Origin of the sequence: Serratia sp. H402Y (genome assembly GCF_051172415.1) — a bacterium.
GTDB lineage: Bacteria > Pseudomonadota > Gammaproteobacteria > Enterobacterales > Enterobacteriaceae > Serratia > Serratia ureilytica.
This window is the reverse complement of sequence record NZ_JBPIYZ010000002.1, coordinates 342,627-399,579: the sequence shown is the minus strand read 5'-3', so window position 1 is coordinate 399,579 and position 56,953 is coordinate 342,627. Positions and strand designations below refer to the sequence as shown.

The window sequence follows — 56,953 nt, the reverse complement described above, 5'->3', positions numbered from 1 at the left end:
GGGTTCGTCCCACTGCTGCACGCTGAACGGGTGGTCGTCGAAGTCCAGGCTCTCCACCTTGGTGAACGGCGGCAGGGCGTAGATGCGTTTCTCGCGCCCGGCGCCGAACAGCTGCAGCGCCGGCATCATGTGCATTTTCGGGTTGTCGAATTTCGGGATCGGCGACGGATCCATCACGTAGCGATCGTTGACCTTCACCGGGTAGGCGTAGGTGGTGGCGATATGGCCGTAGCGCGCGATGTCTTCATACAGCTTCACCTGCATCACGCCGTACTCCTCCAGCGCGTGCATCTTGCGGGTCTCGGTTTCGCGCGGTTCGATAAAGCGCAGCGGCTCCGGGATTGGCACCTGATAGATCAGGATCTGGTCTTCGCGCAACGCCGTTTCCGGAATGCGGTGACGGGTCTGGATTAGGGTGGCCTCCGGCGTGCGTTCGGTGGTTTCCACCCCGGCGACGCGCTGGAAGAAGCGGCGGATCGACACCGCGTTGGTGGTGTCGTCGGCGCCCTGGTCGATCACCTTCAGCACGTCGGCGCGGCCGATGACGCTGGCGGTGAGTTGAATGCCGCCGGTGCCCCAGCCGTAGGGCATCGGCATCTCGCGGCCGCCGAACGGCACCTGATAGCCGGGGATCGCCACCGCCTTCAGGATAGCGCGGCGGATCATGCGCTTGGTCTGCTCGTCCAGATAACCGAGGTTATAGCCGGTCAATACTTCACTCATCGCGGGCCTCCTGACGCTCGCTGTATTCCTGCCGCAGCCGCTTGAGCAGTTCCAGTTCAGCCTGGAAGTCGACGTAGTGCGGCAGCTTGAGATGGGAGACGAAGCCGGCGGCCTCGACGTTGTCGGCGTGTGCCAGCACGAACTCTTCGTCCTGCGCCGGGCCGGCGACGCCTTCGCCGTAGTCCGGGCTCTGCAATGCGCGGTCCACCAACGCCATCGCCATCGCCTTGCGTTCGGCGCGGCCGAACACCAGCCCGTAACCGCGGGTGAAGTGCGGCGGATGGTCCTTGGGATCGACGAAGCCGTTGACCATTTCGCACTCGGTCAGCAGGATTTCGCCGATATCGATGGCGAAACCCAGCTCTTCAGGCACGATCTCCACCGAAACGTGGCCGGTGCGGATCTCGCCGGCGAACGGGTGGTTGCGGCCGTAGCCGCGCTGGGTGGCGTAGCCGAGCGCCAGCAGAAAACCTTCGTCGCCGCGCACCAGTTGCTGCAGGCGCGCCGAGCGCGAGCAGGGGTAGACCGGCGGGTTGCGGGTGATGTCGTCCGGCGCGCTGCCGTCGTCCTGTTCCTCCCGCGCCAGCTGCTGGCGACACAACAGATCGAACACGTGGCTGCAGTTGTCCGGCAGCGGTTCGTCGGCCTGCGGCGCATGCGGCGCCTCGCCTTCTGCCAACAGCGCGAAATCCAGCAGCCGGTGGGTGTAGTCGTAGGTCGGCCCCAGCACCTGCCCGCCGGGCAAGTCCTTGTAAACCGCCGAGATGCGCCGCTCCAGCCGCATGTTTTCGCTGGCCAGCGGCTCACTGACCGCCAGGCGCGGCAGGGTGGTGCGATAGGCGCGCAGCAGGAAGATCGCCTCCACCAGATCGCCGCTGGCCTGTTTGATGGCCAGCGCCGCCAGCTCGCGATCGTAGATGCCGCCTTCGGTCATCACCCGATCCACCGCCAGCCCCAGCTGCTGTTCGATTTGTTCCGCGCCGATCGCCGGCAGCGCCTCGTCGCCGCGCCGCAGCTGTTCCTGCAGCTGATGGGCGGCCTCAATGGCTTTTTCGCCCCCTTTTACCGCTACGTACATCAGCACACCTCCACGCGGGTGGTCCGCGGGATCGCCAGCAGGCGATCGCCGCAGGTCAGCAAGATATCCAGCCCCAGCGGGAAGCGCTGCGGGCGGTTGACCAGGTAATCCAGCAGTGCCGGCGGCAGGCGCGGCGCAATCAGGCGTTGGCTCTCGATGCCGGGGCCGGTCAGGCGCAGCGCGGCGCCGTTCTCCAGCTCGGCGAGCTGCACCACCACCGTGGCGCCGCATTCCGGCGAGATTTCAGTGCCGTGCGGTAAGGCCTGCAGATCGGCGGCCTGCACGTGCTCATCGAACAGGGCAAAACAGACCTCCTGCGCCGTGGTGGCCAGCGGCGCGCCGCTGTGAAAACGAATGTTTGTTAGCACTTGCTCACTTTTAAGCGCATCGCACAGCTGCAGCGGCGTTTCCTGATCGGCCAGCGTCAGCAGCGCGGCGGTGCTGGCCGCGTTCAGCGGCGCCCAGGCTGGGCCGTTCGGCAGCGTCACCCGGTGGCCCGGTTCGCTCAAGGCTTTAAGAATCAAACGGAAAGCGTGCTGCGATTGGTCTATCGGTTGTTCAAAACCGGTCAATAAACTCATGGCTTAATCCCCTCGCACCAGCGTAAAGAAGTCCACCCGGCTGGCGGCGATCGCCCGGGCGCGCAGCTGGCGCTGTTCGTGCTGCAGCGCGGCCAGCGGCGCGATCAGCTGTTGTTGCAGGCGTTCGCCGTGTTCCGGCTGTTGCAGCAGCGCATCGGCCAGCGCGCACAGCTCGGCGTGCGCCTTGTCGCGCCCGGCGATATAGCTGTAGCCGTAGCCGCCGTTGTCCAGCTGCACCACCGCACGGGTGACCGTCATGTCCCCCAGCACGAAGCGGCGGCCGGTAGCGCCCATGCGCCCCTGCAGCTGGGCCAGGCCGATCTCCGGCGCGCGGATGCTGCGGTAACCCGGGCTGAGGTTCAGCGCCTGCCAGTGGCTGCGCAGCTGCTCGGGCCGGCTGTGCGCCAGCACCGACATCCAGCGTTGTCTCGACTCTAAGGCGTGCATTCAGTGCTCCATCGTCAGTTCAATCATGTCGGCGCGGGCCAGGCTGACGGAGTATTCCGCCACGTCTTCGCCGCCGCTGCGGACGTTAAGGGTGCGCACGCACAGCAGCGGCGCGTGGGTGGCGATCTCCAGCAGCCGGCTCTCTTTGGCCTGCGCGCGGCGCGCGCTGATGCGCGTCTGGCGGCGGCTCAGCGGCTGCTGGAGGTGCTGTTCGATAAACTGGTGCAGCGAACCGCTGTGGAACTGCTGCAGCGCCGGCCACCAGTCCAGATCGGGCAGATAATGGTCGATCACGCTCATCGGCACGCCGTTGACCCGGCGCAGGGTGCGCAGGTGGATCACCATTTCGCCTTCTTCACGCGAGAGCGCGCTGGCGACATGCCCATTGCACGGGCGCAAAACGGCGAGTAAGCGCTCACTGGTGGGGTGGCTGCCCTGCTCGAACAGGTTCTGGCTGAAGCGGGTGTTGGCGTGCAGCGGGTAGTCGTAAGGCCGCATCAGCACCAGAATGCCGACGCCGTGGCGGCGCTGCAGCCAGCCGCGCTCTACCAGCTGATCCACCGCGCGGCGCAGGGTGTGGCGATTGACCTGATAGCGCTCGGCCAACTGCTGCTCCGAAGGCAGGTAGTCGCCGCAGCGGTACTGCGTGCGCAGCTCCTGTTCCAGCTGTGCGGCGATCTGCTGATAGCGGGTGGGGTAAGTGGTCGGATGTCTAGATAACTCCATCATAATAAAAACCTCGTCATGCCGATGGCGGTGCGATGAAGGTGGAAGCGGTGCGTTTCATCGGGCGTCTACCCTGTGGTCTTCACGTCGGCATCATGGTGCCGGGCGCAGATGACAATCGCGTTACGCGTCGGTGGCGAACAGATGAACTATTTAGGACAGCCCGGGCGTGCACGGGCGGCGGCGGCGCGCTATGCTGGCGCCACTGTTGACTGACTCTGGCCGCTACCATGCCGCAATCTCTGAATGCCCCTGAACACGCTCCACGCGCCTGGCCGCTGTGGAAACCGATCCTGTTTCTGCTGGTGGTGGCCGTCGGCCTCTACTACGTCAAATGGCAGCCTTACTACGGCAAGGCCTTCGTGGCGGCGGACAGCCACTCGATCGGCAAATCGATCCTGGCCGACGGCGCCGCGAGCCCCTGGCTGGCGGCCTGGCAGTACGCGCTGGTCTACTTCACCGCGGTGTGGAAGGCGGCGCTGCTCGGGGTGCTGTTAGGTTCGCTGGTGCAGGTGCTGATCCCGCGCGACTGGCTGGCGCGCACGCTTGGCCACCGGCGTTTTTCCGGCACCGTGCTGGGGGCGCTGATCGCGCTGCCGGGCATGATGTGCACCTGCTGCGCCGCGCCGGTTGCCGCCGGCATGCGCCGCCAGTCGGTGTCCAGCGGCGCCGCGCTGGCCTTTTGGCTCGCCAACCCGGTATTGAATCCGGCGACGCTGGTGTTCATGGGGTTTGTGCTCGGTTGGCCGTTCGCCGCCATCCGCCTGGTGGCAGGTGTGGTGATGGTGCTGGGCATCGCCTGGCTGGTGCAGCGCGTGACCGCCAACGATCCGCAACCCGCCGCGCCGCAGCCGCCGGTGATGATGGCGCAGAACGACGAGCAGCCGTTCCTCGCCCGCTGGGGCAAAGCGCTGTGGGCGCTGTTTTGGTCGACCATCCCGATCTACGTGCTGGCGGTGCTGGCGCTGGGGGCGGCGCGGGTCTGGCTGTTCCCGCATGCCGACGGCGCCGTCGACAATAGCCTGCTGTGGATCATCGCGCTGGCGATCGTCGGCTGCCTGTTCGTGATCCCCACCGCGGCGGAAATCCCGATCGTACAGACCATGATGCTGGCGGGCATGGGCGCCGGCCCGGCGCTGGCGCTGCTGATGACCCTACCGGCGGTCAGCCTGCCTTCGTTGCTGATGCTCAACAAAGCCTTCTCCGCCCGGGCGCTGTGCCTGACGGCGGCGCTGGTGGCGCTGTGCGGCGCGGTGACCGGCGTGGTGGGGATGGGGCTGGTGTAACTGATTCATGACCCGATGCTGTCTCAAGGAGGAGATGGAAATGGAACAGCGGAATAAACCTGAAATGGACTTAGAGGTGATGTTGCAGGAGCAAGCGTTGCGTGAAAGGGTGGATGCCGCCCTTGAACGTTTGAGAAACGGCACCGCGGTTTATCTCAGCCATTCGGAGGTAGAAAAACGAATGGCTATATTTAAAGCGAAAATTCGGGGGTGTTATCGAGGATGATGTTGAGCTGCGCTAGCTCACAGCTGGACTTACAGTGTCTAGGGGCGCTGTTGGTCGGCTTTGAGCGAAAAGCGGACCTTTTTATATTTTAGTCAAAACGCCCCACATGGTCAGGTTATAGCAATACCTCTCGCCCTTAGGCTACGTCTGCTTGAGTTGATAGCTTCGAGAAGGCGGAGGCGGCTTTCGCTAAGATGAATGGCGAGTAATTCTGCTGCTTTCTCAGTATCCTGCGAGCGAAGCGCAGCAAATATTTCGCGATGATCCTCCCAGGCGGGATTCGACGGCGCTTTGTCCAGCCATCGTGCCCGTGAAAGCCGGCGCAGAGCATCGCTTATTCCTTCGATAATAAACGTATTCTGACACATACGGGCCAGATGTAGATGAAATTGTGTTCCGGCATCGTCCATAATATCTTCAGTTGCATCAGCCGCCTTTTCCTTGAGAAGGTTTTCCAGACCGCTGAGTTGTTCTTCCGTCATTTGGCTGGCTGAAATTTTTAATGCCGCAACTTCCAGTACTTCCCGGTAAATGCACAGCTGTTCAACTTCCGCGATATCGATCGGTGCCACCAACCAGCGTATCCCGTCACGACATACCAGCCCTTCTGATTCCAGCTTTTGTAATGCGGCTCGCACAGGTGTCCGGGACGCCTTAAACGTCGCTTCAGCCCAGCGCTCCGTCAACCGTTCTCCCGGCCCCAGTTCCATGCTGAGAATTTGTTTTCGTAACTGGTTTTCAACCTCTGATGCCTGACTCATGACGGCAATGTTCTCCCGAAAATTGACAGTAAAATGCATACTCTATATGGTATACCAATTTGGTATACCAATAAAGGGCGATTTTATGACCCAATTCTATAACAGCTTTTGGCAGCGAAATCTGATCGTTTGCTTCATTGGCTCGTTTTCAACCGTCTTCGCAATGACTCTGATGCTGCCATTCCTCCCTTTGTATGTTGAAGAGCTTGGTGTAAACGGGCATGCCGCAGTTATTCAATGGTCTGGTGTGGCATTCAGCGCAACGTTTATTACTGCCGGGTTGATTGCCCCGGTCTGGGGAAGACTGGGTGACAGATATGGACGCAAGTCGATGCTCGTGAGAGCCAGTCTGGGCATGGCGGTTACGGTTTCTCTTATGGGGCTGGTGACAAATATCTGGCAACTTGTCGGTCTGAGGTTGTTGGTTGGACTGGCTGGCGGATATTCATCCGGTGCAACAATTCTTATTGCGGTCCAGGCTCCCAGAGAACGTGCAGCGTGGGCGCTTGGGATCGTTTCATCCGGTGTAATGGCAGGTAATCTTGCCGGTCCGCTTGCCGGGGGCTGGTTACCTGGCCTGATTGGAATTCGATCCACATTTCTTTGTGCCGGCGCGCTGATATTTTTTGCCTTCCTCATGACACTTATTCTTATCCGGGAAGAGGTGAAAAAACCTTCGGATGTAGCCACCCAATCCCGGGTTGGCTGGTCGCAGATACCCGCACGCTCTGTAATTGTCTGCATGCTTTGCACCGGCCTGCTGCTGATGCTGGCTAACATGTCAATAGAGCCCATTATCACGGTCTATGTTCGAACCCTCGTCAGTGACGCGTCCCAGATAACTAAAGTGGCAGGATATGTGATGGCGGCAGCGGCATTGGGAAGCATTATTTCCGCCTCTTGGCTTGGGAAGCTGGCAGACAGGATAGGGCATTTGCGCATTATCGCTCTTGCGTTAGCTGCGGCCGGTTTGTTGCTGATCCCTCAGGCATTTGTCACGTCCGGGTGGCAACTGATTGCCCTGCGTTTCCTAATGGGGCTGGCGCTTGGCGGCCTGTTGCCTTGTATTGCGGCAGTGATACGTCATCGCGTACCAGAAGGAATGGTGGGCAGCATCCTTGGTTCTTCCGTCGCTGCGCAGTTTGCCGGACAGTTCATCGGGCCGTTGATTGGAGGTTTTGTCGGCGGGCATATCGGGATGCGAGCCGTTTTCCTGGCAACCAGTTGCATCCTGCTGCTCGGAGCGGCGTGGAACCTCAATATACAACGCCAGCCAGTGACACGCTGACTGGCTGCATTACCCTTCACCGGCAAATTCGGAGATTTTATGTCAAATCAACTCAGTAATATCAATAAAAACAGCGCGCTGCTGGTAATGGACTTTCAGGCGATTATTCTCAACAACTTCCTACCGCATGAGAGTGCTGGAGACGTTATTCGTAACACGGCCTCGCTGATATCATCCGCACGCGCAGCAGGTGTACCCGTTATCTACGTTAGTGTCGGATTCCGCAAGGGTTACCCTGAGGTCAGCCAAAACAACACGATTTTCTCGTCCATTAAAGAGAATGGAATTTTTATGGCTGATAGCGAGAGCACGGCTATTCATGCTGATGTCGCTCCGGCAGAGAATGAGCCCGTGATTGTTAAACGCAGGGTCGGCGCTTTTTCTTTTACCGAACTTGATATGATTCTTCGTGCACAAGGCATCGAAACCCTGATCCTTACTGGCGTGACGACTAGTGGTGTGGTGCTTTCTACAGTCGGGCAAGCTTTTGACCTTGATTACCGCCTTATCGTTGTGAGTGATTGTTGCGAAGATCCAGATCATGAAACCAATGTGTTTTTACTTGAAAAAATCATACCTCAACATGCTTTTGTTACCAGCTCATCTGAAATATCAGAAGTCTGGGCATAAAAATATGAATTTCTGACGTACTGGGCAAAGAGGATCGGGTATGCCCGGTCATTTGAACGTCAGCTTCTGGCACAGAGCCGCCTGTCAGATGACTTTATGCTGCCGATGCGTCAGGTCGAGTTTGGATGAATACCTATTGAAACGTGTATTGTTGGTTCATCGCAACCTATGCACCACCTGGTTGCTGCTGCCGCGCCAGATCAGCGCCGGGTCTTTCAAATCCTGCACGAACTTGCCGTCGATCAGCACGTTGATCCTGTCCACCACCTGCATTTGCTGTGCGTCCAGCTCCGCCAGCCGGTAGCCGGTCCACAGCCAGATATCCTTGCCGGGGCATTCGGCGCGTACCCGTTTCACCAGTTGCAAGATGCTCGGTACGTTGGCCGGGTGCAGCGGATCGCCGCCGGAGAGCGACAGCCCCTGGCGCGGCACGCGCGTATCGTTCAGATCGGTGATGATGCGGTCTTCCAACTCCGGGGTAAACGGCTGGCCGGAGTTGAGCCGCCAGGTGCTTTTGTTGTAGCAGCCGGGGCACTGGTGCACGCAGCCGGCGACAAACAGCGTGCAGCGGGTGCCGGGGCCGTTGACGACGTCGATCGGGTAATACTGGTGATAATTCATGTGAGGCCTGCCCATCAGGCTATTTTACTGGCCATTTTGCCTCCGGCAGTGCTCCCAATCCTCATGTACTGCGTGTACGCTGCGGTTGGTGCGCGCTGGCCGAAGGCAAACTGGCGGCGACAATCACGCCTGATGAACAGGCTTCTGCCTAGGCTGCACGGCGCTTTTCAGCCGAGCTGCCCGTTGCCGAGGTGTTTCACCCGGCGTTTCACCTCTTCCTGCTTGCCGGCGTTGAACGGCCGGGCATCGGGGCTGCCGAGATAGCCGCACACCCGGCGGGTGACCGAGACCTTGGCCGAGTCGTGGTTGCCGCATTTCGGGCAGGTGAAGCCTTTGCTGGTGCAGGAGAATTCACCGGTGAAGCCGCATTCGTAGCACTCGTCGATCGGCGTGTTGGTGCCGTAGTAAGGCACCCGGGTGTAGCTGTAGTCCCACACGTCTTCCAGCGCCTTCAGGTTGTGCTGCAGGTTCGGGTACTCGCCGTAGCAGATGAAGCCGCCGCTGGCCAACGGCGGGTAGGGCGCTTCGAAGTCCAGCTTGTCGTACGGATTGACCTTCTTCTCCACGTCGAGGTGGAAGCTGTTGGTGTAATAGCCCTTGTCGGTGACGCCCGGCACTACGCCGAAATCGGCGGTGTCCAGCCGGCAGAAGCGATCGCACAGGTTCTCGCTCGGCGTGCTGTAGAGGCTGAAGCCGTAGCCGGTCTCGTCTTTCCAGGCGTCGACGGCGGCGCGCAGCCGCGCGACGATCGCCACCGCTTTGGCGCGCAGCGCCTCGTCGTCATACACGTGGTTTTTTCCGCCGAACAGCGCGTTGATGGTCTCGTGCAGGCCGATGTAGCCCAGCGAAATCGAGGCGCGGCCGTGCTTGAAGATATCGGCGATGTTGTCGTCGGCCTTGAGCCGCACGCCGCAGGCGCCTTCCATGTACAAGATTGGCGCCACCCGCGCCTTGATGCCTTCCAGCCGGGCGATGCGCGTCATCAGGGCCTTTTTCGCCAGCTGCAGGCGCTGATCCAGCAGCGCCCAGAAGCGCGACTCATCGCCCATCGCTTCCAGCGCGATGCGCGGCAGGTTGAGGCTGATGACGCCGATGTTGTTGCGGCCGTCGTGCACCAGCTCGCCGTCCTGCTCGTAGGTGCCGAGGAAGCTGCGGCAGCCCATCGGCGTTTTGAACGAGCCGGTGACCTTCACCACCTGATCGTAGTTGAGAATGTCCGGGTACATGCGCTTGCTGGCGCACTCCAGCGCCAGCTGCTTGATGTCGTAGTTCGGATCGCCGTACTGGTGGTTGAGGCCGTCGCGGATGGCGAACACCAGTTTGGGGAACACGGCGGTCTTGCGGTTTTTGCCCAGCCCGGCGATGCGGTTTTTCAGGATCGAGCGCTGGATCAGGCGCGACTCCCAGCTGGTGCCGAGGCCGAAGCCGAAGGTGACGAACGGCGTCTGGCCGTTGGCGGTGTGCAGGGTGTTGACCTCGTACTCCAGCGACTGGAAGGCGTCGTAACACTCTTTCTCGGTGCGCGCCATGGCATAGCCTTTGGCGTCCGGGATCTGCCACTCTTCCGCCACCTGCAGGTGTTTGCGGAAGCTCTCGTCGACGAACGGCGCCAGAATTTCATCGATGCGGTTGATGGTGGTGCCGCCATAAATATGGCTGGCGACCTGGGCGATGATCTGCGCGGTCACGGCGGTGGCGGTGGAGATCGACTTCGGCGGCTCGATTTCGGCGTTGCCCATCTTGAAACCGTTGGTCAGCATGCCTTTCAGATCGATCAGCATGCAGTTGAACATCGGGAAGAACGGCGAGTAGTCGAGATCGTGGTAGTGAATTTCGCCGCGTTCATGGGCCAGCACCACGTCGCGCGGCAGGATGTGCTGCTTGGCGTAGTGTTTGGCGACGATGCCCGCCAGCAGGTCGCGCTGGGTGGGGATCACCTTGCTGTCCTTGTTGGCGTTTTCGTTCAGAAGCGCGCGGTTGCTTTGCTCGACCAGGCCGCGAATTTCCTGGTTCAGGCGGCCGCGCAGTTCGCGCGCCACATCGCGATCGTGGCGGTATTCGATATAGGCGCGCGCCAGCTGTTTGTATTCGCCGGCCATCAGCTGGTTTTCCACCGCCTGCTGGATCTCGTGGATATCGACGCGCGGCTGCTGCTCCATGCGCTGAGCGACCACGCGGGCGACGGTGGCGCAGTAGTCGGCATCGACCACGCCCACCGCCAGCGCGGCGCGCTCGATGGCCTGCGCAATGCGCGCTTCGTCAAAAGGTACCTGGCAACCGTCCCGCTTAATCACTACTGGTTTCACGTTGTACTCCTTGTTCCCCGAGGGAGCGTTCATACCCGCCTGGCGTGGCGAGCAACCGTCAAATTTCGCTTATCCACAGGGCAAAGCCGCAGCGCGCAAGGGCTGTGGCGGCGTGTGGATGATTTTGTGGATAACTACTATATATAGTTGTTCGCAATTCTTAATGCACTATATATAGATATTGGCGCGATTCTTTTGATGTAGAACAAGGAAAACGGAAGAGCGTGCGCAAGCTGAACAGTCGTCAATCGCCCGCCGGCCGATCGCGAAAATGTTCCAGCAGAAAATCGACCCAGACGCGCACCCGCGGCGGCAGATCCGCCGAGGCGTAATAGAGCCACAGCTGCACCGGGCGCGGCCAGCATTCCGCCAGCACCGGCCGCAGCGTGCCCTGCTCGAAGTGTTTCTCGACGTACCAGCGTGCCAGGTTGACGATGCCCAGCCCGGCCAGCGCCGCATCCAGCAGCATCTCCGGGCGGCTGGCCACCAGCCGGCCGTTCAGCTCCAGCGCCAGCGTTTCGCCCTGATGGCGCAGCTGCCATTTGACGTGGCGGCCGTTGGCCGGGTTGCGGTGCAGCAGGCAGTCGTGCCGCAGCAGATCGTGCGGCGTTTGCGGTTCACCGCGCCGCGCCAGATAGTCGGGCGACGCCGCCAGCACCATGTGCATCGGGTAGAGCGGGCGGGCCACCAGCCGGCTGTCGGGATCGACCCGGCTGCCGATGCCGACGTCGAAACCTTCGCCCACCAGATTCACCACCCGGGCGTCCAGCGACAGATCGAGATCGATCTGCGGATAGCGCGCCAAAAATTGCGGGATCAACGGCATCAGCATCCGGCGGCCGAAGCCGGGGATCATCGTGACGCGCACCACGCCGGCAGGCGCCTGCCGTTCGCCGCCGGCGCTTTCCAGCGTCGCCGCCAATGCCTGCCACAGCGGCGCTACCTGCGCCAGCAGCGCTTTGCCCTCGTCGGTCAGCAGCACGTTGTGGGTGTTGCGCTGAAACAGCCGCAGCGCCAGCTTCTCTTCCAGCGCGCGGATGTTTTTGCTGACCGCCGCCGGCGTCACGCCCAGCTGGCGAGCGGCGGCGGAGAAATTTTGCGCCTGCGCGGCGGCGAGGAAGGCCGGCAACAGGCGATGCACGTCAAAGGGCAGCGACATAGTGGTTGATACTTTCAGTTGAAATTGAAGTGACCTCTAACAGCCTACACCCGCAGCGGCGGAAATGGAAAAATGCCTCATCTTCTTATGACCGAGGAATCATGTATGTCGCGCATTTTAGTGTTAACCGCCCACCGTACCCCCGACGAGTCGCGCATTAATAAGGCGCTGATCGAGGCCGTACGCCCGCTGCCCAACGTGACCGTTCACGAACTGATCCGCGCGTACCCGGATTACCGCATCGACGTGGCGCGCGAACAGGCGCTGCTGCAGAGCCATGATGCGGTAGTGATGCTGTTCCCGTTTTACTGGTACAGCTCGCCGGCGATCCTCAGCGAATGGCAGGATGCGGTATTAACCTACGGTTTTGCCTACGGCAGCGAAGGCACCCAACTGCACGGCAAGCCGCTGCAGCTGGTGGTGAGCACCGGCGGCGACGCGCAGGCTTATACGACGCAAGGGTACAACCGTTACCCGGTGCAGGATCTGCTGCTGCCGTTCCACGCCATGGCCAACCTGACCGGCATGGATTATCTGCCGCCGCATCTGGTGCAGGGCGTGAGCGACATGAGCGATGAGCAGTTGGCGCAAGAGGCCGCCGGCGTGGCGGCGCTGCTGGGGAAATGGTAGGGCGCAGCGTTCGCCGCGCCCTGCGGGGTCAGTCTTCGAGCAGCCACCACACCGCTTCGAACGGCCGCAGCGTCAGCGCCTGCGGCTGGTCCGCCGAATCGGCGTAGTTGCTCATCAGCGGGCGCCATTGCGCGGAAGCTTCCACGCCTTCCGCCGCCCAGGCCAGCGGTTCGCGGCTCAGGTTGGCCGCCACCAGCAGGCGCTGGCCGTTCCAGCTGCGCTGATAGCACCACAGCGCCGGGTGTTCCGGCGCCAGATCCTGATAGTCGCCGTGGGTCAGCAGCGGATACTGCTTGCGCAGGGTGATCAGCTGGCGATAGGCGTAAAACACCGAGTCGAGATCGGCCAGCGCCGCGTCGGCGTTGATCTGCGGGTAGTTCTCGGCGCAGCCGATCCACGGCGTGCCGGTGGTGAAACCGGCGTGCGGCGCGGCGCTCCACTGCATCGGCGTGCGGCCGTTGTCGCGCGATTTGTCGGCCAGGATCGCCAGCAGCTCGGCGTCGCTGCGGCCCTGGGCGCGCAGTTCGGCGTACATGTTCAGGCTTTCCACGTCGCGATACTGCTCGATGGCGCGGAAGCCGGGGTTGGTCATGCCGAGTTCTTCGCCCTGATAGATATAAGGCGTGCCCTGCATGCCGTGCAGCACCATCGCCAGCATTTTGGCGGCCGGCACCCGCAGTGCGCCTTCATCGCCGAAGCGCGACACGATGCGCGGCTGATCGTGGTTGCACCAGAACAGCGCGTTCCAGGCGCGGTTATGCATCCCTTGTTGCCAGTGGCGGAAGATCTGCTTCAGTTCCACGTAATCCGGCGCAGCCCGCGTCCATTTTTCGCCGCCGGCGTAGTCCACCTTCAGGTGATGGAAATTGAAGGTCATCGACAGCTCTTCGCCGCTCTGCGCCGCGTAGCGCTGGCAATGCTCAAGCGTGGTGGAGGACATCTCGCCCACCGTCATCAGGCCGCGCGGCTGAAACACCTCGCGGCTCATCTCCTGCAGGAACTCGTGGATGCGCGGGCCGTCGGTGTAGAAGCGGCGGCCGTCGCCCTGGCTGTCGGACGGGAAGTCCTGCTGTTTGGACACCAGGTTGATCACGTCGAGGCGCAGCCCGTCGACGCCTTTGTCCGCCCAGAACTGACACACTTTCTTCAGCTCTTCGCGCACCGGCGGGTGTTCCCAGTTGAGATCCGCCTGCTCGGCGGCGAACAGGTGCAGGTAGTACTGGCCGCTGTCGGCGTGCCACTGCCAGGCGTTGCCGCCGAACTTGGAGCGCCAGTTGTTCGGCGGCGTTTCACCTTCGCCGTCGCGCCAGACGTAGAACTGACGATACGGGCTGTGGCGATCCTGCGCGGCTTTGAACCACGGGTGCTCGGTCGAGGTGTGGTTGAACACCATGTCCATTACGATGCGGATGCCGCGCTGGTGGGCGGCGGCGACCAACTGCTCGAAGTCTGCCATCGTGCCGTAAGCCGGATCGATGGCGCAGTAGTCCGCCACGTCATAGCCGTTGTCCACCTGCGGCGATACGTAGACCGGCGTCAGCCAGATCGCATCCACGCCCAGTTCCTGCAGATAGTCCAGCCGCCGGGTCACCCCGGCCAAATCGCCGTAGCCGTTGCCGGTGCTGTCCTGAAAACTCTTCGGATAAATTTGGTAGATGACGCCGTTCTGCCACCAGGGGGTTGGGTTGCTCATAGTTCAATACCTTTGAATCGTGACAACGGGCCTGCGCAAGCAGGCCCCTACATTCATATTGCGTCAATCAAACCGGCAGCTCGCCGCGGGCGGCCTTGCGTTTGTAGACCATGATGGTCAGCACCAGCGGGATGACGATCGCCACCAGAATCGCCAGCGAGTAAATCAGCCAGAACTGCGGCTTGATAGACAGGATGCCCGGCAGGCCACCGACGCCGATGCCGTTGGCCATCACGCCGTCCAGCCCGCAGATAAGGCCCGCGATCGCGGAGCCGATCATCGCGCACAGCATCGGGAAGCGGTATTTGAGGTTGATGCCGTACATCGCCGGCTCGGTCACGCCGAGGTAGGCGGAGATCGCCGCCGGCACCGAGATTTCACGCTCGTTGGCCTTGCGGCTGATGATGATGATGCCGAGCACCGCCGAGGCCTGCGCGATGTTGGACAGCGCAATCAGCGGCCATACCGGGGTGCCGCCCATGCTCTGGATCATCTGCATGTCGATGGCCAGCGTGGTCTGGTGCACGCCGGTGATCACCAGCGGCGCATACAGGAAGCCGAACAGCGCGGCGCCCACCGGCGCGAAGCTGCCGGTCATCACCGATTTCACCGCCCAGGCAACGCCGTCGCCGATCATGCGGCCGAACGGCCCGATCAGCGCGTGCGCCAGGAACACCGCCAGCAGCAGCGAGACCACCGGCACCACCACCAGATAGAGATAGTCGGGAACGATCTTTTTCAGCCGGGTTTCGATCCAGCCCAGCGCCATGCCCGCCAGGATCGACGGGATCACCTGCGCCTGATAGCCCACTTTCTGGATCACGAACCAGCCGAAGTTCCACACTTCCGGCGTTTGCTGGCCGAGCAGGTAGGAGTTCATCAGCTGTGGCGACACCAGGGTGACGCCCAGCACGATGCCGAGCACCGGGGTGCCGCCCATCTTTTTCACCGTCGACCAGCAGATGGCCACCGGCAGGAACATGAAGATCGCTTCACCGAGCAGCCACAGGAAGTCGTAAACGGTTTTCCACGCCGGGTGCATCTGCGCCAGCGTTTGGCCGCCGGACATCGGGATGTCGCCGATCACGTTGCGGAAGCCGAGGATCAGACCGCCGCTGATCAGCGCCGGCAGCAGCGGGAAGAAGATCTCGGCGAAGTGGGAGATGGTGCGCTCGGTCCAGGTCATGTTCTGGCGCGCGGCCACCTTGGCCTGCTCCTTGTCGGCCTCGTTGACGCCGGTGCTGGCGATCAGCGCCTGATAGTAGTCGCCGACGTCGGTGCCGATCACCACCTGGAACTGCCCGGCGTTGGTGAAGCACCCTTTGACCATAGGCAGCTCTTCGATCTCTTTCGGTTTCGCCTTATTGGGATCGTTGAGGACGAAACGCAGCCGGGTAATGCAATGGCTGACGGTGGCGATGTTCTCGCGGCCGCCGACCAAAACAATCAGGCGATCAATATCCTGCTGTTTTACTTTGCTCATTATGGGATACCTGCAGAGGTGTTGACTGAGTAATGATCAAAGCTTAGCCACTCGGCATTTTGAATGAAATGGGAACGTTCCCGGTTTGGGGCGAGGATCACAAAATGACGAAAAATGGTCAACTTCCGATCAGGAAAGTTTGCTGGGCACCACCAGGCGGCGGATCCCCTGCTCGCCGCTGAGCTGCGCCAGCAACTGCTGCGCGGCCAGCAGGCCGGCGCTGCCGTAGCCGAACTCCACCGACAGGGTGTCGGGGAACAGGAAGCTGAGCAGCGGGGTGTTGCCGATGGCGCATACCTGGATGGCGCGCGTCGGCTGTTGTTGCAGGTATTTGATCGCCCCCAGGGCGATGCTGTCGGAGGCGCAAATCAGCGCGCTGGTGTGCGCGTCAATCACTTCGGCGGCGTGCTGGAAACCGCTCTGGTAGCTCAGTTCGCCCAGCGTGGCGCGCGGCGTGAGCGTGAGGCGTTCACAGGCGTCGAGATAGGCCTGATAGCGGCGCTGGCCGGTGGTGGCGTCGCTGAGCTGCACCCCCAGATAGCCGATATGCCGATGTCCTTGCTGATACAGGCGATCCATCAGCAGGTTCACCGCGCCGGCGTCGTCGTAGCAGACTGACGAGAAGCCGTCGTATTCGCGCACCATCACCACCATTTTTTCCTGCCACGGCTTGAGCATCGCCGCGGTCAAGCCGGTGAAGCCGAACAGGATCACGCCGTCGACGTTGCGCTGATGCAGTACGTGCAGATGCTCCTGCACCAGGCGGGTTTCGAACTGGCTCTCCATCACGATCGGATCGAAGCCTTGCTGATACAGCAGCGGCAGCATGGTGCGTACCGCCTGGTTTTCCGACGGCGAGTCGAGACGGGAAACGATGATGCCCACCACTTTGTCGCTTTGGCCGCGCATGGCGCGCGCCGACTTGGAGGGCGTAAACCCTTGCTGACGGATCACCGCTTCCACCCGTTCACGGGTTTGCGGGCTCACGCTGCCTTCATTGTTCAGCACGCGTGAGACGGTGGATTTGCCTACGCCGCTCAGGCGCGCGATGTCCTTGATGGTCAGCCGGTTTTGCATGGTTTACTTTTCGTTGAGGTGGACAGGCGTAACATAAAGGCCTGTAAAACAATGCCCGTCAGCATAGCTCATTTTCCGACGCGGATCTTGATGCAAAACGGGATTGTGACATTGCGATGAACGGCCGCTCCTGCCGCTCTGTTTTTCCCTTTACCGGAGGTTATTCCCCATATGGACCCCGACCCGACTGCTTTAGACACTCACTCGGTTCTCCGGTAAAACCTCTCCGCCTGGCGCTGCTGTTTTACCGGTGAAGTACATCACGGTAACCGGTAGCGCGCGCTTCGTCGTTCGCTCCTGCTGCTGAAAAAAAGAATAAGGATCTGCGTTGGCAGAGGCTTTTTGGCGCACCCGCCATCCGCCCGGCCGATGACGATCCCCGTTTACCCGCTGCCGTGAGGCACCGGGCGACGAGGTGCGACCCATGAAACTGAAAAAACTCCCCCGTCAACTGCTGGGCCTGTTCGCCCGCGGCCTCCCGCGCCGTTTGGTGCGCCGCGACAGCCTGCTGGACAGCGTCGGCGGCGCTGCGCGCGACATGCCGGCCGGCCTGGCGCAGCAGCGGCTGGAATGCGCCGCCGCAGAAACGATGCAGCTCTTTGAGCGTTTTCACAGCCATCCGGAAGGCATCACCGCCCATGAGGCGGAACAGGTGCGCCAGCGCTGCGGCGAGAACGTCATCGACGATCAGCAGAAAGAGGCCTGGTGGCAACACCTCTGGCACTGCTACCGCAACCCGTTCAACCTGCTGCTGACCGCGCTCGGCATGATCTCTTACGCCACCGAGGATCTCACCGGCGCCTTGGTGATCGCGCTGATGGTGCTGATCTCCACGCTGCTGAATTTCATCCAGGAGGCGCGATCCAACCGGGCGGCCGACGCGCTGAAGGCCATGGTGAGCAACACCGCCACGGTGATCCGCAGCGATGCGCTCACCGGCAGGAGCGAGCACGTGGAGCTGCCGATCGCGCAGCTGGTGCCGGGCGATATCATCAAACTGGCGGCCGGCGACATGATCCCGGCGGATCTGCGCGTGCTGTCGGCCAAGGATCTGTTCATCAGCCAGGCGGCGCTGACCGGCGAATCGCTGCCGGTGGAAAAATCCGCCGCGCCGCAGTTGCCGGCGGCCGATCCACTCGACTGCCGAAACCTGTGCTTCATGGGCACCAACGTGGTCAGCGGCACCGCGCTGGCGATGGTGATCGGCACCGGCGGCGGCACCTATTTCGGCCAGCTGGCGCAGCGCGTCACCAGCCAGGATGAGCAGCCGAACGCCTTCCAGAGCGGCATCAGCAAGGTCAGCTGGCTGCTGATCCGTTTTATGCTGGTGATGACGCCGATCGTGCTGCTGATCAACGGCTACACCAAGGGCGACTGGTGGGAGGCGGCGCTGTTCGCGCTGTCGGTGGCGGTCGGGCTGACGCCGGAGATGCTGCCGATGATCGTCACCTCGACGCTGGCCAAAGGGGCGGTGAAACTGTCGCGCCAGAAGGTGATCGTCAAACGGCTGGACGCCATCCAGAACTTCGGTGCGATGGACATTCTGTGCACCGACAAGACCGGCACCCTGACCCAGGACAAGATCGTGCTGGAGCGCCATACCGACGTGTTCGGCGCCAGCAGCGAGCGGGTGCTGCGCTACGCCTGGCTGAACAGCTTCTACCAGACCGGGCTGAAAAACCTGCTCGACGTGGCGGTGCTGAGCTGCGCGGAGCAAAATCAGCAGCCGCAGGCGCTGCAAAACTACCGCAAGGTGGATGAGATCCCGTTCGACTTCGTGCGCCGCCGCATGTCGGTGGTGGTGGCCAAAGACAACGAGTATCACGAGCTGGTGTGCAAGGGCGCGCTGGAAGAGATGCTGGCGATTTGCAGCCACGTGCGCCACGAAGACGAGGTGATCCCGCTGAGCGAGGCGCTGCTGGCGAGGATCCGCCGCATCACCGACGATCTCAACCAGCAGGGGCTGCGGGTGGTGGCGGTGGCCAACAAGATCCTGCCGGCGCAAACCCATGAATACGGCGTGGCGGACGAGTCGGATCTGATCCTCGAAGGCTACGTCGCCTTCCTCGATCCACCGAAGGAAAGCACCGCGCCGGCGCTGGCGGCACTGAAACAGAACGGCGTCACGGTGAAGATCCTCACCGGCGACAACGAGCTGGTGGCCGCCAAAGTGTGCCGGGACGTCGGGCTGGAGGCCGATCATCTGCTGCGCGGCAGCGAGATCGAGCAGATGGACGACGAGCAGCTGGCGCAGGCGGCGGCGCGCACCACGGTGTTCGCCAAGCTGACGCCGCTGCACAAGGAGCGCATCGTCAAACTGCTGCGCCGCCAGGGGCACGTGGTGGGCTTTATGGGCGACGGCATCAATGACGCGCCGGCGCTGCGCGCGGCCGATATCGGCATCTCCGTCGATTCGGCGGTGGACATCGCCAAGGAAGCGGCGGACATCATCCTGCTGGAAAAAAGCCTGATGGTGCTGGAGCAGGGGGTGATCGAAGGGCGCCGCACCTTCGCCAACATGCTGAAATACATCAAGATGACCGCCAGCTCCAACTTCGGCAACGTGTTCAGCGTGCTGATCGCCAGCGCCTTCCTGCCGTTTCTGCCGATGCTGCCGCTGCACCTGTTGATTCAGAACCTGATGTACGACATCTCGCAGATCGCCATCCCGTTCGATAACGTCGACGACGATCAGATCACCCAGCCGCAGCGCTGGAACTCCGCCGATCTGGGGCGGTTTATGGTGTTCTTTGGGCCGATCAGTTCGATCTTCGACGTGCTGACCTTCAGCCTGATGTGGTGGGTATTCAAGGCCAACACGCCGGAAATGCAGACGCTGTTCCAGTCCGGCTGGTTCGTGGAAGGGCTGCTGTCTCAGACGCTGATCGTGCACATGATCCGCACGCGCAAAATTCCGTTTATCCAGAGCCGCCCGTCCTGGCCGCTGTGCATCATGACGCTGGCGGTGATCGCTACCGGCATCGGCCTGGTGTTCTCGCCGCTGGCCGGCTTCCTGCAGCTGCAGGCGCTGCCGCTCGGTTACTTCCCGTGGCTGGTGCTGATCCTCGCCGGTTACATGGTGCTGACCCAGTGCGTGAAAGGCTGGTTCGTGCGCCGCTACGGCTGGCAATAACCCGTTCGCCCCCTCCGGCCGGGAGGGGGCAACTGTGATCCCGTCCGCTTTTTCACCGCAACGGTTGGACATCTGTTCTGTGCTGAGTCTTTATCTACAGCGTTGGCTGTTTTCCCCTGCGCCTTTCAAGCCACCGCGTTGTTGGCTGTACGCCCGCCCCCCAGTTACTTAGCAGACCTAAGCGCCTGGGGATGCGGGCGCTTGCCGCCTGGCGGTGGTTTGAAATTCATTGGGGATATTTTGTTTTTTTCCTCTGAGGAATTTCCGATGCACAGACCTTTCCGTTATACGCTACTGGCTTCATCGTTATGGTTTTCTTGCGGCGCGCTGGCGCAGCCGGTGGGTGATTTGCCGCTGATGCCCTGGCCGCAGCAGGTGGAAGTGACGCAACCGGCGGGCAAACTGATTTTGGATCACCGGCTGTCGTTAAGCCTCCAGGGCGATGATTTGGGCGACGCGCTGCCGCGCTGGCGCCAGCGCATCGAGTTGCAGACCGGCTGGACGCTGGCGCCGAGGGAAGAAGCAAACGGCGCGGCGATCAAGGTAGTGATCAAGGATCGGGTGGCGGCGCAGCCGCTGCCGGGCAGCGATGAGAGTTACCGGCTGGCGGTCACGCCGCAGGGCGCCACGCTGACCGCCAACACCCGCTTCGGCGCGCTGCGCGGCATGGAGACCCTGCTGCAACTGCTGCAGACCGATGGGCAAAACACTTTCCTGCCATTGGTGGATATTCGCGATGTGCCGCGTTTTCCGTGGCGCGGCGTGCTGCTGGATTCGGCGCGCCATTTCCTGCCGCTGCCGGACATTCTGCGCCAGCTTGACGGCATGGCGGCGGCCAAGCTCAACGTATTCCACTGGCACCTGACCGACGATCAGGGCTGGCGCTTCGCCTCCGAGCATTACCCCAAATTGCAGCAGCAGGCCAGCGACGGCCAGTTCTACACCCGTGAGCAAATGCGGCAGGTGGTGGCTTACGCCACGGCGCGCGGCATTCGCGTGGTGCCGGAGATCGACATGCCGGGGCACGCCTCCAGCATCGCGGTGGCCTATCCCGACCTGATGAGCGCGCCGGGGCCGTATCGCATGGAGCGCGAGTGGGGCGTGCATAAGCCGACGCTCGATCCGACCCGCGACGAGGTTTATCAGTTTGTCGATACGATCGTCGGCGAGCTGGCGGCGATCTTCCCCGATCCTTATCTGCACATCGGCGGCGACGAAGTGGACGCCAGCCAGTGGCGGGCGTCGCCGTCGATTCAGGCGTTTATGCAGCAGAACGGGCTGGCGGATACCCATGCGCTGCAGGCCTACTTCAACCAGAAGCTGGAAAAAGTCCTCGAGAAGCACCAGCGGCAGATGGTCGGCTGGGACGAGATCTATCATCCGTCGCTGCCGCGTTCGATCGTCATTCAGTCTTGGCAGGGGCAAGACTCGCTGGGCGCCAGCGCGCAGGATGGCTATCAGGGCATTCTCTCCACCGGTTTCTACCTCGATCAGCCGCAAAGCACCGCCTATCACTACCGCAATGAAATTCTGCCGCAGCCGCTGGGGGTTGAGACGGCGGTGCAGCCCGGCGAGCAGGCGCAAAGCTGGCGTTTCAGCATGCCGCGCCTGAAGGGCAGCGCGGTGGAGGGCAGCTTCACGCTGATCGAGGGCAAGCAGGGCTGGCGCGGCTTTATCGATTTCAACGGCAAATCGCGCCGCGCGGTGCACGATATCGTCTGGCGCACGCCGCAGCAGGTGACGTTCCGCGTCGATACCTGGATGGGCGACACGCGGCCGGTGTTTACGCTGCAACAGGACAAGCTCAGCGGCTATACGTTGGTCGGCAACGTGCGTTACCCCACCCAGGGCGAGAAACTGGCGGCGGCGCCGGCGGGCAAGATGCCGGTGGTGCCGGATGAGAAGGGGCAGGCCAAGATCCTCGGCGGGGAAGCGGCGCTGTGGGCGGAAAACGTGCGTGCGCCGCTGATCGATCTCAAGCTGTGGCCGCGCGCCTTTGCGGTGGCGGAGCGGCTGTGGTCGGCGCAGGACGTCACCGATGAGAACAACATGTACCGGCGGCTGGCGGCGATCGACGCCTGGTCGGTGGTGTCGGTCGGCCTGCAGCAGCACGCGGAAACGGCGCGCGAATTCACCCGGCTGAGCAACAGCGTGCAGATCGTGCCGCTGCAGATCCTGGCCGAGGCGGTGGAACCGGCGCAGTATTACACCCGCCAGCACCTGAAGTTCCAGGCCGGCAACTATCATCAGTTCGAACCGCTGAACCGCTTTGCCGATGCGCTGCCGCCGGAGAGCGAGGCGGTGCGCGACATGCATGCGCAGGTCGCGGCTCTGCTGAAGGATAAGCGCGATAAGGCGGCGGCGCAGGCGCTGCGCGAACGGCTGCAGCGCTGGCAGGCGAACGGCGCGGCGCTGCAGACGGCGATCGCGGGCAACCGCACGCTGCGGGAGCTGGCGCCGGTGGCGCAGGACGTCGATGCCCTGGCCGCATTGGGGTTAACGCTGCTGGAGCGGTATCAGCAGGATAAACCGCTGAGCCGAGCCGAGGCCGAACAAGCGCAGCGCCGGCTGGATGCGGCGGCGCAGACGCGCGACGAAGTGGTGATTGCGGCGGTGTACCCGCTGGAGGCGCTGCTGCGGGGGATGCAAACGGCGCCGTAAGGAGAGGTGGCGAAGAAACTGCGGGGCGTATTCCATATCTCGACATTGCGATGTGGTTGAAAGAGCAGAAACGACGGGCTGGTTGTAAAATCCAGCCCGATTTGTTCATTCAATACGGTTTACGCATTAAAGGGATTGATAATGCCGCAGGTTTTTAATGTCCGATTGATTGGAGAAGGCGCACTGGCTGCAACCAATGACCTCTTGGCTGAGGCTGGGTATGGCGTTCGGGTACAAATGATGAATGCTGAAGATTTTGAGTGGTGCGTTGCGTTGGCTCGCCAACAACCCGAAGAGCGCCGTATTCCCTGGGCGTTGAATGGCGCCGTGTTGGACGATCCTGACGGCTTTACGTTTAGCTTTAAGATACAGGGCATCGATGACCGGCCGGCAGGCGCCTGTATCTGCCGGTTTTGTCCGGCGGCGGGCGAGCAACTGGCGATGTTAAATATTGAGATGCTGCAAAACTTTCGTATTAGAGACTCGAGCCTTGATGGCAATACGCTGCGTTTTGCGCTCTATGTCGCCGTGCTCTTTATGGTGGATACGGCATGCGCAGGGTTGCGCTTAATATCGCCGATTAATACGGAGTTGGCTGATTATTATATAAATTATCATCAATTTGTTGACCTCGCCGGGGGGCTCAAACAGATACTTTATCGAGATGCCGAGGCGCTTTTCCTGTGGTTCCAGGAAGGTTTTTTGCCGCCGGCCTCATAATTGAAGGTGGGTGAAATTTGCGCAATAATGACGAAATGCCGGTAGGGTCACAGGAGGTTCGCATGGTGATAAAGTCAACAAAACGTCAGGTAACACAACCTGCCTCTTATGAGCTGAAGGTGTATAAATTCGGCATGGAAGGTGCAGATGCAGTGAACACCTATACATCTGAACAGATTGACCGCATAACGCCTCGCGGTAAACCGATTACGGCTTCGCGAGAAGAGGTTATCGCCGTTTTAAAACAGGTGGTTAAACAGGTTAACGCTTCATCCTCTCCAGCAGCGGAAACTTTGGGTTGTGTCCGTCGGCGCCCAGCATTCAAGTAATGTAAAAACGGCCAGTCTGCACTGGCCGTGATGCGCGTGACCGTCGATTAACGACGCACGGCGATGGCTTCGATTTCGATCTTCACGTCTTTTGGCAGACGCGCCACTTCCACGCAGGAACGGGCCGGGAACGGCGCGCTGTGCTCGGTGAAGAAGGCTTCGTACGCGGCGTTGACGGTGGCGAAGTCGTTCAGGTCTTTCACGAACACGGTGGTTTTCACGATGTCGGCAACGATCAGGCCGGCGGCTTCGACGATCGCTTTGACGTTTTCCAGCGACTGGCGCGCTTGAGCGGCGACGTCGTCGGCGACGGCGCCGGTTTTCGGATCGACCGGGATCTGGCCGGAAGTGATGATCATGCTGCCCAGATCAACGCCCTGCACGTAAGGACCAATGGCTGCCGGGGCGAGTTCAGTGCTGATGTTACGTGACATGTTTTCTCCTGATAAACCCGTTGTCTTTCACGCCGCCGCGCGGTCGGCCGCAGCGTAAAATTCGGTGGGTAGCAACGTGGGTAGAGTGATTTTCAGAGAACCCATTATAGGGCGTCACCGGGAGAATAACAGCGCCATCTCCCGGCGCCCATGCCGGGATTAGTCCGCCTGCAGCACCACCTGATGCTCGAACTCTTTTTCGCAGTAGCGGCACTTCAGGTGTACTTCACCGTCGCGCGATTTGACGCTGAAGCTCGACGCCACCGGCTCGCTGCGGCTGATGCAGTTGCCGTTCGGGCAGGTCAGCACGCCGTCGATGTGGTCCGGCAGGCTGAGGGTCAGCTTGCGCACCACTTCATAGTTGTCGATGCGATTCACCGTGGCCTTCGGCGCGTACATCGCCAACTGGTTGGCCTGCTGCTCGGTCAGGAAGGTGTTCTCGATCTTGATCAGATCCTTGCGGCCCAGCTCGTTGGAGGGCAGGTTCAGGCCGATGGTGATGCGCTGGTCGGTGGCGGTCAGCTTGAACAGCGTCAGCAGTTTGAAACCGATCTGCGCCGGAATGTGGTCGATCACCGTGCCGCATTTGATCGCTTCGACCTGCAGTTTGTTGTCGTGAGTCATGGCGGTTCCCCCTTAAAGAGCCAAATCTGCGTTGAGCACCAGCGCCAGCAGCGCCTGACGGGCGAAGATGCCGTTGCCCGCCTGCTGGAAGTAGTAAGCGTGCGGCGTTTTATCCACGTCGGTGGCGATCTCGTCGATGCGCGGCAGCGGGTGCAGCACCTTGAGGTTGGCGCGCGCGCCGGCCAGATCTGCGGCGCGCAGCACGAACTGCGCCTTCACGTTGGCGTACTCGGACGGATCGAGGCGCTCTTTCTGCACCCGGGTCATGTAGAGAATATCCAGCTCCGGCACCACTTCTTCAATGCTGCCGTGCAGGCTGTACTCGATGCCTTTCTCTTCCAGCATTTTCAGGATGTAGGCCGGCATCGCCAGCGCGTCCGGGGCGATGAAGTAGAAGCGGTTGCCTTCGAATTTGGCCAGCGCCTGGGTGAGCGAGTGCACGGTGCGGCCGTACTTCAGGTCGCCGACCATGGCGATGCTGAGGTTGTTCAGGCGGCCCTGGGTTTCCTGGATGGTGAACAGATCCAGCAGGGTCTGGGTCGGGTGCTGGTTGGCGCCGTCGCCGGCGTTGAGCACCGGCACGTTGCCGGAGAACTCCGAGGCCATGCGCGCCGCGCCTTCCTGCGGATGGCGCATCACGATGGCGTCCACGTAGGTGCTGATCACCGAGATGGTGTCGGCCAGGGTTTCGCCTTTTTTGCCGAGCGAGGTGTTGCTGCCGTCGGCGAAACCGACCACCGAGGCGCCGAGGCGGTGCATCGAGGTTTCGAACGACAGGCGGGTACGGGTCGAGGCTTCAAAGAAGCAGCTGGCGATCACCTTGTGTTTCAACAGTTCCGGCTGCGGGTTGGCTTTCAGACCGGCGGCGGTGCGCAGCACCAGCTCCAGATCCTCGCGGCTGAGATCGTTAATAGAGATGATGTGTTTGTGATACAGCGGGTTGGCCATTTTTCACTCCTCCTCGACGCGTGCCCGTGGCGCGGGACTTTTTAAGGCAAAAAAAAGCCCCTCAATGAGGGGCTTGAAACGATCGGTTTAGCAACAGGAGAAACAACGGCAGCTGGCCGCCGATAGGCAGTCGGTTTTGTCGATTGCGGCTAACAAAACAAACGTCGTTTTTCATGCTTTCTCCTGGCAAATTGTGGCGCATTATACTCGCGCTTTTCGCCACTGCAAGCGTTAAAACGCCGTTTTTTGCCGCCCCGCAATCGATTGGCCGGCGATGGCCGCCTGCGGGCTATTTGCTGACGCGATCGTAGTAGACCATGTCGGCGTTCAGCCCCTGCTGGTAGGCTTTGACGTTGTCGCGCAGCACCACTTCGGTTTTGGCCTGATCGATAAACACGTACGGCGAACTGCGCTGCAGCTCCTGCTGCATGGCGGTGTACAGCGCGCGGCGCTTGGCCGGATCGGCTTCGGCCAGCGCCGCCAGCGTCTGCTTATTCAACTGCGGGATCTGCCAGCCGTTCAGCCCGGCCACCGTGCTGCTCTTGCCGTCGTTGTAGGCAAAGGCGCTGGCGTTGGAGTGAGCGTCGAAATAATCCGGGATCCACAGGCGGATTGCCGCCTGATGCTGCCTGGCGCGCACGCGGGAGTATACCTGGCTGCCCGCGGCCGGCAGCAGCTCGACCTTCACGCCGGCGGCGGCGAAGCTGCCCTGCAGCGCCTGCGCGATGGTGATGAACGGCGGTTTGTTCTCTACGTCCAGCGTAAAGGCGGCGTGGGTGATGCCCGCTTTGGCCAGGATGGCTTTCGCCTTGGCCGGATCGTAGCGGAACGGGTTGGTCTCCAGCGCGCCCGGCAGCCCGACCGGCAGGAAGCTCTGGTGCACGAAGTATTGGCCCTTCAGCAGATCCTGGGTGATGCCCTGATAATCCACCAGGTAGCGCGCCGCTTCCCAGAAGGCCGGGTTGTTCAGCAGCGGATTGGCGCCGTTGCCGGTGTTGAATACCAGGTAGTTTTGCTCGGCGGACGGGATCTCCAGCACCTTAACCCCCGGCTGGTTCTTCAGCGTGTCGGTCTGGTCGGCGCCCAGTTCGCGGGCGATATCGGCGTCGCCCTGCTGGACCAGCAGGCGGCGGGTGGCCGGATCCGGCACGTTCTTGATGATGATGTTTTTCAGCTGCGGCTTGTCGCCCGGCGTCGTGAGGTTGGCGTCCAGCACGATCGCCTGATGCGGCTGATAGACGCGCATCTTGAACGGGCCGCTGCCGGCGGAGTGCATTTTCAGCCAGGCGTTGCCGAAGTCGCCGTCTTTAACGTTGGCCTGCGCCGCTTTGCTGTCGACGATCGAGGCGATCGGCGTCGAGAGGATATTCAGCGCCACCGCCGGGCTGACGTCCGCCGTCCAGCGCAGCTGCACGGTATGGTCGTCGATCTTCTTCAGCTGCGCGTCGATGTTGTCCGGCTGCCAGCCGAGCACGTTGAGGATGAACGCCGGCGACTTGTTCATTTTCACCGCGCGGCTGTAGGAGAAGATCACGTCGTCGGCGGTCAGCGGGTTGCCGGAGGCGAACGCCGCCTGCGGCCGCAGTTTCACCGTCAGCGTTTTGGCCGCCGCATCGCTCTGCCAGCTTTCCGCCAGCACCGGCGCCACCTTGGCCGGATCGTCGCGATCCGCCTGCACCAAGCGCTGGTACAGGCTGGGCACCGTCTGGATGCTGGAGAGTTCGTTGGCTTCCGCCGGATCGAGGCTGACGATGTCATCCAGCGATTGCACCACCACCAGCGTATTCGGCGGCGTGGCGGCTAACGCGGCGGCGGGCAGGGCGGCGAGCAGGAACAGCGGCAAGAGTTTGGCTTTCATCGGTGTGTATCCCCTGAAGGCGCCGCAAGGCGGCGCTGAGAACGGTTTGTTATCGTTGGTTTTTACGGCGCGGGCGCCGTCGGCCTGTCACGGTAGAACCTTTGTCCGCGGCGGGCAAAGGCCAATGCGCTATTTGATATTCCAGGAATATATTAGCCGCCCTGGCCGGGGGCGCCAGGGCGGAGGGAGAGGCGTGTCAGAGCGTTGCGCTCAGCGTGGCGACCAGCACCGCCTTGATGGTATGCAGCCGGTTTTCCGCCTGATCGAACACCACGCTGTGCGCCGACTCGAACACCTCGTCGGTCACTTCCATGCCGCCGTGCAGATCGTACTGCTGCGCCATCTGCTTGCCGAGCGTGGTTTGGTCGTCATGGAACGCCGGCAGGCAGTGCAGGAACTTCACGTTCGGGTTGCCGGTCAGTTTCAGCATCGCCATGTTGACCTGATACGGCCGCAGCAGCGCGATACGCTCCCGCCAGGTCTCTTTCGGTTCGCCCATCGACACCCACACGTCGGTGTAGAGGAAATCGGCGTCTTGCACCCCTTCGGCGATGTCTTCGGTCAGGGTGAGTTTCGCGCCGGTTTGCTGCGCCAGCGCCTGGCATTCGGCCACCAGCTCCGGCTGCGGCCAACAGGCCTTCGGCGCCACCAGCCGCAGATCCATGCCCGCCAGCGCGGCGGCTTCCAGCAGCGTGTTGCCCATGTTGTTGCGCGCGTCGCCGACGTACGCCAGCTTCACTTCGTTCAGCGCCTTGCCCGGCAGGTGTTCCTGCACGGTGAGCAGATCCGCCAGCAATTGGGTAGGGTGGAACTCGTCGGTCAGGCCGTTCCACACCGGCACGCCGGCGTGCTGCGCCAGGGTTTCCACCAGCGCCTGGCCGTAGCCGCGGTACTGAATACCGTCGTACAGGCGGCCCAGCACCCGGGCGGTGTCTTTCATCGACTCTTTATGGCCGATCTGGCTGCCGCTCGGGCCGAGGTACGTGACCTGCGCGCCCTGATCGAATGCGGCAACTTCGAAAGAGCATCGCGTGCGGGTCGAGTCTTTTTCGAAGATGAGCGCAATGTTTTTGCCCTGCAGCCGGCGCTGTTCCCGCCCCTGCTTCTTGGCCTGCTTCAGATCGGCCGAAAGCCGCAGCAGCGCCTGCAGCTCGGCGGGGGTGAAATCCATTAACCTCAGAAAGTGACGTTGGTAGAACGCATTGCCGGTGCTCATAGTCCGATTCCCTGATTGCTTAATTGAATTAAAATTCACTTTATATGTATGAATATTCAATTTCAACCCCGGCGAGGAAATCTTTCACGTTTATCGTGGAAGCAACGTCGGCGGTGTGTGAAAATAGAAGGAATGAAGGCCATTTGACTTGAGGATATAGGCATGGCAAACCGCGAATTGCTGGAAGAACAACGTGAAGAGACCCGCCTGATCATCGAAGAGCTGCTGGAAGACGGCAGCGATCCGGACGCGCTCTACACCATCGAGCACCATCTGTCCGCCGAGAAATTTGAGGTTCTGGAGCAGGCCGCCGTTGAAGCCTTCAAGCTGGGCTACGAAGTGACCGACGCCGAAGAGCTGGAAGTGGAAGACGGTTCGCTGGTGATGTGCTGCGACGTGATCAGCGAAGTCGGCCTGAACGCCGAACTGATCGACGCCCAGGTTGAGCAGCTGGTGGCGCTGGCGGAACGCTGCGGCGTCAACTACGACGGCTGGGGCACCTACTTCGAAGATCCGAACGGTGAAGACGGTGGGGATGACGAAGACGGCGACTACATCGACGAAGACGACGACGGTAAACGCCACTAATTAACCCCGCTTATTCACATGGGCCGGTTCTCGCCGGCCCCTGATATCCCCGTCGTCTTTCAAGCTGCAGCGTTGTTGGCTGCACTCCCTCACCCCAGTCACTTACCTGAGTAAGCTCCTGGGGATGAGTGAGCTGGCCGCCTGGCTGCAACTTGAAATACATAGGGCAATGACGCCATGACATACCAATCCCTGTTAGCCCCGATTTTAAGCTTCCTGCACTGTGAAACCCCCGATGCCTGGATCGACGCCGCGCGCCGTCCGGAAAACCTGCAGCTGTTGCTGACCGACCACCTGGTGTGTGAGCTGAAGGCCGCGCAGACCGGCATGTGGCTGATCCGCCGTTACGTGGCGGACAAAGAGAGCGGCGACGCGCTGTTGGCGCTGCTGCGGCCCTACGAGGCGTTTCTGCACGAAGCGCAGGGCGCGCCCGACACATTGTTCCGCCAGGGCCAGTTCACCCGCAAGATCCTGCCGAAAAACGGCTCGGCCTACGGCCAGGATCTGGCGGATCGCATGGTGCTGCTGATCAAGGAAGAACTGCATCATTTCTCGCAGGTGCTGGAGATCATGCAGGCGCGCGGGATCCCGTATCGCAAGATTACCGCCAGCCGCTATGCCAAGGGGATGATCCGCGAGATCCGCACTCACGATCCGGCGACGCTGATCGACAAACTGATCTGCGGCGCCTACATCGAAGCGCGATCCTGCGAACGCTTCGCCAAACTGGCGCCGCACCTGGACGATGAGCTGAACCGCTTTTACGTCTCGCTGCTGCGATCCGAAGCGCGCCACTATCAGGACTACCTGACGCTGGCGGAACAGATCGCCGGCGGCGACATCAGCGAACGGGTGGCGCATTTCGGCCGCCTCGAGGCTGAATTGATCCTGTCGCCGGACAGCGAGCTGCGTTTTCACAGCGGCGTGCCCGTCGCCGCCTGACGTTGAGGCGCGTCCTTACTGCGGCGCGCCCAGCAATAAATCCACCGCCTTTTCCGCCAGCATAATGGTCGGCGCATTGGTATTGCCGCTGGTGAGCTGCGGCATCACTGAGCCGTCGATCACCCGCAGCCGTTCAAAACCGTGCACCCGCAGCTGCGGATCGGTCACCGCGTCCTGCGGCGACGGCCCCATGCGGCAGCTGCCCACCGGGTGATATACCGTCTTGCAGAAGTTGCGCACGAAGGCTTCCAGCTGTGCGTCGTCGCGCGTCCACTCCGGCTGCGGCATCAGCAGATCCTTGATCAGCGGTTTCAGCGCCGCGGTTTGCAGGAAATCCAGACCGAATTTCACCGCGCGCACGCTGCCGGCCAGATCGTCCGGGTGGCCGAGGTAGTTGGCGTGCAGCTTGACCGGATCGCGCGGGTTGCTGCTGCGCAGCAGCACTTCGCCGCGCGCCTTCGGCTGCAGGTAGCCGACCTTGAGCGTGAAGCCGTGAATGTTCGGCAGCGGCTCGCCGGGCACGTCGTCCCAGCTGTCGAGCATCGGCAGGAAGTGGATCTGCACGTCCGTGCGGCCATCGCCCCGGCTGTCGGTGAAGGCGGCGCCTTCCAGCACGTTGGACGAAAGCACCCCGCTGCGAAACGCCAGCCACTGTGCGCCGTGGCTCAGCGCCTGCAGGCCGCGATCGGCGCCGAACAGGCTGATCGGCTCGCGGGTGCTGACGTTGATCGACATGTGCAGGTGGTCGTGGAAGTTTTTACCCACCGGCAGATCCGCCCGCACCTCGATGCCCAACTGCTGCAGATGGTCGCGCGGGCCGATGCCGGACAGCATCAGCAGCTTCGGCGATCCGACCGCGCCGGCGCTGACGATCACTTCTTTGGTGGCGCGTGCGGTCACTTCCGCGCCGCCGTTCTGGCTGTAAACCACGCCGGTGGCGACGTTGCCCTCGAAGGTCAGCCGGTGCGCCAGGGCGTTCAGTTTCACCACCAGCCGCCGTTCGTCGCGCACCGCCTTCAGATAGGTGCGGGCGGTGCTGGCGCGCTCGCCGTTGCGGGTGGTGGTTTGGTAGAAACCGACGCCGTGCTGGCTGTCGCCGTTGAAGTCGTTGCGATAGGGCAGGTTCAACTCCTGGCCGGCGCGGATAAACGCCATGCTCAGCGGGTGGCGGTAGCGGTTCTCGCTGACCGGCAGCAGCCCTTCGGCGCCGTGGTAGTCGTCGGACAGGCTTTCGTTGGCCTCGGCGCGTTTGAAGTAGGGCAGCACCTCCCGGTAGCTCCAGCCGGCGCAGCCATAGCGCTCGGCCCAGTCGTCGTAATCTTGCGGCTGGCCGCGCAGGTAGATCATGCCGTTGACCGAACTGCTGCCGCCCAGCACTTTGCCCTGCGCGATCTGCATGCGGCGGTTGTTGGCGTGCGGTTCCGGTTCCGTTTCGTAGGGCCAGCTCTTTTTGGCGATGATCTTGGCCACGCCGGCCGGCATCTTGATAAACAGGTTATTGTCGTCGCCGCCGGCTTCCAGCAGCAGCACCCGCGCCTGGGTGCGGCGGATCAGCTGCGCCGCCAGCACGCAGCCGGCGGAACCGGCGCCGACGATAATGTAATCAAAGGTGTTTTCCGACATGACAGCTCTCCGTGCGCGATTGGGATACTGGCAGAGTAGCGCGGGGGAGCAAGCGGTCAATTTACGATCGTTAATTTATTAACGAACTTCACATTAAATTTACATCGCGGTTTTTAACGTCAGTTTATCTGCTTGAAAAACGGCGTTATAGCGAGTTTTACTGATTGATTGCGATATTAATAAAAAAGGCGCAGCAAGCTGCACCCTGATGAAGAGGCGGGGGGCGATTACAGCGTTTTCAGCATGGTGACTTCGCAATCGACGTGGCCGGTGGCGCCCATCGCGTGGTCGATGTGTTCAAAGCCCAGGTGTTCGTACAGCGCGACGGCCTGCGTCAGGCTGGCGGTGGTCTCGAGGTAACAACAGCGGAAGCCGTGCCGGCGGGCGAAATCCAGCGCCTGCAGCGCCAGGCGTTTCGCCAATCCCTTGCCGCGCAACATCGGCAGGAAATACATCTTCTGCAATTCGCAAATATCGTCTGCGCCGCCCTGCAGCGGCGCGATGCCGCCGCCGCCGGCGACCTGGCCGTCCACCTCGATCACCCAGTAAGCGCTGCGCGGCAGGCTGTAGAGCTGATACAGGGCGTCCAGATTGGGATCGGAGACGGTATAGCCTTTATCCGCCGTCAGGCCGTGCTCGGCGGAGACTTCGCGAATGACGTGAGCAATGGCGGCATTGTCTTCCGCCGTGATGGGGCGCACCAGCAGGCGCGCCGGGGTTGCTGTTGTCATGTTTACACTCGCCATTGAAAGAGACCACGTTCGTTTTTCGTTTTTATCGCAGCACGAAACGCGCCGGGGATTATTTCCCGGCGGCGTCCCTGCAGCAGTAATATCTTGTAATAACATCTAACCCGGCCCGGATGCAACGGCGATAAAAAAACAGCGGGGAAGACCCCGCTGTTTTTCAGGCGTTGGCGTGAGCCGGTGGATTACAGCGCAGCGATGGTCGCCTGCTGTTCCTGCAGCTTCACTTTGCCTTCTTTGCAGGCCGCCAGGCGATCGCGTTCTTTGGCGACCACCGCTTCCGGCGCGCGCGCCACGAAGCCTTCGTTCGCCAGCTTGCCTTCGATCGCGGCGATTTCCGCATCCAGTTTGCCCATCTCTTTGGCCAGACGCGCGATCTCGGCGTCCTTGTCGATGAAACCGGCCATCGGGATCAGCAGCTCGGCGCCGTCCACCAGCTTGGTGACGGAGACCGGGCCTTTCTCACCGGCCGGCAGCAGCGCGATGGATTCCAGGCGCGCCAGGCGGGCGATAAAGCTTTGGTTCTCCTGCACGCGGCGCTGGGCGTCGGCGCTGCAGTTGCGCAGCAGCACGTCGAGCGCTTTGCTTGGCGCGATGTTCATCTCGGCGCGGATGTTGCGCACGGCGATGATGGTTTGCTTGATCCACTCCAGATCGTTCAGCGCCTGCTCGTCTTCCAGCGCGGCGTCGTAGGCCGGGAACGGCTGCAGCATGATGGTGTCTGCGGTCGTGCCGGTCAGCGGCTTCACGCGCTGCCAGATGGTTTCGGTGATGAATGGAATGATCGGGTGCGCCAGGCGCAGCAGCGCTTCCAGCACGGTGATCAGCGTGTGGCGGGTGCCGCGCTGTTCCGCTTCGCTGCCGTTGCTCACCACCGGCTTGGTCAGCTCCAGATACCAGTCGCAGAACTGGTTCCAGGTGAATTCGTACAGGATGTTGGCCGCCAGATCGAAGCGGTAGGTGTCCAGCGCTTCGCGGTAGGCTTTCACCGTGCGGTTGAATTCGGCCAGGATCCAGCGATCCGCCAGCGACAGCACTTTCTCGCCGCCGTTGAAGCCGCAGTCGTGCGCTTCGGTGTTCATCAGCACGAAGCGGCTGGCGTTCCACAGCTTGTTACAGAAGTTGCGGTAGCCTTCCAGGCGCTTCATGTCCCAGTTGATGTCGCGGCCGGTCGAGGCCAGCGCCGCCAGGGTGAAGCGCAGGGCGTCGGTGCCGTGCGGCTCGATGCCGTTCGGGAACTGTTTCTCGGTGCGCTTGCGGATTTTCTCCGCCAGCTGCGGCTGCATCATGTTGCCGGTGCGTTTTTCCAGCAGATCTTCCAGCGAGATGCCGTCGACCATGTCCAGCGGATCGATCACGTTGCCTTTGGACTTGGACATCTTCTGGCCTTCGTCGTCGCGGATAAGGCCGGTCATGTAGACGGTCTTGAACGGCACCTGCGGCTTGCCGTTTTCATCCTTGATGAAGTGCATGGTCAGCATGATCATGCGCGCGATCCAGAAGAAGATGATGTCGAAGCCGCTGACCATCACGCTGGTCGGGTGGAAGGTTTTCAGCGCCTCGGTCTGCTCCGGCCAGCCCAGGGTAGAGAAGGTCCACAGGCCGGACGAGAACCAGGTGTCCAGCACGTCTTCGTCCTGGGTCAGCACCACGTCGGCGCCCAGGTTGTTCTCGCTGCGCACTTCTTCTTCGCTGCGGCCCACGTAGACTTTGCCGTTCATGTCGTACCAGGCCGGGATGCGGTGGCCCCACCACAGCTGACGCGAGATGCACCAGTCCTGGATGTCGCGCATCCAGCTGAAGTACATGTTTTCGTACTGCTTCGGCACGAACTGGATATCGCCCTGTTCGACCGCTTCCACCGCCACTTTGGCCAGCGGCGCGGTGCGCACGTACCATTGGTCGGTCAGCATCGGCTCGATCACCACGCCGCCGCGGTCGCCGTAAGGCACCGTCAGGTCGTGCGGTTTGATCTCGTCCAGCAGGCCCAGATTATCGAAGGCGGCAACCACCGCTTTCCGCGCCGCGAAACGCTCCAGGCCGCGGAATTCGGCCGGGATCTCGTTGCAGTAGTCGGTGCAGACTTCGCCCAGGGTGTTGAACACTTCTGCTTCCTGACGGATGTCGCCGTCGAAGGTCAGAATGTTGATCATCGGCAGGCCGTGGCGTTTGCCGACTTCGTAGTCGTTGAAATCGTGCGCCGGGGTGATCTTCACGCAGCCGGTGCCTTTTTCCATATCGGCGTGTTCGTCGCCGACGATGCGGATGCGGCGGCCGACCAACGGCAGAATGATCTCTTTGCCGATCAGGTCCTTATAGCGCGGATCTTCCGGGTTGACCGCCACGCCGGTATCGCCCAGCACGGTTTCCGGACGGGTGGTGGCGACCACCAGGTAGTCTTTGCCCTCGGCGGTTTTCGCGCCGTCGGCCAGCGGGTAACGCAGGTGCCACATGGAACCTTTGGATTCGCGGTTTTCCACTTCCAGATCGGAGATGGCGGTGCGCAGCTTCGGATCCCAGTTCACCAGGCGCTTGCCGCGGTAGATCAGGTCTTCTTTGTGCAGACGGACAAACACTTCGCGCACCGCGTTCGACAGGCCTTCGTCCATGGTGAAGCGCTCGCGCTCCCAGTCCACGGAGTTGCCCAGACGGCGCATCTGGCGGGTGATGGTGCCGCCGGATTCCGCCTTCCACTGCCAGATTTTGTCGATGAACGCGTCACGGCCGTAGTCGTGGCGGGTTTTGCCTTCTTCCGCGGCGATCTTGCGCTCCACCACCATCTGGGTGGCGATGCCGGCGTGGTCGGTGCCCGCCTGCCACAGGGTATTTTTACCCTGCATGCGCTGATAGCGAATCATGGTGTCCATGATGGTCTGCTGGAACGCATGGCCCATGTGCAGGCTGCCGGTGACGTTCGGCGGCGGGATCATGATGCAGAAGCTTTCCTGGCTGGTGTCGCCGTTCGGCTTGAAGTAACCCTGATTCTCCCAGTGATCGTACAGCTTCTGTTCGATCTGTTTTGGGTCGTATGCGGTGTCGAGCTGACTGTTTGTCTTTTCCATTCTTTATCGTATTCAGTGAGTTGGCGGCGTAGCCGTGGTCAAATGGAAGCCGACGCTGCGATAGGCCTTGTAACGGTCGCGCGCCAACTGTTTCAGAGTGTCTTCGTAAGGAACGAAGTCTACCACTTCATGGAAAGCGGTAGCAAAATCGGCAAACTGCGGCAGCAGGGCGATCAGCAGATCGCGCGGGGCATTGCCGCGCTTGCCGGGCCAGCACAGTTCCACCGGCGCGCCGTAGTGCGGCCCTTCGCCGGCCAGGTTGTGCGGCACGAATTCATGCGGCTCGCGCTGCCACAGCGCTTCGTCCAGCCGCTGGGCCTGCTCCTGGCTCTCGCAGGCGATCAGCACCCGCTTGCCGGCGCGGAAGCCGTTGGCGGCAACGGCGCAGGCCACGGCCTCATGGGCGCTGAGCGCGCCTGACGGTTCCGCGTTGTCGAGCAAATAAAACGTCGCCTGTTTCATTAAGGATCCACCGCTGCCGATAAAAAAATGTAGGGGCACAGCATGCTGTGCCCCTTGGGATTATACCTGAATTACCGCTCAGATTTAATCGTCGCCGTTCAGGCCTGCGCGGTTGAGCAAGAACTGCGACAGCAGCGCCACCGGGCGGCCGGTCGCGCCCTTGGCTTTACCGGAGCGCCAGGCGGTGCCGGCGATGTCCAGGTGCGCCCAGGTGTACTTGCGGGTGAAGCGCGACAGGAAGCAGGCGGCGGTGATGGCGCCGCCAGGGCGGCCACCGATGTTCGCCATGTCGGCGAAGTTGGAGTCCAACTGCTCGTAGTACTCGTCGGCCATCGGCAGGCGCCAGGCGCGGTCGCCGGCCTGCTCGGAAGCGCCCAGCAGCTCGTGCGCCAGCGGGTTGTGGTTCGACATCAGGCCGGTGATGTGGTGGCCCAAGGCGATCACGCAGGCGCCGGTCAGGGTGGCGATGTCGATCACCAGCTCCGGCTCGAAGCGCTCGACGTAGGTCAGGGTGTCGCACAGCACCAGGCGGCCTTCGGCGTCGGTGTTGAGCACCTCGACGGTCTGGCCGGACATGGTGGTCAGCACGTCGCCCGGACGATACGCCCGGCCGCCCGGCATGTTTTCACAGCCGGCCAGCACGCCGATCACGTTCAGCGGCAGGTTCAGCTCCGCCACCACGCGCATCACGCCGTACACGGTCGCCGCGCCGCACATGTCGTATTTCATCTCGTCCATGCCGTCGGCCGGTTTGATCGAGATGCCGCCGGAGTCGAAGGTCAGCCCTTTGCCTACCAGCACGATCGGCTTAGCGTCCGGATTTGGGTTGCCCTTATATTCCATCACCGACATCAATGATTCGTTCTGCGAACCGGCGCCGACCGCCAGATAGGCGTTCATGCCCAGCTCTTTCATCTGCTGTTCGCCGATGACGCGGGTGGTGATGTTAGTGCTGAAGGCGTCCGCCAGTTGGCGGGCCTGCGAGGCCAGGTAGCCGGCGTTACAGATGTTCGGCGGCATGTTGCCGAGATCTTTGGCCGCCTTGATGCCGGAAGCCACCGCCAGGCCGTGCTGGATGGCGCGCTCGCCGCTGGTGAGCTCACGGCGGGTCGGCACGTTGAACACCATTTTGCGCAGCGGACGACGCGGCTCCACCTTGTTGCTTTTCAGCTGATCGAAGGTGTAGAGCGTCTCTTTGGCGGTTTCCACCGCCTGACGCACTTTCCAGTAGGTGTTGCGGCCTTTCACGTGCAGTTCGGTCAGGAAGCAGACCGCTTCCATCGAGCCGGTGTCGTTGAGGGTATTGATGGTTTTCTGGATCACCTGCTTGTATTGGCGCTCATCGAGCTCGCGCTCTTTGCCGCAGCCGATCAGCAGGATGCGCTCGGAGAGAATGTTGGGCACATGGTGCAGTAGCAGCGTCTGCCCGACCTTGCCTTCCAGTTCGCCACGGCGCAGCAATGCGCTGATATAACCATCACTGATTTTGTCGAGTTGTTCTGCGATAGGGGACAGGCGGCGCGGTTCGAAAACGCCGACTACAATACAGGCACTGCGCTGTTTTTCCGGGCTACCGCTTTTTACACTGAACTCCATGCACTCTCCTGAATCTTAAAGACAAAGGCGGACGCTACGGCTAGAATAACCGACTCCGTAACGATCTCCTGCCATTTGAGTTAACGGATTATGTTAACCTGAACGGCATAAATTGCTCTGTTTTGGCGACTATAAGCAAGTTCCTATAGGACACCCAAACGGCTTGATGTTGTAATACTATTTTAGCTGTGAAGGTTGCCATATGATGAGAATAAATGGCGGATTAACGATGAAATTATCGATTTTCCTGCAAAAAGACAAGTTTTCACAGGCGTAATAAGCGTGATCATCATAAGATATCTGGTACGGGAAACGCTCAAGAGCCAAATCGCCATCCTGTTCATCCTGCTTCTGATCTTCTTTTGTCAGAATTTGGTCAGGGTGTTGGGCGACGCGGTGGACGGCAATATCCCGACAAACTTAGTACTCTCTCTGCTCGCGTTGGGCGTGCCGAAAATGGCGCAGCTCATCCTGCCTTTGAGCCTGTTTCTCGGCTTGCTGATGACGCTTGGGCGGTTGTATACCGAGAGCGAAATCACCGTCATGCACGCCTGCGGGCTGGGTAAACGCACCCTGATTATTGCCGCCATGATCCTGGCGCTGCTCACCTCTGCGATCGCGGCGGTGAACGTATTTTGGGCCGGCCCCTGGGCCTCGCGCTATCAGGACGTGGTGGTGAACGAAGCCAAGGCCAACCCGAGCATCGCCGGGCTGGCGGAAGGGCAGTTCAAACCCTCGCAGGACGGCAACGCGGTGCTGTTTATCGGCAACGTCAAGGGCAGCACCTTCAACGACGTGTTCCTGGCGCAGCTGCGGCCGAACGGCAACCAACGCCCGTCGGTGGTGGTGGCCGAGCACGGCAACATCGTGCAGCAGAAAGACGGCTCGCAGGTGGTGACGCTCGACAAGGGCACCCGCTTTGAAGGCACCGCGCTGCTGCGCGACTTCCGCATTACCGACTTCACCGACTACAAGGCGGTGATTGGCCACCGCACTGTGGCGGCGGACAACACCGAATCCGAACAGATGTCGATGCAGACGCTGTGGGAATCCGACGATCCGGACGCGCGCGCCGAATTCCACTGGCGCCTGACGCTGGTGGTGTCGGTGGCGCTGATGGCGCTGCTGGTGGTGCCGCTCAGCGTGGTGAACCCGCGCCAGGGCCGCGTGCTGAGCATGCTGCCGGCCATCCTGCTGTACCTGATCTTCTTCCTGCTGCAGACCTCGCTGCGCTCCAACGCCGGCAAGGGCAAGCTGGATCCGATGCTGTGGCTGTGGCTGGTTAACGGCGTTTACTTCGCGATCGCGCTGGCGCTGAACCTGTGGGATACCGTGCCGATGCGCAAGCTGCGCGCACGCCTGAGAGGAGCGGCCTGATGTTTGGCGTATTAGACCGTTATATCGGTAAAACGATTTTCAACACCATCATCATGACGCTGTTCATGCTGGTGTCGCTGTCCGGCATCATCAAGTTCGTCGATCAGCTGCGCAAGGTCGGCCAGGGCGAATACACCGCGCTGAGCGCCGGCATGTACACCCTGCTGAGCGTGCCGAAAGACATCGAGACTTTCTTCCCGATGGCGGCGCTGCTCGGCGCGCTGCTCGGCCTGGGCCAGCTGGCGACGCGCAGCGAACTGGTGGTGATGCAGGCTTCCGGCTTCACCCGCCTGCAGATCGCCGGCTCGGTGATGAAAACCGCCATTCCGCTGGTGCTGCTGACTATGGCGATCGGCGAGTGGGTGGCGCCGCAGGGCGAGCAGATGGCGCGCAACTACCGCGCCCAGCAGATGTACGGCGGCTCGCTGCTCTCCACCAAGAGCGGGCTGTGGGCGAAGGACGGCAACGACTTCATCTACATCGAGCGCGTCTCCGGCGATAAAGAACTCTCCGGCGTCAACATCTACCACTTCAACGATCAGCGTCGCCTGGAGACGGTGCGCTATGCCGCCACCGCCAGCTTCGAGAACGGCCTGTGGCAGCTTTCGCAGGTGGACACCTCGGATCTGACCAACCCGAAACAGGTGACCGGCACCCAGACGCTGACCGGCGAATGGAAAACCAACCTGACCCCGGACAAGCTGGGCGTGGTGGTGCTGGATTCGGATTCGCTCTCCATCAGCGGGCTGCACAACTACGTGAAGTACCTGAAGCAGAGCGGCCAGGAATCCAACAAATACCAGCTCAACATGTGGCGAAAAATCTTCTCGCCGCTGTCGGTGGCGGTGATGATGCTGATGGCGCTGTCGTTCATCTTCGGCCCGCTGCGCAGCGTGCCGATGGGCATCCGCGTGGTGACCGGCATCAGCTTCGGCTTCCTGTTCTATGTACTGGATCAGATCTTCGGCCCGCTGAGCATGGTTTACAGCATGCCGCCGGTGCTGGGGGCGCTGCTGCCGAGCATGCTGTTCCTGTTGATCAGCGTGTATATGCTGCTCAAACGCAAGTAGCGGAGCGAGCGGTATGGGAAAAGGCGTGGCCGCAGGGCCGCGCCTTTTTTATGGGTGCTGTATGCCCCCGGTGAACCACTCCCCCGACCTGTCGCTTTTCGTCGTGCTATAGTCAACCCTGCGGCATGCGGATAGAGGGAGCGGGCAGTCAATGGAAGACGAATACAATCTCAGCAATATCATCGGCAAGCGCCTGGAAGCGGCGTTGGGGGAGTTGGGCGAGCTCCTGTGGGCGTATGTGGTGTTATCCAAAAAAGACATTTCCTGTATTTTTGGCGTCACCAACTACCCGACTGAATGGGTCAACAAGTATCAAGAGCAGGGGTTGCAGTACATTGATCCGGTGGTGATTACCGCCCGCAACCGCCTGACCCCCTTCGCCTGGGACGAGCAAATCATGGCCGACTCAGGGCTGCATTTTCCCGAACTGTTCGAGCAGGCCCGCGAGTTTGGCGTGACGCACGGCTATACCTTCGTATTGCACGATTACAACAACAATCTTGTCACGCTTTCCTTTGCCTTCAGCGCAGAACAGAAAGCGGAAATCATCCCGGCGCTCATCGAACGTAAAGGTGAAATCTCGGTATTGCTGGCCTCAATCCATGAGTCGTATCTGGCGCTGGCCCCGCCGTCAGATAAAAACGCCGCAGCGCTGGAAGGCAACGCCCGCTTTACCGACAGGGAAAACGAAATCCTCTATTGGGCCAGCGTGGGTAAAACCTACCAGGAAACGGCGATGATCCTGGGCATAAAGACCGGCACCATCAAGTACCATATGTCCAACGTCGTCAAAAAGTTGGGGGTCACGAATGCCCGACATGCCGTGCGCCTGGGGATGGAGCTGCGGCTGATTAAACCAGTGGATGGATAGGCTGCTCGCTCACGGCAGCTTTCGAACCGGGAAATGACGGGCGTTAATCGGTATTGAGTGGGCAGCGCGGCGGCTCACGAGAGGGAAGCAATACAGCACCGGCCCTGATTTCTACGATGTGAAATAATAACCTGCGTGAACTGATAAAGGTCTAGTAAGGGACTGTACTTTAGTCTAACTAGTTTCTCACCCCTTAAGGCGATACACTTTCCCGGTAATGTTTTGATAAAAAATATAAAAAAAAACCTGACCGCGTAGGTCAGGCTGCCAATATTGGCCAACACCAGGGAAAATTTTCTTACATCATCTTAAAGCTATTAACTCCGCAGAGGCAAGTGTTCTCTGCTGGTTTTTACGCCTTGAGTTGCTATTTTGTTACGTATGTACGCTATTTTCTGGTGATTTTAGATAACCCCCCATCTAACCGAAATAGCGCCTCTCCCCTGAAGGCAGCATTCCGCTTCTTTATTTCCCCATCTGTCATTCATTAATGAAAAAATACTGTTCTCGGAATGTTGCGCAACCTCATTCTTTATTCGCTGACACATTGGCGTGCAATTATTTGCAGCATTGCCATTACGGCTGGGGATTATTTTGTTTTTGCCAGGCGCAGGGTGAGACAGTGGCGATGGGGGAGGCGGGTTGCGACCTGCTGCGTGGCGGGTTCCTGAACGTATCTCGCTAACGCGGTGAGCGGTTCTGGCTCGTGGGAGTGAATGACGTACGGCACATGAACCATCATTGTTTTGTGCAACGACGTTGGAACCTGGGATCGGACGGTATTACGTGAGTGTGGCGCTTTATCTTGGATGCTCGTTGCAACAGCCTGCTCACCATTAACAGGGTTGTGAAGGGCGTGGAGCGAGAAGACGGGGTGGACAAACGCGCGTGGCGGCGGTTTTTTCGACACTTAACTCATTGAACAACGGATAAGTGTTGCGTGCTGGTCGCGGGAAGGTATAATTCACCCGTTTTCCGCATACTACTTCAGTGCCGAAGTGGCGAAATCGGTAGACGCAGTTGATTCAAAATCAACCGTAGAGATACGTGCCGGTTCGAGTCCGGCCTTCGGCACCATTAAGTACCGCGCGAACAAGAAGCCACCGAAAGGTGGTTTTTTTGTGCCTGGAATCTGCCCGTCACCACTACCTGCCTATTTTCACTCTGTATTGACGCATTTCCCATTTCAGTAAAAACCGGATCTTCCTGATGCTTTCCTAAGGCCTATCTTATTGACCTTAAAGGCTAAAATGACGTTTCATTGAACCCTTTCGGATCAAGGAGTTCCAGGATGGAGCCACAACAGGAAGGGAGCACGCGGGTGTTAACGCCGGGCGAAATCAATCTGGCGCGTTCGGTGTTTGGCAGCACCATTTTCTATCAGAGCGTGTTGGTTCACTGCGACAGCTACCTGCCGTTTGGGTTGCAGAATCAGTACACGGCGATGAGCCCGAATGGGGAGTTGTACTTTCGCAGATCACTCTATGAAAGAAATTATGCGAGCCAGGATCCTGAAGCACAGCACCTTTTTATTCATGAAATGGCACACGTTTGGCAGCACCAGAAGGGCATGTGGGTACGCACCCGTGGGCTTCTCAGTTGGGCGGTAAGTTATCAATATCGGCTTGATCAACCTTTGCTGCGCCACTACAGCATGGAACAGCAGGCATCGATAATTGCGGACTATTTCATTCTCAAGAGATATGGGGCGAATACCTTCTTCCGCTTGCCAAACAGGAAACTCATCGGGATAGTGGACAGACGGACATTGTCACAATTTCAACCCATAATCAGAAGCGCAGGGCTGCCGCTATGAGAAAATATTTATTCCTTCTTCTTCCTCTTTTTATCTCGGGTTGCCCAACGGGTGACAGGTTTAATCTCTATCAAGTACAAAGTAAGCTCGTAGAAGGTAAAGTTTGCGTCTTTTTTAATGAGAACGATATCGTAAAAAATGAATCCATACTGGATATCGCCATCTGGAAACAAGGAGGCGATACCTACGTATACGAAAAATCATATGCTTACAGCCCGATAACGCTAGAGGCCAACAAGTGTGTTCCAGGTATCGGTGAGTTTAACTTTATCGCCGGTGAAGGATATACAGTTTTGGTAAGAACGCCGCTAAATTCATATCGAACCAGTTTTGTTGTGTGGAAGAAAGGTAAGAACATGATGCTGAAGCCCGATTAGAGTTTAACGATATGTTTTAGCTAATTATTGTCATGAGAGTAATTTATTAATTCTATAGGCATTACAACCTGTAACTGGAAATGCCGGGCAGCCATTATGAAAAAACTCCTCTTACTCTTTATTCCTCTTTTTATCTCTGGTTGCCCAATGGGGGATAAAGTCAATTTACGCCCGGCAAAAGCAACGGCTGTCGGCAGCAAGATCTGCGTTTTTGTCGATAAGAATGACATGGAAAGAGAGGAGTCCATTCTCAAGGTAGCCATATGGAAGTATGGCAATGATAATTATGCCTATGAAAAATCATATGCAAACACGCCTATTGCATTGGAGCCTGGGAAGTGTGTTCCTGGCATCGATGAGTATGATTTTATCCCTGGTGAAGGATACAGTGTTATTGTCAGTACGCCTTTGCATCCTTATGAGGCCAGGTTTATTGTATGGAAGAGAATCTAAGAGGTTATGTTAGAGCCGTATTAGGTATTAACATGATAGCGAGATAACTCATCTTTATTGACCATGAGTTTGATTTCTTGTTGTTCTGGAAATTCTATAATAAATAAGTAGGGTGGCTATTATGAGAAAATATTTATTACTTACTCTTTCTATCTTTCCCTTGGGCTGCCCAATGGGTGATAGGTTCAATCTCTATCAAGTAAAAAGTAAGATCGTGGACGATAAAATTTGCGCATTTTTTCATGAGAAAAAACAAACCCATACTGAATATAGTCATCTTGAAGCAGGTGGGATGACTACGTATAAGAAAAATAGTATAGTTACAGGCCGATGACATTGGAGGACAATAAGTGTGTTACGAGCATTGATGAATTTAATTTTATTCTTGATGAAGGGACGTTTGTTCTGCCTTGAACACTATTGAATTCATATAGCACTGGTTTCGTTATGGGGTAGAGGGCGTACAGTATCATACTGAAACAGGATTAAATAGTGGGTAGATTATCCAGATTTACATCGAGGAAAGGCTCTAACTGCGGTTATGCTTAAATTAAAGTAACAAAATTCGTTTAATTAGCGATTAAAATAAGTTTGATAATGAAGCTGCATAAATACAGTATACAACTTCATATAGCAATGCCAATTATTAACGATAAGCTTTTAACTATCGAGCGTTTCGACGCAACCACTCAACCTCATCGGTACCAGTTCTATTAAGGTTAGATACTAAGTTTCCAACTCGTGATATTGTGTTTAAATCATGTAAGTCACCGATCCAAATGTATTCATGACAATCTTCATCCCAGAAAATTATCGTGTCTGGGTCTGTATTACTTGATAATACCCTTTTCCGTTCGTCAGTTTCGAATACTATATGTTCAAGCTTGTGGAATTTTTTTGTTGTATGCAGAAGGGTATACTCTTTCGACTCGTAAGGAAGAAACGAATGGAATTGCTTGATAAGAGATTTGTTAGGTTTTTTGTTGTGTGATAAGACATTTTCAACGATTTGCTGTGCTATGTCGAATTTTTTAAAATCATGAATTAGTTTTTTATGACTATCGATAGAGGCATTTCTTGGAATGACAATGTCGAATTTTCCATCTGTTACCTCATCCAACGCAACAAATGAGAAATTTAATTTATTATTTATTCTTACAGTGTCACACTTAGGGGTTATACATAACATAAACTGATCTATGTTTTTTGAGTATATAAGTGAACCTTGAGTTAGATATGGAGATTCATTAATACCTACTATATCTTTGAATGTGCGTCTGAAAGATGAAAGAATGGATAATTCAATTGAGGAGTTTATAACCTTTGTCTTTTCTGTATCGAATATTGATATAGCATCAAGTGATGGTTTTTTACTTATATCACAAAAATTTTTAGAGATACTACTATTTTTTTTATGAATAACTTTGGATAAGTTTCCAGAAAATCCATTTTTTGACAATTGTATCATGTCAGACAATTCAATCTGACATGTTATATCCTCATGAGTTATTTTTTTAGCTAATGTATTATCATTATATTTTATCCACTTTTCTATAGTACAAGCACCTAAAGTTGAATTGTCAACTCTAGATATGGCTAAAATATTTCTCATGTAAGATATGAAATTTTCCAACATAAATACTTCAGAGTCATCTGGTCTTGGCAATAGAACCCTGTGTGCTAAATATCCTGAGTCAAGATTCTTTCCAAACCTAGATATTATTCTTCCTGTGTTTTTCCTAATTGCCGCTGCTGCCTTTATTGCAAATGCTGGAACTAATCCATTTATTAATATTGAGAATGATTTTAATGCGGCCGCAGGTATATCTGCTTCACTAACTGCTCTTTCAGGTGAGAAATCATAAGCTTGGTGATCTTTATTATAAAAAGAGATTATCAAATTACTAGAATGAATTTCAAAATCTATATTCCTATCTAAAGTGTAATCTGTTAAGTAATCACAAAGTTCATCTCTAAGATCATTTAAACGAGACTCTCCTGTATAAATCATAATCGCTCTTATTTTCCCACCATTCTCATTATCGCTCCGGAGTATTTCTTTTACTATAGCCTTGCTAAAATCAGAGCTTCGGTTTTTTAGAATCCAATCCAAAATAATAATATCTGCTTTCTCACATGCAGAACGTGCAATGCTGGCGAATTGTTCAGGAGTTTGATTATCCAGTATTTTTGGTTGATAAATTCCGGCAACTATACCTTCTTCAAAGAAGGCATTCGTCAAAGAAAGTGTATCAAGAGGGTGAATACTATCCGGTGGGATTTTCCCTCTATTTTCCTTTGTGCCCATTTGTCTAAAACTTGAAATTAAGGGATTTGTACTGACAGGAGTGTTCAGCATAACACCTGTTGATGGAGCATGCGTAGCGTTTAGCTGAGCTCCATCATCAATAATCATAACATTTTGTACATATTCCCTTACTACTTCATGACAATGCGCCGAGAATAAATTCATGCTGAAACCTCCTTTTCTAAATTTTCAATTATGAAGCAAGGAGATTCACTTATATCTCCATTGGCCAACTTAATGTCAAAACCTTCTCTATTTAAAGTTTCCTTTGAAATATAAAGACCCATGCCCCTACCTGATTCTTTACGAGAAAAGCTGAACTCAAAGATATTTTCTCTATCAGTTGTAGGTATTACTGGACCATTATTAGAAATGGTTAGAGCACTTCCTTGGGTAGCTAATACTATTTTCTTATCTGGGTTGTCAATGACTCGTTGAGTGTTCAACCAATAAATTGCATTATCGATGACATTTATAAAAACAGGTAAAAATGTAGATGGATATACATTATTCACCATGTTTAGAAATTTATCAGTTGATTCTAGTGTAATGCTGTGTCGCTTCATTCTCTCGTCGAAAATGTCTTTAAGGTATCTCGCGATTTCTTTTCCACTTAACTCAATTTTAGACCTATAGAGCCTTCTGCTTAAAGGTGTGAACATTTTTAAGTAGCCATCTAAATGTGAGAAGCTATGGCTAATATTAAAGAATATAGTGTTTAGATTTGGGTTTTGGTCTGCCCATGGCTTTAACATTTTGATGCTTTGTCTAACGGATCTGATAGTACTACTGAATTCGTGTTGAATGATACCGATCGACATACCCAGTTGCGCAAAATCAAAGTATTGATTAAGTGAATCCTTTACCTGTTCATTTTCAGTTTCAAGTGCTATGAGAGTATCAATAGAGGTAACTTCATCACCCTGTAAATCATTTATTATGATTTCAATAGACTCTTTGATCTTGCTAAAGTATTCATCAGTTTTGCTAGACATAGCATCTAACTGTTTTTCCCATGAGGAGATCATTGAGTTGGCTTCATTTTCATATATAGTATCTAATGGGGTTTTGTTAATTTCAGCCATGACAGAGTTGATGGTATCGGTAAACTCTAATGTTTTCTCTCTAACTTTATTTTTAATGGAATTATCTAAAGTATTAACATGGTCTTTCATTCTTTTCTTAAATATATTTACGTTTTCATTAAGGTTTCTACGCTCATCATTAACCGTTTCTGTTATTTTTTCTCTTTTACTGAATGAGAGAGAATGAACGCTCATATAATGAGTTATGATTCCATCAAGTTGTGACTGTGCTGGCTCAAAAATATCCTCAGTTATTTTTTCTCTAAGGATAAGATAACTTTCCCATTGTCTTAATAATAATTTATTTAACCCAATATTTGGTTTTGATATTTTTATGGACTTGTTGAATTCGTTGTTTTTATTTTTTACCTCTCTCATTACATTATATATGAAATTATATTTTTGAGCTGTTGACCAACCTTTGTTGCTGGTAAGTATAAGATGTTCAGTGTCTCTTATAAGGTTCTCCATTTCTCTTGAGTATATGTTGTTATCATAATTTAAAAAGAAGGATTCAAGCTCGTGTTGAAAATTGGATCTTTTAAAGCCAATGCTTTTTTTTCTCTTTGCTAAGGTTTCTTTCTGGATCTTTGCCTGGCTCCTAAATATCTCTTTAATCTCCCAAAATCTATCGTTTATTGAGTTTTCACGGAAGAAATCTGCGGCTAACTGATCAAAGAAATTGTTTAAAATATTCTTGAATTCTCTATAGGCAATGTTTTCTATTAATCCTTCCCTGCCGGCCTTTTCAATTAACATAGCATTATGATTATGTTCTATCTCAATTGCACCAAACATCCATCTATAAGAGAAAAATGCGGTTGAAGCGCGCTTGGTTCTTCTTTCCTCTATTCTTAGAAAGTCGAACTCTGGCTTGCCATAAGGTAACACTCTTATTCCATCTTTATATAAATAAACCCCACCATACATATTTAATTTTGATTTTATCTCGGCGTATGTTTGAGTAGGGACAGTGCTGTCACTTGCTTCACCCTGTAAATATGAGAATTTTATTTTAAATCTACCACAATTGGTTTTTGCACCGTAATTTTCATTCCAGTTAATAATATGCTTTACGGGGTCTCCTCTATAGACTGTTACCGTTCCTTTAAACTGACCAAAATCGTCAAACTCACCTTCTATATAGTGATCTGCGTTTCGTGCATCTTCGGGGGTGAAAAAACCTTCTTCGATAAGCTCTTCTGGTTCTGCGTTTCCTCGATGAATCCGAAATTTGGTTGCCATTACTTGTTCAGATCTGTCGCTCAATGAGTTTGCAAAACCTACAAGGATTTTTTGAAGTTCGGTGGTATTATTTTCGTCTTTTTTAATATCTAACTCTAGTGCTGGATCGCAAGGCATAATGATAAAGTGTGTGCCATGAAAAAAACCATCTAATATAGGTGCTTGTTTGTTTTTTAAGCTACCATCATCCTGATTAGCGGAATTTGTCCAGTTGGTTAGTGTTATACTTTGTAGGTTACTGAATAGAACATCTGGAGAAAAAGTAAAGTTTTCTAAATCTTTTTTTATTGTATTATATATTTCTTCAGGTACTTTCTCATGCAGTTTATCAATGTTTTCCATTATTTCATTAGACATTGATTGGATGTCATCTTGACCTGGAATTTCGTCTTTAAGAAACGTACGAACAGGTATTATTATATCTGATAAGTTTATTTCAGGTATTTCAAATTGTGACCAATGCACTAATGCAGCAACCATTTCGTGCATTCCTTCTTCGCGAATAGCTCTACTTAGGACAAGAACCAATCGGCCAATTGAAGCTATTGCTAGCCTTCCTATGCCTTTTTCACCCATTAATGGACGTTCATTCATGCCTTCAGGAATGAATACAGATTTTCTGTTGATTCCTAACTTACTAGATGTACCTATTGTTAACCATTTGCTGATAAAATCCTCTTTCGTCATCCCTACTCCATCGTCCCTCAATGTGAGCAAGTTTGGAGACTCAAAAAAATCTATTTCTACATTTTTTGCGTACGCATCGTGTGCATTTTTAAATAATTCGTGAATAGCTGTCGGGATGCCAGCAATTTGCTGCCTCCCTAGCATATCGACAGTTCTTGCGCTTACTTTCATTTGGGCCATTGGTATACTCCCTATGATATAAAATTTTAACGATGGTTTTTATTTTTTTATTTATGAGAATAATTTGCAGTTGAATAATTTACTCATGAAACTTTTATTAATGCGAGGGTTAACCACTTCAAGCCTTTTGGAGTATTTTCTCACGGTAACCCCCTCTAAAGTTATTTTATTTTCAAGACTGAAAAGCCTTAAGGAATTTTATCAATGGTTTTATCAAATTTCTACCTAACTTAACAGGAACCGCATTCCCAATTTGTCTTGATTGCTGAGTGGCGTTGCCATAAAAGACAAAATTGTCAGGGAAGGTTTGTAACCTTGCTGCGTGCCGCATGGTGATACCGTGATTTTTCCAGGGATGAACGAAGCGTCCCTTGGATGGGTTTATGCAACCTGTAGTAATCGTGTTCGAAGGTTGATGAATCATGATTCTTCCGTACACATCCTTATGGCCGGTGTGGGTTTCGTGACAAGGCAGTACACGATTTGAGTCCATTCGACTGCCGTTTAATGGCGTTGAACTGAAAACCTTGACCATTTCTGCCGAGTGCGTCATGTGGAAATTGAGCGAGTCTTTCTCGTCTACTTTGCAGCCAAAATCAAGGTTTGCCAATAGGCTATCGACTTGCGATTTTGAAAGTTTGGTCTTTGTCGAAAAATAGTCATGCCAGTAGCGATTTAAAACATTCTCAGGTGGCTGCTCAAAAACGCAAGATGCCGTTTTCCACTTGGGAATTTGCTTGCCACTTGGAGAGAAATGCGTCGGTTTTGGGGGGAATACGATAGTATCGGAAGCTATGTCGTGCCTAACGCCAAGGATAAATACCCGTTTGCGATTTTGCGGCACGCCAAAATCCCGAGCGTTAACCAGATCACAAAATTTGATGATGTAACCATTTTCTTCGGCGTTTTGCTTAAGTGTTGCGAGATAAGACTCATGTCTCTTCCACAACAAACCCGCTACGTTTTCGATGAGAAACATCTTAGGACGGAGTGCATGTACGAACTCATAGTATTTCAACAGCAACTGATTGCGTGGATCATCAACGCCAGCACCATTGATTCTATGAGTTGAGAATCCTTGGCATGGAGGTCCTCCAAGCAGAAGATCAAGCTCACCAGGAGCAATGCCGATGTCTCTCATAAATTTATCCAGGTCATTGATAAAGTTGATATCAGTGTTGTAGACCTTGGTTTGGCTGCTGCCAAAAATTTGCTTGATGTTTTTTTCATAAGTGTTCGCTGCCGCTGAGTCAAACTCGACTGCTGCTAAAACGTCCACCCCGCTTTGAAGGGCTGCTAGCGACAAACCGCCTGCTCCAGCAAAAAGGTCGATAGCGGTTAGTTTATTTTTCATCGTTGTCATTCGATACGCATTAATCAAAAAATGCTCTGATTATATCGCACATGCCATCGATGCATAGCAAAAAGGCCTGTTCAGAGTCTACTTCTTTTTCGCGCCTGCTCATACCGGTGTCGTGCTTGCGGCATCATGTTAGCGGAGACTGGTGTTTTGCGATTCATTCGCTCTGTAAGAACACCTGTTTTAGTCCGAGCTATTGAAACCAAAGGCATAGCTGGTTTTTAAGTTTTTTAGTGATAAACGAAATTGTTGAAAACCTTAGTTAGAATTAACTATCGAGGCGTGACCAACGCACAGCTTTTCTTGCTTTGGCGATAGCTGAATTCGTTAACCTTTTTGGAAAGAGTAAGTGCAAATAGTATTTCTCAGTATTTAAGGTAAGATGGGGAACCTAAGTATCCAGTATTTATGTGAATTTATATGAGGCATTTTGTTGTAAATATTATTGTGGGTGAGATTGTAAGTAAACTATATTTAAAAGTGCACTAGGAGTTGAACGAATAAGTAGATTTCATATGTTATTACAGAGCGTTATTTTCTCTTTGCTTACATAGTTACTCTTGATGGTATGGTTAATATAGTGTTGTTTGCTTAACGAGTTGTTTTTTTACTGAGTGCTTTTGATTTGGAGGTTGAATATGGATGATGAATTTAGGAGAAATCTAGTTGGTAAATTAACGCGGCTTCACTCTTCGATAGATAATCAAAGGGCCAATAAGACTTGTTTAAAGCGTTGGAGTGAGTTCATTCGATTCAGAGACGGCTACCGGTGTGTTGTTTGCCATTCTATGAGTAAAGTTTCTGCTCATCATATCTGTCGTAAAAGTTTTTTAGAGGAAGCTAAGTTTTATACAGGGAATGGTGTCACTCTTTGCATTGATTGTCATAAGGTTGCCCATAAAGGATTTAATGGAAAAGCAGATTATAATCAACCGATGGATGAGCAAGGGGGAGAAAAAATAGAAATCATGTTAGAACTATATGGATCATTAATTCGTGATGCTTATGAGAGAGGGTTACTTTGTGATGAGTATTATTTCTTAAATGACTTGGTTTTATGTCGGTTTAAATTGCTACAAGGTTATGACCCTCTTTTATCTTTTCCCGGTTCACAGTTAGAGCAAGCATATCTGATCTGGAGGCAATGCCCCTTACCTATTATGAATGCTATTTTAGAGGTGAATGGATTACCTACTAAAACTAAATTTCTACTTCCAGGAGTGACTATAGGTTCTACTGATGTAGAGTGATCGCCATTTATTCGTAAGGCATGACGATTAAAAAGGTATCTTTTGCTGTTGTTGCTATAATTGAAAATTTGTAATGTTTACAGTGTTACTTCTTAATCATAAAGTCAATAATATGAATACTTGACGGTTAGTTATTTTGGAAGGTATGCCATATTAAAAATATCGGAGAACCTATTGATGGATAAAGTGGATAAGAATACTAGATCCAGAATTATGGCTAGTGTGAAGAGTAAAAATACGCAATTGGAAATTATCATGCGTAAGTTCTTACACGCACAAGGGTTTCGCTTCAGGCTTCATGACAGTTCTTTACCGGGTAAACCGGATGTCGTGCTTAAAAAGTATAGGTTATGTATATTTATACATGGTTGCTTCTGGCATCATCATGATGGATGTCGCTTTGCCACAACTCCAAAAACTAACGTCGAGTTCTGGCGGAATAAATTTATAAAAAATAGACGGCGTGATATCCATAATAAAATAGTCTTGCTCGAAACTGGCTGGAGAGTCTTCGAGTTATGGCAGTGTGGTCTTAAAAATAATGATAAATCACTTGAATGGTTATCTAGTTATATTAAAAGCGATATTTGTACATTAAGCTGGCCTGATTATATATGCAGTAATGATAAATAAAATTTAATCACTTATAAATATATTATCTCTATGATAAGCCAAGTGCTTCCTGTCAGGATGACAACTTAATGGCAACCGAAGTTTTTTTCCTTCATACTTTTCAAAATTATCCACATAAATACTACTTTTTAACTTCTTAAGTTGCGGTGATAACACCAACTCCAACTTATCATCAAACGTAATGAGCCCGCGGTCAAAAGCTTTGTCATGAAGGCTCGACAGGCACAACCCATTACTAGGGTTAAGACGCTGCTCTATCGAGTGACTCCAAGGCAGGATATGGCTAGCGACCAGCAATGCGGGCTCTTCCAAGCCGGTCACGCAACAACGGTATTCATACACTTCAAGCACATTCTTGCGAAACAGGTTTTGATCAACGCGTGTTTTGACGGTAGAGATGCGTTCGCTGCCGCTGAAATCCTTTGTGCTCTCATTAAGCCCCGGCGTAACTGTTTCTTCTTCTAGGTGCTCCATCGCCAGCTGACATTGCTGATTGAACGCTTCGGTGTCGTGGCTCATTTCAAGCCATAACGCACGATCGGCGTTAGAGGCCCCTTTCAAACCGCTTCGACCAGATTCGATAATATATGGATCCAAACTAGCGAGGTTAACCAGCTTCATGGCTAGTGCTGATGGCGTGCGTCCAATCAATTTTGCATAGTGGATTATTTCGGGATTTCTCGAATGAAGTTTGCCAAACGGTATTTGGCTGTACAGAGTGAAAGCGATCAGTAATTCTTCTCTAGTCCAAAGTTTTGCAGCAGCCATATATCAATACCCAGAAGTTAACTCATCGATTTACCGAATGCGTTAACTATGCCAGGTAGGGGAGGAAATGCCTACCTTGATGAATGCTTTTATTGTGATATGTCAGTCAGATTTATTGGAAATCCTGAGTGGGAAGGGCGACGAGTGCAGGCATCGCCCTGATTGCCATTTACGTTAGCCGCAGACTTCCATCTCCCGCAACGCCCGCCCATAAAGGTTACACAACGCAGGAACCAGATGCGCTGTAGCGTTGAGGTAGCGGTTCAGCTGTTCCCAGCCTTCAGCGTCCAGTTGTGGGTGCTTTTGTAGTAAATGGCCGAACAGCATCAGCCCGTGGCACAGCCCTTCAGCCTGCTCGGCAGAGAGGGCGGCCAGGTCTAAGAGTTCTGAAGGGTTAAAAGCGCTGAGATCGAGGTGGTTAAACAGTTGGCGATAAAGGGTGAGGGTACTTGTGGTGAACTCGGTGGTGATGACATTTTCCATGTGTCTTTATCCTTAGTGTGTAGTATGCGTACTACCACATGAGACGCTAAACCCATGGTGGTAGCCCAAACGGAGTTAGCGTTACCGGACACGAAGGAAACCGGCGCTTCTTGCGAAGCCCCCACTTGGGCCACCATAATTCTGGATGTTTAAAGCCCCAACATTATATACATAATGCTGCCTTGTGTAAGTGTTCGGAACGCTAACTCCGGCTGCGGATTTTGCCGCAGCAGAAAAACTATAACGTTATCAGTAAAAGGAAAAAAATAAGCTGTATGGAATTACAGGCTGTTTACTCATGAGGTTGGAATGCAGATCGCAGTTATTAAATTTTAATTCAGGCTAATCAGTTAGGATAATTCATTTGCTAAATGAATTATTAAATCTGTGAATTTTGTTGTCACGAAATACGTTGAGGTGAATGAATGTAAAAAGAATGGTTGAATGTTTATCCTGTGTACCTAGGGTGCTATTATCAACCTCTTTGTTAATACTCGCGGTAGTGAGTTTTTTAAAATAATGACAGGGATGCACTACGATGGAAAAGAAAGAGGGGGCTTTAAGGCTATTAACCTCCGGGGAGATCGGCCTTGCGAAGTCGGTATTTAGTGGTTCAATTATTTATGGGAAAGTCTGGGTTCATCACGATAGCTATTTCCCCTTTGGCTTACAAAATCGAAACACTGCGATGTCACCCAATGGTGAGCTGTATTTTAGAGACTGGTACGTGCCCGATTTCTCAAAGGAAGGGTATAGTCATAAACATCTTTTCATCCATGAAATGGTTCATGTTTGGCAATACCAGCGTGGTATGTGGGTTAAGACCCGAGGCCTCTACAGTTGGTTGGCAAATTACAGTTATGAACTGGATGGCTCCAAACTCCTAAAGAACTACGCTATGGAGCAACAGGCTCAGATCGTTGCTGATTATCATTTGTTGACCTCTTCAGGTTATGCTGTTTGGAGAAACCGCTTCGGCAAGGAAGTGACTTACAACGGTAATGACTATGCCGATGTGAGAAAAGTAAAAGAAAAATATGAGAAAGTGTTAGTCGGTTTTCCTTACAAGTAAGAGGATTGGTTATGAAGGCGAGACTGTTCTGTGCCGTTGTTGGTGTGACTTTGTTAAGCGCCTGCGTAGGCGATCGTCTCGATCAGCGCTATGCGCCGGACATCCCTATCGCCGCCCATGCTAAAGCGAATGGCGACATCTGCATCTATCCGTCACCAAAGGAAAACGAAAGGCCAGATACGCTCTATATCAGTGGTGATTTGGATGAGAAATTGATTGAGGTGGTGAACCAGAATCTGAAAAAGGGCATTTGCGTTACCCAAGAAGATTACCCGTTTCAGGAAAATCATACCTACAGCATGAGGCTAAATTTTGTGCCGATTGAGAAGCGCAGAAACCTGCAGGATGTTTCCGGCAGGGCCTTTATTGCTCACTTCAAAGTGATAAAGCTCAATGGTGTTTACGAAATTGAAAATATCACACAGGGCAGCAGATAACGCAGAGACAAAATGAAACAGATCTTCCCCCTCGCATTCCCCTTCCTGCTCGCAGGCTGCCCGTCGATAGGCGATCGTATCCCCGTAGACTACCCCGCTACCGCTAACCTGCGTGGGGGCAAAGTATGCATCACCGTTCAGCCGCAGGGAGACGAAAAGCTCGCGGGTATCTCGATTTACCGATTGGATGAGGCGCAGAGTCGCACGTTCAAATTCTTCGAGCCGCTGCGGGATATCGCCCCCAATCAGTGCGTCCCTGAAGAGGGCTACGTATTTACGCCGGGGCAGCAATACCATTTCTCCGCGAAGCTGGTCTCCCTCAATAAACAGCAGGCGGGCGAGTTTCCCTCTGCGCGTGAATTCGTCGCTGAATTTGCCCTACAGCAAGCAGCAACAGAGCTGCGTCTAGTGTCCCTCCCTCCACCCCGTTAGCGCCATAAGACCATAAAGGAGCCCACCCACAGGCTCCAATATCCAACCTCTTGCTTACCCTCCCCCCCCAATCCTTCCCCGAATCTCCTCCTCCGGCAGATCCACACCGATAAACACCAACGTGCTCTTGCGCTCTTCCTCCGGCAGCCACTCCCGATCCCAGTCGGCGTTATACAGCCGCTGCACGCCCTGGAACAGCAGGCGGCGCGATTCGTTTTCGATGGACAGAATGCCTTTGTAGCGCAGCAGGTTGTCGGCGTATTCCAGCAGCAGGCCTTCCATCACGTCGGAGATTTGCATCAGCGGCAGCGGGCGTTCCAGCGTCACGACAATTGAGCGGATGTCGCTCTGCGGCTGCGGGATGCGGCGGAACAGGGGGGGGGCTGGCGTCAGGTTCAGCTTGTCGTTCAGCGTGAAGCCTTCGATGTCGAACAGCACGCTTAAATCGATGTTGCCGTGCGTCACCTTGTACACCGGCGCGCGGGCGTTCATCCGCTGCAGCCGCTGGATCAGCGCCTCGCAGTCCGGCGCCACGTCGGTTTTGGTCAGCAGGAGGCGGTCGGCGTAGCCCACCTGCGCCTGGGCGATGCTGAACTGGCTCAGCTGCTGCTCGGCGTGCGCCGCGTCCACCAGGGTGATGATGCCGTCCAGCAGGAAGCGCTCGCACAGGATCTCGTGCGAGAAAAAAGTCTGGGTAATCGGGCCGGGATCGGCCATGCCGGTGCATTCGATGATCAGCCGATCGAACGCCAGCTGGCCGCTGTCGACGCCGTCCAGCAGATCCAGCAGCGCGTCCGCCAGTTCGTTGGACTTGCTGCAGCAGATGCAGCCGTTGCTCAGGGTGGTAATGCGGCTGGCGCGATCGCCGATCAGCGCGTCGTCGATCGGCACTTCGCCGAACTCGTTCTCGATGACCGCGATTTTATAGCCGTGGTCGGCGTTCAGGATGTGGCGCAGCAGGGTGGTTTTGCCGGCGCCCAAAAAGCCGGTCAGGATGGTGACTGCGATGGGTTTCATACGGGTCCTTGTGACTGCGGGTTAACAGCAGCGCATGCCGCCTTTGCCGTCGCCGCCGTAGCGCGCTTGTTGGCGCTCGCGGAAAAATTCTTTATAGGTCATCACCGGCTTGTCCGGGTGGTTGTCTTTCATGTGCTGGACGTAGGTATCGTAGTCAGGCACGCCCACCAACATGCGCGCCGCCTGCCCGAGGTACTTCCCCGCCTGGCCGAGATTTCCGAACATAAGCCTTCTCCAACTTTACCCTGCATCACTACAGCGCTTGCTTTAGCCTGATATTAGGGGAAGCCGGGGGATGGGGTTCCCGCAGGGATGCCCCACCTCCGGGTCGCCCCGGGTATCTCGATTGCATCGCGCCGCACGGCTGGCATCTTG

At 56.0% G+C, this 56,953-nt stretch carries 51 protein-coding genes, 1 tRNA gene and 1 pseudogene (1 of these 53 running past the window's edge); 23 read left to right on the top strand and 30 right to left on the bottom strand.

The window, feature by feature from the left end; translation table 11 throughout:
* The 5 genes in view from ACSBQS_RS15845 to phnF are tightly spaced (at most 3 nt apart) and all read right to left on the bottom strand, a layout consistent with a single transcriptional unit that may run on beyond the window.
* On the bottom strand, positions 1–723 hold the 5' portion of the coding sequence (locus ACSBQS_RS15845) for an alpha-D-ribose 1-methylphosphonate 5-phosphate C-P-lyase PhnJ (protein ID WP_004933420.1). Its footprint begins 138 nt before the window's first position; only the first 723 of its 861 coding nucleotides appear in the window; its start codon is at positions 721–723; the stop codon falls past the left edge of the window.
* A complete protein-coding gene (locus tag ACSBQS_RS15840; protein ID WP_110146637.1) occupies positions 716–1,801 on the bottom strand; it encodes a carbon-phosphorus lyase complex subunit PhnI in 1,086 nt (361 codons plus the stop codon). Before ACSBQS_RS15840 ends, ACSBQS_RS15845 begins: the two co-directional genes overlap by 8 nt.
* The gene (gene phnH, locus ACSBQS_RS15835; protein ID WP_197666877.1) at positions 1,801–2,382 is read right to left on the bottom strand and encodes a phosphonate C-P lyase system protein PhnH; all 582 of its coding nucleotides are present in this window, start codon (positions 2,380–2,382) and stop codon (positions 1,801–1,803) included. Before phnH ends, ACSBQS_RS15840 begins: the two co-directional genes overlap by 1 nt.
* A gap of 3 nt (positions 2,383–2,385) precedes the next feature.
* Complete coding sequence (gene phnG / locus ACSBQS_RS15830; protein ID WP_016929298.1) at positions 2,386–2,829, bottom strand: phosphonate C-P lyase system protein PhnG; 444 nt, start codon at positions 2,827–2,829, stop codon at positions 2,386–2,388.
* Positions 2,830–3,558, bottom strand: coding sequence for a phosphonate metabolism transcriptional regulator PhnF (gene phnF / locus ACSBQS_RS15825; protein ID WP_049300820.1), 729 nt, complete (start codon positions 3,556–3,558; stop codon positions 2,830–2,832). It abuts the gene before it with no gap.
* Positions 3,559–3,785: 227 nt separating this feature from the next.
* Here phnF and ACSBQS_RS15820 point away from each other — a divergent pair, with 227 nt between their 5' ends.
* Both ACSBQS_RS15820 and ACSBQS_RS15815 read left to right on the top strand, forming a co-directional pair.
* A complete protein-coding gene (locus ACSBQS_RS15820; RefSeq protein ID WP_197666878.1) occupies positions 3,786–4,841 on the top strand; it encodes a permease in 1,056 nt (351 codons plus the stop codon).
* 34 nt (positions 4,842–4,875) lie between these two features.
* On the top strand, positions 4,876–5,067 hold the full coding sequence (locus tag ACSBQS_RS15815; RefSeq protein ID WP_232092647.1) for a hypothetical protein: 192 nt from the start codon (positions 4,876–4,878) through the stop codon (positions 5,065–5,067).
* 110 nt (positions 5,068–5,177) lie between these two features.
* Here the strand turns inward: ACSBQS_RS15815 and ACSBQS_RS15810 are convergent, their stop codons facing one another.
* The gene (locus ACSBQS_RS15810) at positions 5,178–5,828 is read right to left on the bottom strand and encodes a GntR family transcriptional regulator (protein ID WP_047025244.1); all 651 of its coding nucleotides are present in this window, start codon (positions 5,826–5,828) and stop codon (positions 5,178–5,180) included.
* An 85-nt stretch (positions 5,829–5,913) separates the two neighbouring features.
* Between ACSBQS_RS15810 and ACSBQS_RS15805 the strand changes: the two genes are divergently transcribed.
* Positions 5,914–7,116 carry an MFS transporter gene (locus tag ACSBQS_RS15805; RefSeq protein ID WP_434991116.1) on the top strand — a complete coding sequence of 401 codons (1,203 nt, stop codon included), beginning with the start codon at positions 5,914–5,916 and terminating at the stop codon, positions 7,114–7,116.
* 39 nt (positions 7,117–7,155) lie between these two features.
* Positions 7,156–7,762: pseudogene (locus tag ACSBQS_RS15800) on the top strand (cysteine hydrolase family protein).
* 140 nt (positions 7,763–7,902) lie between these two features.
* On the opposite strand, the gene nrdG reads toward ACSBQS_RS15800, so the two are convergent.
* The 3 genes from nrdG to ACSBQS_RS15785 all read right to left on the bottom strand — a co-directional run bounded on the left by nrdG (position 7,903) and on the right by ACSBQS_RS15785 (position 11,832).
* The gene (gene nrdG / locus ACSBQS_RS15795; RefSeq protein WP_033651457.1) at positions 7,903–8,367 is read right to left on the bottom strand and encodes an anaerobic ribonucleoside-triphosphate reductase-activating protein; all 465 of its coding nucleotides are present in this window, start codon (positions 8,365–8,367) and stop codon (positions 7,903–7,905) included.
* A gap of 167 nt (positions 8,368–8,534) precedes the next feature.
* Positions 8,535–10,673 carry an anaerobic ribonucleoside-triphosphate reductase gene (nrdD, locus tag ACSBQS_RS15790; protein WP_033631650.1) on the bottom strand — a complete coding sequence of 713 codons (2,139 nt, stop codon included), beginning with the start codon at positions 10,671–10,673 and terminating at the stop codon, positions 8,535–8,537.
* A gap of 244 nt (positions 10,674–10,917) precedes the next feature.
* A complete protein-coding gene (locus tag ACSBQS_RS15785) occupies positions 10,918–11,832 on the bottom strand; it encodes a LysR family transcriptional regulator (protein WP_170852963.1) in 915 nt (304 codons plus the stop codon).
* A gap of 105 nt (positions 11,833–11,937) precedes the next feature.
* Between ACSBQS_RS15785 and ACSBQS_RS15780 the strand changes: the two genes are divergently transcribed.
* Entirely contained in the window at positions 11,938–12,462 is a 525-nt protein-coding gene (locus ACSBQS_RS15780; RefSeq protein ID WP_172755752.1) for an NAD(P)H-dependent oxidoreductase, read from the top strand.
* 28 nt (positions 12,463–12,490) lie between these two features.
* On the opposite strand, the gene treC is transcribed toward ACSBQS_RS15780, so the two are convergent.
* From treC to treR, 3 genes are all read right to left on the bottom strand, one after another.
* On the bottom strand, positions 12,491–14,155 hold the full coding sequence (treC, locus tag ACSBQS_RS15775; RefSeq protein WP_089192501.1) for an alpha,alpha-phosphotrehalase: 1,665 nt from the start codon (positions 14,153–14,155) through the stop codon (positions 12,491–12,493).
* A gap of 67 nt (positions 14,156–14,222) precedes the next feature.
* A complete protein-coding gene (treB, locus tag ACSBQS_RS15770; RefSeq protein WP_033651452.1) occupies positions 14,223–15,638 on the bottom strand; it encodes a PTS trehalose transporter subunit IIBC in 1,416 nt (471 codons plus the stop codon).
* Between the two features lie 129 nt (positions 15,639–15,767).
* Entirely contained in the window at positions 15,768–16,715 is a 948-nt protein-coding gene (gene treR, locus ACSBQS_RS15765) for a trehalose operon repressor TreR (RefSeq protein ID WP_042783558.1), read from the bottom strand.
* 424 nt (positions 16,716–17,139) lie between these two features.
* On the opposite strand from treR, the gene mgtA reads away from it, so the two are divergent.
* The 4 genes from mgtA to ACSBQS_RS15745 all read left to right on the top strand — a co-directional run bounded on the left by mgtA (position 17,140) and on the right by ACSBQS_RS15745 (position 23,558).
* Positions 17,140–19,848 carry a magnesium-translocating P-type ATPase gene (mgtA, locus tag ACSBQS_RS15760; protein ID WP_197666884.1) on the top strand — a complete coding sequence of 903 codons (2,709 nt, stop codon included), beginning with the start codon at positions 17,140–17,142 and terminating at the stop codon, positions 19,846–19,848.
* A 267-nt stretch (positions 19,849–20,115) separates the two neighbouring features.
* On the top strand, positions 20,116–22,509 hold the full coding sequence (locus ACSBQS_RS15755) for a beta-N-acetylhexosaminidase (RefSeq protein WP_197666885.1): 2,394 nt from the start codon (positions 20,116–20,118) through the stop codon (positions 22,507–22,509).
* Between the two features lie 141 nt (positions 22,510–22,650).
* Entirely contained in the window at positions 22,651–23,229 is a 579-nt protein-coding gene (locus ACSBQS_RS15750) for a hypothetical protein (RefSeq protein WP_197666886.1), read from the top strand.
* Positions 23,230–23,291: 62 nt separating this feature from the next.
* Positions 23,292–23,558, top strand: a complete 267-nt coding sequence (locus ACSBQS_RS15745) for a hypothetical protein (RefSeq protein WP_072055768.1) — start codon at positions 23,292–23,294, stop codon at positions 23,556–23,558.
* Between the two features lie 47 nt (positions 23,559–23,605).
* Here the strand turns inward: ACSBQS_RS15745 and ridA are convergent, their stop codons facing one another.
* The 5 genes from ridA to argF form a co-directional block, all read right to left on the bottom strand.
* Complete coding sequence (gene ridA, locus ACSBQS_RS15740; protein ID WP_004933379.1) at positions 23,606–23,992, bottom strand: 2-iminobutanoate/2-iminopropanoate deaminase; 387 nt, start codon at positions 23,990–23,992, stop codon at positions 23,606–23,608.
* A gap of 159 nt (positions 23,993–24,151) precedes the next feature.
* Positions 24,152–24,616, bottom strand: a complete 465-nt coding sequence (gene pyrI, locus ACSBQS_RS15735) for an aspartate carbamoyltransferase regulatory subunit (RefSeq protein ID WP_033641690.1) — start codon at positions 24,614–24,616, stop codon at positions 24,152–24,154.
* A gap of 12 nt (positions 24,617–24,628) precedes the next feature.
* Positions 24,629–25,564: an aspartate carbamoyltransferase gene (gene pyrB, locus ACSBQS_RS15730; protein ID WP_033641691.1), complete on the bottom strand. Its 936-nt coding sequence runs from the start codon at positions 25,562–25,564 to the stop codon at positions 24,629–24,631.
* A 289-nt stretch (positions 25,565–25,853) separates the two neighbouring features.
* Positions 25,854–27,422: an ABC transporter substrate-binding protein gene (locus ACSBQS_RS15725; protein WP_342163723.1), complete on the bottom strand. Its 1,569-nt coding sequence runs from the start codon at positions 27,420–27,422 to the stop codon at positions 25,854–25,856.
* A 196-nt stretch (positions 27,423–27,618) separates the two neighbouring features.
* Positions 27,619–28,638 (bottom strand): ornithine carbamoyltransferase, encoded by a 1,020-nt coding sequence (gene argF / locus ACSBQS_RS15720; protein WP_197666888.1) that lies wholly within the window; start codon positions 28,636–28,638, stop codon positions 27,619–27,621.
* 162 nt (positions 28,639–28,800) lie between these two features.
* Here argF and rraB point away from each other — a divergent pair, with 162 nt between their 5' ends.
* Entirely contained in the window at positions 28,801–29,226 is a 426-nt protein-coding gene (rraB, locus tag ACSBQS_RS15715) for a ribonuclease E inhibitor RraB (protein WP_072626637.1), read from the top strand.
* A 177-nt stretch (positions 29,227–29,403) separates the two neighbouring features.
* Positions 29,404–30,168, top strand: coding sequence for a tRNA isopentenyl-2-thiomethyl-A-37 hydroxylase MiaE (gene miaE / locus ACSBQS_RS15710; protein WP_042783574.1), 765 nt, complete (start codon positions 29,404–29,406; stop codon positions 30,166–30,168).
* 15 nt (positions 30,169–30,183) lie between these two features.
* Here the strand turns inward: miaE and ACSBQS_RS15705 are convergent, their stop codons facing one another.
* The 5 genes from ACSBQS_RS15705 to pepA all read right to left on the bottom strand — a co-directional run bounded on the left by ACSBQS_RS15705 (position 30,184) and on the right by pepA (position 37,657).
* Positions 30,184–31,791: a GMC family oxidoreductase gene (locus tag ACSBQS_RS15705; RefSeq protein ID WP_434991110.1), complete on the bottom strand. Its 1,608-nt coding sequence runs from the start codon at positions 31,789–31,791 to the stop codon at positions 30,184–30,186.
* Positions 31,792–32,018: 227 nt separating this feature from the next.
* Complete coding sequence (locus tag ACSBQS_RS15700; RefSeq protein ID WP_197666891.1) at positions 32,019–32,522, bottom strand: GNAT family N-acetyltransferase; 504 nt, start codon at positions 32,520–32,522, stop codon at positions 32,019–32,021.
* Positions 32,523–32,722: 200 nt separating this feature from the next.
* Positions 32,723–35,599: a valine--tRNA ligase gene (locus tag ACSBQS_RS15695; RefSeq protein ID WP_434991106.1), complete on the bottom strand. Its 2,877-nt coding sequence runs from the start codon at positions 35,597–35,599 to the stop codon at positions 32,723–32,725.
* Positions 35,600–35,611: 12 nt separating this feature from the next.
* Positions 35,612–36,061 (bottom strand): DNA polymerase III subunit chi, encoded by a 450-nt coding sequence (locus ACSBQS_RS15690; protein ID WP_004933353.1) that lies wholly within the window; start codon positions 36,059–36,061, stop codon positions 35,612–35,614.
* An 84-nt stretch (positions 36,062–36,145) separates the two neighbouring features.
* A complete protein-coding gene (gene pepA, locus ACSBQS_RS15685) occupies positions 36,146–37,657 on the bottom strand; it encodes a leucyl aminopeptidase (RefSeq protein ID WP_004933352.1) in 1,512 nt (503 codons plus the stop codon).
* A 282-nt stretch (positions 37,658–37,939) separates the two neighbouring features.
* On the opposite strand from pepA, the gene lptF reads away from it, so the two are divergent.
* From lptF to ACSBQS_RS15650, 7 genes are all read left to right on the top strand, one after another.
* A complete protein-coding gene (gene lptF, locus ACSBQS_RS15680; protein ID WP_046688131.1) occupies positions 37,940–39,034 on the top strand; it encodes an LPS export ABC transporter permease LptF in 1,095 nt (364 codons plus the stop codon).
* Positions 39,034–40,104 carry an LPS export ABC transporter permease LptG gene (lptG, locus tag ACSBQS_RS15675; RefSeq protein ID WP_046688132.1) on the top strand — a complete coding sequence of 357 codons (1,071 nt, stop codon included), beginning with the start codon at positions 39,034–39,036 and terminating at the stop codon, positions 40,102–40,104. Before lptF ends, lptG begins: the two co-directional genes overlap by 1 nt.
* Before the next feature lie 151 nt (positions 40,105–40,255).
* A complete protein-coding gene (locus ACSBQS_RS15670) occupies positions 40,256–40,975 on the top strand; it encodes a LuxR family transcriptional regulator (protein WP_033641699.1) in 720 nt (239 codons plus the stop codon).
* Between the two features lie 992 nt (positions 40,976–41,967).
* Positions 41,968–42,052: transfer RNA gene (locus tag ACSBQS_RS15665), tRNA-Leu, on the top strand.
* A gap of 214 nt (positions 42,053–42,266) precedes the next feature.
* Positions 42,267–42,791 carry a type IV secretion protein Rhs gene (locus tag ACSBQS_RS15660; protein ID WP_434991102.1) on the top strand — a complete coding sequence of 175 codons (525 nt, stop codon included), beginning with the start codon at positions 42,267–42,269 and terminating at the stop codon, positions 42,789–42,791.
* Positions 42,788–43,168 (top strand): putative T6SS immunity periplasmic lipoprotein, encoded by a 381-nt coding sequence (locus ACSBQS_RS15655; RefSeq protein ID WP_434991100.1) that lies wholly within the window; start codon positions 42,788–42,790, stop codon positions 43,166–43,168. The genes ACSBQS_RS15660 and ACSBQS_RS15655 overlap by 4 nt, the downstream gene beginning before the upstream one ends.
* A gap of 96 nt (positions 43,169–43,264) precedes the next feature.
* Positions 43,265–43,621 (top strand): putative T6SS immunity periplasmic lipoprotein, encoded by a 357-nt coding sequence (locus ACSBQS_RS15650; protein ID WP_434991098.1) that lies wholly within the window; start codon positions 43,265–43,267, stop codon positions 43,619–43,621.
* 664 nt (positions 43,622–44,285) lie between these two features.
* Here ACSBQS_RS15650 and ACSBQS_RS15645 read toward each other — a convergent pair.
* The 3 genes from ACSBQS_RS15645 to ACSBQS_RS15635 form a co-directional block, all read right to left on the bottom strand.
* Complete coding sequence (locus tag ACSBQS_RS15645) at positions 44,286–46,094, bottom strand: response regulator receiver domain (protein WP_434991097.1); 1,809 nt, start codon at positions 46,092–46,094, stop codon at positions 44,286–44,288.
* On the bottom strand, positions 46,091–49,126 hold the full coding sequence (locus tag ACSBQS_RS15640; protein WP_434991096.1) for an ATP-binding protein: 3,036 nt from the start codon (positions 49,124–49,126) through the stop codon (positions 46,091–46,093). Before ACSBQS_RS15640 ends, ACSBQS_RS15645 begins: the two co-directional genes overlap by 4 nt.
* Before the next feature lie 172 nt (positions 49,127–49,298).
* A complete protein-coding gene (locus tag ACSBQS_RS15635) occupies positions 49,299–50,489 on the bottom strand; it encodes a DNA cytosine methyltransferase (RefSeq protein ID WP_434991093.1) in 1,191 nt (396 codons plus the stop codon).
* A gap of 635 nt (positions 50,490–51,124) precedes the next feature.
* Here ACSBQS_RS15635 and ACSBQS_RS15630 point away from each other — a divergent pair.
* Both ACSBQS_RS15630 and ACSBQS_RS15625 read left to right on the top strand, forming a co-directional pair.
* A complete protein-coding gene (locus ACSBQS_RS15630) occupies positions 51,125–51,736 on the top strand; it encodes an HNH endonuclease (RefSeq protein WP_434991091.1) in 612 nt (203 codons plus the stop codon).
* A 177-nt stretch (positions 51,737–51,913) separates the two neighbouring features.
* A complete protein-coding gene (locus ACSBQS_RS15625; RefSeq protein WP_434991089.1) occupies positions 51,914–52,369 on the top strand; it encodes a very short patch repair endonuclease in 456 nt (151 codons plus the stop codon).
* A 3-nt stretch (positions 52,370–52,372) separates the two neighbouring features.
* On the opposite strand, the gene ACSBQS_RS15620 is transcribed toward ACSBQS_RS15625, so the two are convergent.
* The 3 genes from ACSBQS_RS15620 to ACSBQS_RS15610 form a co-directional block, all read right to left on the bottom strand.
* Positions 52,373–53,137, bottom strand: a complete 765-nt coding sequence (locus tag ACSBQS_RS15620) for an HNH endonuclease (RefSeq protein WP_434991087.1) — start codon at positions 53,135–53,137, stop codon at positions 52,373–52,375.
* A 174-nt stretch (positions 53,138–53,311) separates the two neighbouring features.
* Positions 53,312–53,620 (bottom strand): hypothetical protein, encoded by a 309-nt coding sequence (locus ACSBQS_RS15615; RefSeq protein WP_198811645.1) that lies wholly within the window; start codon positions 53,618–53,620, stop codon positions 53,312–53,314.
* Positions 53,515–53,757, bottom strand: a complete 243-nt coding sequence (locus tag ACSBQS_RS15610) for an ash family protein (protein WP_198811647.1) — start codon at positions 53,755–53,757, stop codon at positions 53,515–53,517. The genes ACSBQS_RS15615 and ACSBQS_RS15610 overlap by 106 nt, the downstream gene beginning before the upstream one ends.
* A gap of 401 nt (positions 53,758–54,158) precedes the next feature.
* Here ACSBQS_RS15610 and ACSBQS_RS15605 point away from each other — a divergent pair, with 401 nt between their 5' ends.
* Genes ACSBQS_RS15605 through ACSBQS_RS15595 form a run of 3 tightly spaced genes read left to right on the top strand, consistent with a single transcriptional unit; the run spans position 54,159 to position 55,561 of the window.
* A complete protein-coding gene (locus ACSBQS_RS15605; RefSeq protein WP_434991085.1) occupies positions 54,159–54,692 on the top strand; it encodes a type IV secretion protein Rhs in 534 nt (177 codons plus the stop codon).
* Positions 54,693–54,703: 11 nt separating this feature from the next.
* Complete coding sequence (locus tag ACSBQS_RS15600) at positions 54,704–55,129, top strand: putative T6SS immunity periplasmic lipoprotein (RefSeq protein ID WP_434991084.1); 426 nt, start codon at positions 54,704–54,706, stop codon at positions 55,127–55,129.
* A 12-nt stretch (positions 55,130–55,141) separates the two neighbouring features.
* Complete coding sequence (locus ACSBQS_RS15595) at positions 55,142–55,561, top strand: putative T6SS immunity periplasmic lipoprotein (RefSeq protein ID WP_434991082.1); 420 nt, start codon at positions 55,142–55,144, stop codon at positions 55,559–55,561.
* 54 nt (positions 55,562–55,615) lie between these two features.
* Here ACSBQS_RS15595 and yjiA read toward each other — a convergent pair whose 3' ends face one another.
* Complete coding sequence (yjiA, locus tag ACSBQS_RS15590; RefSeq protein WP_434991079.1) at positions 55,616–56,578, bottom strand: GTPase; 963 nt, start codon at positions 56,576–56,578, stop codon at positions 55,616–55,618.
* A gap of 21 nt (positions 56,579–56,599) precedes the next feature.
* Positions 56,600–56,803 (bottom strand): YbdD/YjiX family protein, encoded by a 204-nt coding sequence (locus ACSBQS_RS15585; RefSeq protein ID WP_004953088.1) that lies wholly within the window; start codon positions 56,801–56,803, stop codon positions 56,600–56,602.
* Positions 56,804–56,953: the final 150 nt, after the last annotated feature.

Coding starts and splice junctions, on each gene's coding strand:
- miaE (WP_042783574.1), top strand. CDS start 29,404: ATGACATACCAATCCCTGTTAGCCCCGATTTTAAGCTTCCTGCACTGT.
- ACSBQS_RS15785 (WP_170852963.1), bottom strand. CDS start 11,832: ATGTCGCTGCCCTTTGACGTGCATCGCCTGTTGCCGGCCTTCCTCGCC.
- ACSBQS_RS15780 (WP_172755752.1), top strand. CDS start 11,938: ATGTCGCGCATTTTAGTGTTAACCGCCCACCGTACCCCCGACGAGTCG.
- treC (WP_089192501.1), bottom strand. CDS start 14,155: ATGAGCAACCCAACCCCCTGGTGGCAGAACGGCGTCATCTACCAAATT.
- ACSBQS_RS15820 (WP_197666878.1), top strand. CDS start 3,786: ATGCCGCAATCTCTGAATGCCCCTGAACACGCTCCACGCGCCTGGCCG.
- ACSBQS_RS15640 (WP_434991096.1), bottom strand. CDS start 49,126: ATGGCCCAAATGAAAGTAAGCGCAAGAACTGTCGATATGCTAGGGAGG.
- ACSBQS_RS15635 (WP_434991093.1), bottom strand. CDS start 50,489: ATGACAACGATGAAAAATAAACTAACCGCTATCGACCTTTTTGCTGGA.
- ACSBQS_RS15660 (WP_434991102.1), top strand. CDS start 42,267: ATGGAGCCACAACAGGAAGGGAGCACGCGGGTGTTAACGCCGGGCGAA.
- ACSBQS_RS15700 (WP_197666891.1), bottom strand. CDS start 32,522: ATGACAACAGCAACCCCGGCGCGCCTGCTGGTGCGCCCCATCACGGCG.
- rraB (WP_072626637.1), top strand. CDS start 28,801: ATGGCAAACCGCGAATTGCTGGAAGAACAACGTGAAGAGACCCGCCTG.
- ACSBQS_RS15625 (WP_434991089.1), top strand. CDS start 51,914: ATGGATAAAGTGGATAAGAATACTAGATCCAGAATTATGGCTAGTGTG.
- ACSBQS_RS15605 (WP_434991085.1), top strand. CDS start 54,159: ATGGAAAAGAAAGAGGGGGCTTTAAGGCTATTAACCTCCGGGGAGATC.
- pyrB (WP_033641691.1), bottom strand. CDS start 25,564: ATGGCCAACCCGCTGTATCACAAACACATCATCTCTATTAACGATCTC.
- ACSBQS_RS15815 (WP_232092647.1), top strand. CDS start 4,876: ATGGAAATGGAACAGCGGAATAAACCTGAAATGGACTTAGAGGTGATG.
- ACSBQS_RS15650 (WP_434991098.1), top strand. CDS start 43,265: ATGAAAAAACTCCTCTTACTCTTTATTCCTCTTTTTATCTCTGGTTGC.
- ACSBQS_RS15755 (WP_197666885.1), top strand. CDS start 20,116: ATGCACAGACCTTTCCGTTATACGCTACTGGCTTCATCGTTATGGTTT.
- ACSBQS_RS15630 (WP_434991091.1), top strand. CDS start 51,125: ATGGATGATGAATTTAGGAGAAATCTAGTTGGTAAATTAACGCGGCTT.
- nrdG (WP_033651457.1), bottom strand. CDS start 8,367: ATGAATTATCACCAGTATTACCCGATCGACGTCGTCAACGGCCCCGGC.
- ACSBQS_RS15695 (WP_434991106.1), bottom strand. CDS start 35,599: ATGGAAAAGACAAACAGTCAGCTCGACACCGCATACGACCCAAAACAG.
- ACSBQS_RS15595 (WP_434991082.1), top strand. CDS start 55,142: ATGAAACAGATCTTCCCCCTCGCATTCCCCTTCCTGCTCGCAGGCTGC.
- pepA (WP_004933352.1), bottom strand. CDS start 37,657: ATGGAGTTCAGTGTAAAAAGCGGTAGCCCGGAAAAACAGCGCAGTGCC.
- ACSBQS_RS15670 (WP_033641699.1), top strand. CDS start 40,256: ATGGAAGACGAATACAATCTCAGCAATATCATCGGCAAGCGCCTGGAA.
- ACSBQS_RS15620 (WP_434991087.1), bottom strand. CDS start 53,137: ATGGCTGCTGCAAAACTTTGGACTAGAGAAGAATTACTGATCGCTTTC.
- ACSBQS_RS15610 (WP_198811647.1), bottom strand. CDS start 53,757: ATGGTGGCCCAAGTGGGGGCTTCGCAAGAAGCGCCGGTTTCCTTCGTG.
- ACSBQS_RS15615 (WP_198811645.1), bottom strand. CDS start 53,620: ATGGAAAATGTCATCACCACCGAGTTCACCACAAGTACCCTCACCCTT.
- lptG (WP_046688132.1), top strand. CDS start 39,034: ATGTTTGGCGTATTAGACCGTTATATCGGTAAAACGATTTTCAACACC.
- treB (WP_033651452.1), bottom strand. CDS start 15,638: ATGAGCAAAGTAAAACAGCAGGATATTGATCGCCTGATTGTTTTGGTC.
- argF (WP_197666888.1), bottom strand. CDS start 28,638: ATGAGCACCGGCAATGCGTTCTACCAACGTCACTTTCTGAGGTTAATG.
- mgtA (WP_197666884.1), top strand. CDS start 17,140: ATGAAACTGAAAAAACTCCCCCGTCAACTGCTGGGCCTGTTCGCCCGC.
- phnF (WP_049300820.1), bottom strand. CDS start 3,558: ATGATGGAGTTATCTAGACATCCGACCACTTACCCCACCCGCTATCAG.
- ACSBQS_RS15810 (WP_047025244.1), bottom strand. CDS start 5,828: ATGAGTCAGGCATCAGAGGTTGAAAACCAGTTACGAAAACAAATTCTC.
- ACSBQS_RS15840 (WP_110146637.1), bottom strand. CDS start 1,801: ATGTACGTAGCGGTAAAAGGGGGCGAAAAAGCCATTGAGGCCGCCCAT.
- ridA (WP_004933379.1), bottom strand. CDS start 23,992: ATGTCACGTAACATCAGCACTGAACTCGCCCCGGCAGCCATTGGTCCT.
- ACSBQS_RS15645 (WP_434991097.1), bottom strand. CDS start 46,094: ATGAATTTATTCTCGGCGCATTGTCATGAAGTAGTAAGGGAATATGTA.
- treR (WP_042783558.1), bottom strand. CDS start 16,715: ATGCAAAACCGGCTGACCATCAAGGACATCGCGCGCCTGAGCGGCGTA.
- ACSBQS_RS15690 (WP_004933353.1), bottom strand. CDS start 36,061: ATGAAACAGGCGACGTTTTATTTGCTCGACAACGCGGAACCGTCAGGC.
- ACSBQS_RS15725 (WP_342163723.1), bottom strand. CDS start 27,422: ATGAAAGCCAAACTCTTGCCGCTGTTCCTGCTCGCCGCCCTGCCCGCC.
- ACSBQS_RS15585 (WP_004953088.1), bottom strand. CDS start 56,803: ATGTTCGGAAATCTCGGCCAGGCGGGGAAGTACCTCGGGCAGGCGGCG.
- phnH (WP_197666877.1), bottom strand. CDS start 2,382: ATGAGTTTATTGACCGGTTTTGAACAACCGATAGACCAATCGCAGCAC.
- ACSBQS_RS15600 (WP_434991084.1), top strand. CDS start 54,704: ATGAAGGCGAGACTGTTCTGTGCCGTTGTTGGTGTGACTTTGTTAAGC.
- phnG (WP_016929298.1), bottom strand. CDS start 2,829: ATGCACGCCTTAGAGTCGAGACAACGCTGGATGTCGGTGCTGGCGCAC.
- ACSBQS_RS15655 (WP_434991100.1), top strand. CDS start 42,788: ATGAGAAAATATTTATTCCTTCTTCTTCCTCTTTTTATCTCGGGTTGC.
- ACSBQS_RS15805 (WP_434991116.1), top strand. CDS start 5,914: ATGACCCAATTCTATAACAGCTTTTGGCAGCGAAATCTGATCGTTTGC.
- ACSBQS_RS15705 (WP_434991110.1), bottom strand. CDS start 31,791: ATGTCGGAAAACACCTTTGATTACATTATCGTCGGCGCCGGTTCCGCC.
- yjiA (WP_434991079.1), bottom strand. CDS start 56,578: ATGAAACCCATCGCAGTCACCATCCTGACCGGCTTTTTGGGCGCCGGC.
- pyrI (WP_033641690.1), bottom strand. CDS start 24,616: ATGACTCACGACAACAAACTGCAGGTCGAAGCGATCAAATGCGGCACG.
- ACSBQS_RS15745 (WP_072055768.1), top strand. CDS start 23,292: ATGGTGATAAAGTCAACAAAACGTCAGGTAACACAACCTGCCTCTTAT.
- ACSBQS_RS15750 (WP_197666886.1), top strand. CDS start 22,651: ATGCCGCAGGTTTTTAATGTCCGATTGATTGGAGAAGGCGCACTGGCT.